Origin of the sequence: Staphylococcus sp. HMSC069D12 (genome assembly GCF_001810405.1) — a bacterium.
Classification (GTDB): domain Bacteria; phylum Bacillota; class Bacilli; order Staphylococcales; family Staphylococcaceae; genus Staphylococcus; species Staphylococcus haemolyticus.
Map to the genome: position 1 here is coordinate 1 of NZ_KV801105.1, position 57,671 is coordinate 57,671.

Sequence of the window (57,671 nt, forward strand, 5' to 3'; positions counted from 1 at the left end):
TTTAGTCATCAGTCCAATTTATTATAGAGCCATTTAAAAGTCATTTAGAATGGCTAATTGTTTCATAATCTTTTTTAGTTTTTGTTTCTTAAATTATCATAAATAGTTTTAAATTGTTGTTCACTTTTTGATGTTGTTTTAGGCTCATAATAAATTTTATTTTTGAGTTTATCTGGCAAGTATTGTTGAATGACGTATCCATTTTCATAGTTATGAGGGTACTTATAACCTATGGCACGACCTAAATCTTTAGCCCCAGCATAATGTCCATCTCGTAAATGGTCAGGAATTTGGCCAATATTACCTTTACGTATGTCACTAAGTGCACTGTCAATAGCAGTGATCGCTGAGTTGGATTTAGGTGATAAGGAAAGCTCAATTACAGCTTGACTAAGAGGAATTCTCGCTTCAGGAAACCCCAGTCGCTCTGCCGATTGAATGGCTGCAAGCGTACGTTGTCCCGCATTAGGTGAAGCCAACCCCACATCTTCATAACTAATGACTAATAAGCGTCTTACAATAGTTGGTAAATCGCCAGCTTCAATTAATCTTGCTAAATAGTGTAATGCAGCGTTTACATCACTACCTCTTATTGATTTTTGAAAAGCACTCATAACATCGTAGTGCATATCTCCATCTTTATCGCTTACGAAAGCACCTTTTTGCAAACAATCTTTAGCATCTTGAAGAGTAATATGTCTAATTTCATTTTCAACTGAAGCACTTAAAACAGCCAATTCAAGAGCATTTAAAGCACTTCTAACATCTCCTTGACTTTGCGTAGCAAAGTATTCTAATGCATCTTCATCTACTTTGGGATGATAATTAGCTAAGCCACGTTGAGAATCATTTAATGCTCTATTAATTGCGAGTCGCACATCATCATGATCTAATGAATACAGTTCGAATATTTGAGCTCTAGAGCGAATAGCTGGATTGATTGCATGATATGGATTTGAGGTTGTTGCACCAATTAGGACGATTTTACCATTTTCTAAATGTGGTAATAAGAAATCTTGTTTAGCTTTATCTAACCGGTGAATTTCATCTAATAAAAGAATGACTTGACCAGACATTTTGGCTTCTTCGACTACCATTTGCATATCTTTTTTTGAATTTGTAACTGCATTTAATTGTCTAAATTTATAATCAGTGCTACCAGAAATTGCTTTCGCAATGCTTGTTTTACCAATGCCTGGTGGCCCATAAAATATCATTGATGATAATCTTTTGGTTTCAACCATTCGTCTAATAATGCCTCTAGGTCCTACTAAATGTTGCTGCGAAATGATTTCGTCAATGTTAGTAGGTCTCATTCTTGAAGCTAAAGGTTCTGTAGTCACTATTTTCACACCTTTCTAATACTATCTTAACTGAAAAAATGCTAGAATGGTATTATATATTATTCGAATTAAGTGAGGTAATGTTATGAAAATATCAACGAAAGGGAGATACGGCTTAACTTTAATGATTTCTCTTGCTAAAAGAGAAGGGCAAGGATGCGTATCTTTAAAGTCAATTGCTGAAGAAAACAGTTTGAGTGATTTATATCTCGAACAATTAGTTGGCCCTTTAAGAAATGCTGGTTTAATTCGAAGTGTTCGTGGTGCCAAAGGTGGTTATCAACTTAGAGTACCAGCTGACGAAATTAAAGCAGGCGATATAATTCGTTTACTAGAAGGTCCTATTACGATAGTCGAAAGTATTGAATCAGAACCACCTGCACAAAAACAGTTATGGTTAAGAATGAGAGATGCTGTTAGAGAAGTATTAGATAATACTACTTTAAAATATCTAGCAGACTATGTAGAAACTGATGATAAACTTGATGGTTACATGTTTTATATTTAATTTTAAAAATATGTTTATATACAATTGTGTGTGGTAAATAATAATTACAACAGTAGGGTACATTCTTTATTTTGTATCTCAGAATTAACATGATACTTGATCGATAAAAATATTCTTAAATTTGAAAGGAGAATTTCATTATGGGATTCATAGATAAAGCGAAAGACGCAGCAGAAAAATTTAAAAATAGCGATAACGAACAAGTTGATAAAGTTAAAGACAAAATCAATGAATATACTGACAAAAACAACGATGACAAAAAAGATGATAAATAATTAGTTTTCAAGCGATAACATTAAATGTTATCGCTTTTTTATATCAAAAGAAGTATTTACAATTTAAGTAATTCAAAACATTTTTATTAAAGTTAATGTTGTTTTAGCATTAAAACCTATATGTTTATTAGCAAATAAAAGGAGTGAGATTAAATAATATCCCACTCCAAATTATGCATTAATTCTCTCGCTATCCATCAATATTAAATTTTAATATTGATTATTGATTCAATTTTTCAATAATATTCTGTAAACGAGTGAATGATTCAAATTGCTTTTCTTGATCATAAATATAGCTGATTCCCATGAGTTCTTCAATTTCACCATATTCTTCTATAAATGCTTCCAACTTCTCTTTAACTGTTTCCTCTGAACCTATTAGCGAATCATTAAATCTTTGTTTAGCCATTTCAAATTCTCTAGGTGTTAGAAGAGCTTGTAAGTCATTTGTAGGTGGTTGTAATGGTTGCATTCTACCACGAGCAATACCAATAAATACTTGAGCTAATGTGCTTGCCAAGTATTCAGCTTCTTCATCACTTTCAGCTACTATCGCATTCAAGCATACAATCATATAAGGCTTGTCTAATACGTCAGAAGGTTCAAATAGTTCTTTATATATTTGAATTGCCTCTTTCATTTGCTGAGGTGCAAAATGTCCTGCAAAGACATAAGGTAATCCCTTACGTGCAGCTAAATGAGCTGAATCAGTAGATGATCCAAGAATATATAAAGGTACATTTTTACCTACAGCGGGATAAGCTCTTACATAAGCTTGTTTATTTCCAGGTCCAAAATAAGTTTGTAATTGTTCAACTTCTTCAGGAAACTCATAGACGCCATTATGCTGGTCACGTCTCAATGCGCTAGCTGTCATCATATCAGTCCCTGGGGCTCTACCTAAACCTAGATTAACTCTGTTTGGGAAAAGTGTTTCCATTGTTCCAAATTGCTCCGCAACTATTAGAGGAGCATGGTTTGGTAACATAATCCCTCCAGAACCAACTTTAATACGTTTCGTATGTTCAAGTGTATGTTGAATCAATAGAGAAGTTGCTGAACTTACTAAATTTGGTGCGTTATGGTGTTCTGCAATCCAGTATCTTTCATAATTAAGTGAATCTAACTTTTGAGCTAAACTAATCATATCCTCAATTGCTTCTTTATCACTCTGACCTTCTCTTATTGGAACTAAATTTAATGCAGATACCTTTAGATTACCCACAGTTTTCATCTCCTCATATAAAATTAATATGGTTTAGTTTAACAAGATATGTAGTTTAATTTATATTGAAATGCTCATAATCGATAATGTTAGTGAAAAATATTGATACTTTAATTAATCGTACATTTAAAAATATTTATAAGTTAATGTGGGGTTAATTTTTAAAGTGATTGAGTGTTAAAATATTAAATAATGGAAAAATTTATGTTTATAAACAACTATATAGAAAAAATTCTATTCAGGTGCTATTATAGGAACATTGATAATATTGTGAGGAGTGTACTTAAAAATGGAAGTATATGCAGATTATGCTGCAACTACACCTGTCAAACCGGAAGTAATTGAAGAGATGATGACAATTTATAAATCACATTTTGGTAATCCATCGTCTATTCATTCTATAGGAAGAGATGCACGTCGTTTTCTAGATGAATCAAGAAGAACAGTTGCTAAATTATTGAATGCTAAGCCTAGCGAAGTCATTTTTACAAGTGGCGCGACTGAATCAAATAATACAGCCATTAAAGGATTAGTTTACGCAAATGAACATCTTGGAAATCACATTATTACAACTAAAATTGAACATCATTCTGTCTTACACGTGTTTGAACAATTGGAAAAAGAAGGATATGATGTCACTTATTTAGATGTAGATGATACAGGTGCAATAGATTTAGATCAACTTAAAGAAGCATTAACGAATGACACTATTTTAGTTTCGATAATGTTTGTTAATAATGAAGTTGGAACTGTTGAACCTATGTATGATATAGAAGATATTGTTAGCGAGTCAAACGCATTATTGCATGTAGATGCAGTTCAAGCAATCGGACATTTAGATGTTAATTTTGAAGATTTTAAAATGGATACTTTAAGTTTGACAGCACATAAATTCGGCGGTCCAAAAGGTGTAGGTGTCTTATTAGTTAGAGATAAAACCCCAATAGAGTACACTCAACTAGGAGGAGAACAAGAAACCAAACGACGTGCAGGAACAGAAAATTTAGCACAAATTGTTGGTTTAACAAAAGCACTAGAATTAGCACATAAGAATAGAGATAATAATAATTTACATTTAATGCAATTAAAAGAATTATTCTTAGTTAGCCTACAAGAACGTGCGATTCCTTTTGAGGTAAATGGTTCTATGGTTGATACAACAGGACATATTCTAAATTTATATTTCCCATTCATAGACGTGGAAACTATGCTAACACTTTTAGATCTAGCTAACATTTATGTATCTTCAGGTTCAGCATGTACAGCTGGTTCAACAACACCTTCTCATGTTTTAGCAGCAATGTATGAAGATGAAGAACGTGCTAAACACTCAGTAAGATTTAGCTTTAATGAATTAACAACTGATCAAGAAATAAAATATATCGTAGCTGAAATTCACAAAATATATCATAAATTTAAGGAGGAATAAATGTGTCTAATAAAGATATACGTGTAGTTGTAGGTATGTCTGGCGGTGTTGACAGTTCAGTCACAGCTCATGTGCTTAAAGAGCAAGGGTATGATGTTATTGGAATATTCATGAAAAACTGGGATGACACTGATGAGAATGGTGTTTGTACTGCAACAGAAGACTATAATGACGTTATCGCAGTATGTAATCAAATTGGTATTCCATATTATGCCGTTAATTTCGAACAAGAATATTGGGATAAAGTCTTTACTTATTTCTTAGATGAATATAAAAAAGGTCGTACACCTAATCCAGATGTAATGTGTAACAAAGAAATTAAGTTTAAAGCTTTTCTAGAGCATGCACTTAAATTGGGCGCAGATTACGTAGCAACAGGACATTACGCAAGAATACGTCGTCATGATGATGGCCATGTAGAAATGTTACGAGGTGTAGATAATAATAAAGATCAAACTTATTTCTTAAATCAACTATCTCAACAACAATTGTCTAAAGTTATGTTTCCAATTGGAAATATTGATAAAAAAGAAGTTCGTAAAATAGCAGAAGAGCAAGATTTAGCAACAGCTAAAAAGAAAGACTCTACAGGCATCTGTTTTATTGGAGAGCGTAATTTCAAAACATTCTTATCACAATATTTACCAGCTCAAGCTGGAGAAATGCGTACGTTGAATGGCGAAAAAATGGGAATGCATAGTGGATTAATGTATTACACTATTGGTCAAAGACATGGACTTGGTATCGGTGGAGACGGTGATCCATGGTTCGTTGTAGGTAAAAATTTAGAAGACAATATTTTATACGTTGAACAGGGTTTCCATCATGATGCACTCTATAGTGATTATTTAATAGCTTCCGATTTTTCTTTCGTAAATCCAGTTGATTTGGACAACGGATTTGAATGTACTGCTAAATTTAGATATCGTCAAAAAGATACTAAGGTGTTTGTTCAACGTGAAAGTCAAAATGCTTTACGCGTTACATTTGATGAACCAGTACGTGCTATCACACCGGGACAAGCTGTTGTATTTTATGATGAAGAAGTTTGTCTAGGTGGAGCAACTATCAATGATGTATTTAAAACAACAGGTCAGTTAAGTTATGTTGTTTAATTAAACAAAAGATGGAGTTGTTAAAAGCCTGGGACATAATTCAATGCCTCAGGCTACAAATATATATTGGCAGTAATTGACTGGAAATATTTTTTCGAAAAACATTGTTTATGTCTTGCTCTCAAATACTACTACATCTTTATTTTATAAAATAAAGCGTTTCTCGTAAGATAATTTTAGGATTGGGTGGAATAATGATAACGAAACAAGATACGATTTATGAGTGGATTCAAAATGGTCAACTTGAAGATGCTTTAAAAGCTTTATTTCAAAACATAGAAGAAAAACCAAATACCATTGAAAATTATATCAATGCAGGAATAGTATTAGCTGATATTAATGAAATTGAAAAGGCTGAGCGTTTCTTTCAACGTGCAATTACGATAGATGATAAAAATGGTGCAGTGTATTACAATTTAGCCAATCTGTATTACGATCAAGGTAAATACCGTGATGCTATTAAACTATATCAATTGGCATCTAAATACAATATGGATAAAATAGATACTAATTACATGATTGGTATGTCATTTAACCAATTAGATGCACCAAAAGAATCTTTACCTTACTTTATGACTGCAGCAGAATTAGATAATAATCAAGATGCAGAAGTTCAATTTCAATATGGTTTGGCACTATGTCATTTAGAAATGTTTAACCAGGCTATAAATCAATTAAAAATTGTTTTATCTATAGATTCAAAGCATGTCGATGCTTTATATAATATTGGTTTAGCCACTTACATGGATACTGAAGATCTTGATTTAGCTATGTCTTATTTTGACAAGGCAATATCTATAGATCCAAATCATTTGTTAAGTCATCATGCTAAGAAAACGTTTGAAGCTATAAAGAATGAGGAGGAGTAATATGTCTGACCCTACACTATTTGATTATTCAATGATTAAAGGTACTGTAGATGCTATTTTATTTCAAAATAATAATAATTTCTATACAGTCATTAAAGTGGATACAATTGAGACTAATGAATCATTTGGTAATTTACCAACAGTTGTAGGGTTCTTTCCAAATATTGTGGAAGGAGATGTATACACTTTTAAAGGACAAGTGGTAGAGCACCCACGTTATGGCAAGCAATTGAAAGCCGACACTTTTGAAAAAGAGGTCCCTCAAACTAAGGATGCTATAATTACATATTTATCAAGTGACTTATTCAAAGGTATAGGTAAAAAAACTGCTCAAAATATTGTAAATACACTTGGTGAAAATGCGATAAATGATATTATGGCAGACGCATCAGTTTTAGAGAAGGTTTCAAATTTACCGAAAAAGAAACAAAATCAGATTGCTAATCAAATTAACGCCAATCAAGAGTCCGAAAAAATTATGATTCGATTACATGATTTAGGCTTCGGACCTAAATTATCAATGGCGATATATCAATTTTACCAAGCCGAGACTTTAAACGTGCTCGAAAATAACCCTTATCAACTCGTTTATGATATTAAAGGAATTGGTTTTAATAAAGCTGATACTTTAGCTAGAAATAATGGCATTAGTTTTAATGATCCAGAACGATTGAAAGCAGGATTATTGTATACGTTAGAAGAAGAATGTATAAAACAAGGTCACACCTATTTATCACTAGATTATGCAATTGAAGTGACATTAGACATGCTAATGGATGCTCATTCCAGTGATAGCATCGATTCAAAACAGCTTGAAAATATTCTCGAATTATTACATGAGGAACAAAAAATTATTGTAAATAATGAGCGAGTCGCCATTCCTAGTCTTTATTATTCCGAACTCAAAAGTGTTCAAAATTTATATCGAATTAAAACATACAAACATAAGCTAAAAGAAATAGAACAATCTGATTTACAGATACATATAGGGGATATAGAGACTAGTAATAATGTGCTTTATGCATCATCTCAAAAAGAGGCCTTACAAACTGCAATTAATTCTAAAATTATGCTTTTAACCGGTGGCCCTGGTACAGGTAAAACAACAGTAATCAAAGGAATCGTTGAGCTTTATGCAGAGGTACATGGTCTTTCTCTTAATTATTCAGACTATCAAGAAGATGACTATCCTATTGTCCTGGCAGCTCCGACAGGTAGAGCATCTAAAAGATTGCAAGAATCTACAGGGTTAGAAGCAATGACAATTCATCGTCTAATTGGATGGAATCAAGAAACACAACCAGAAGACATTCTAGATAATGAAATTAAAGCAAAGCTCATAATTATTGACGAAATGTCTATGGTAGATACATGGTTGTTTCACCAATTTTTAAGTGCAGTTCCACTAGATGCACAAATTATTTTAGTCGGTGATGAAGATCAATTACCCTCAGTTGGACCAGGTCAAATCTTTAAGGATCTTATTGATTCGAAGGCAATACCGCGAGTTAATCTAACTGAAGTTTATCGTCAACAAGATGGTTCAAGTATCATCGATTTAGCGCATCGTATGAAACATGGTGAGCCAATAGATATTACAAAGCGTTATCATGATAGGAGTTTTATAAGTTGTAATGTCGATCAAATTCCTACAGTAGTTGAAAAAGTAGTTTCAAGTGCAGTTAATAAAGGTTATGATATGAGTGATATTCAAGTCTTGGCGCCTATGTATAAAGGTAACGCAGGTATTAAAAGATTAAATCAAGTATTACAAGATATTTTAAATCCCAAGGCACAAGATACACGAGAAATTGAATTTGGTGATATAAAGTTTCGTAAAGGTGACAAGGTTCTTCAGTTAGTTAATCGTCCTAATGATAATATCTTCAATGGTGACATAGGAATAATCGTTGGTATATTTTGGGCTAAAGAAAATGCTTTAAATAAAGATGTTATGGTTGTTGATTTCGAAGGTAACGAGATTACTTTCACTCGTCAAGATTTATTAGAATTAACGCATGCTTATTGCACATCTATTCATAAATCACAAGGGTCTGAATTTCCAATTGTAATTATGCCTATCGTTAAGCAGTATTTTAGAATGTTACAGCGACCAATACTTTATACAGGACTTACACGTGCTAAACAATCATTAGTATTACTTGGAGATTCAACCGCATTTGAAATTGGATTAAATACGCAAGGACAAATACGACATACACAATTGCAAGAGCTAATCTTGTCATATTTTGATATAGATCAAAAAGAAAGTGATGTAACAATTTCAAATACTTCTGTGAATAAAGATGAAGAGGCAATGGATACAATTTACGACGTAGATACAAAAGATGATCAAATCATTTTAAGTGAATCTACTATATATCAAATCAATCCAATGATTAATATGGGTGATGTTTCTCCTTATGATTTTGCTGAGCGTTGACATTTAGTTTGAAAATACTTAAAATAATCTTAAGTTCGCATGAAGATGAGTAGGCAATTATAACTTATATAGAGATGTACTGGTTGGTGAAAAGTGCAATGTATATTGTTGAACGCTACTTCATGTCGTTTTTATATTTTAATTGAGTGATAAATGTTTTCTATCAAGCGATAATTTTTGTAGCTTAAAGATAGATTGTTTATAACTAGGGTGGTACCGCGAAAACGTTCGTCCCTTTTTTGAGGATGAACGTTTTTTGTGTTTTTTAGATAAAATATGTTGATATAGGAGTGTCGGAAATGAAAAATTTAAAGGCTAGTGAAATTCGTCAAAAATATATTGATTTCTTCGTCGAAAAAGGTCATATGGTTGAACCTTCAGCCCCCTTAGTTCCAATTGATGACGATACATTATTATGGATAAATTCAGGTGTAGCAACTTTAAAGAAATATTTCGATGGTAGAGAAACACCAAGAAAGCCTAGAATAGTCAATTCTCAAAAAGCAATTAGAACAAATGATATTGAAAATGTAGGATTTACTGCACGACATCATACATTTTTCGAAATGCTTGGTAACTTTTCAATTGGTGATTATTTCAAAAAAGAAGCAATCCACTTTGCGTGGGAATTTTTAACTAGTGAAAAATGGATGGGCATGGAACCTGAAAAATTATATGTAACTATTCATCCTGAAGATACTGAAGCTTATCGTATTTGGAATGATGAAATTGGATTAGAAGAAAGTCGAATTATTAGAATAGAAGGTAATTTCTGGGATATCGGTGAGGGTCCATCTGGTCCTAACACTGAAATTTTCTATGATCGTGGAGATGCATATGGCCAAGATGATCCATCAGAAGAGATGTATCCAGGTGGGGAAAATGAAAGATATTTAGAAGTTTGGAACTTAGTATTTAGTGAATTTAACCATAATAAAGACAACACTTATACACCATTACCAAATAAAAATATTGATACGGGTATGGGGCTTGAACGAATGGCCTCTGTTTCTCAAAACGTAAGAACAAATTATGAAACAGACTTATTTATGCCAATCATTAATGAAGTAGAAAATGTAGCTGGCAAAAAATATTTAGTAAACAACGAGCATGATATTGCCTTTAAGGTAATAGCGGACCATATTCGTACAATTGCATTTGCAATTGCTGATGGCGCTTTACCTGCGAATGAGGGAAGAGGTTACGTTTTACGTCGACTTCTACGTAGAGCAGTCAGATTTAGTCAAACTCTCGACATTAATGAACCATTTATGTATAAGTTAGTTGATATCGTTGCAGAGATAATGGAGCCATATTATCCAAATGTTAAAGAGAAAGCTGATTTTATTAAGCGTGTTATTAAATCAGAAGAAGAGCGTTTCCATGAGACACTTCAAGAAGGTTTAGCAATTTTGAATAATTTATTAGCTAAAGCTAAATCATCTAATAATGAAATTAACGGTTCAGATGCGTTCAAATTATACGACACTTATGGATTCCCAATTGAATTGACAGAAGAATTAGCTAGTCAAGAAAACATCTCTGTGGATATGGCAACGTTTGAAAAAGAAATGGATCAACAACGTACACGAGCTAGAGAAGCTCGACAAAGTTCACAATCAATGCAAATCCAAAGTGAAGTTCTTAAAAATATTACTACTGAAAGCAAATTTGTCGGATATGAAACTACAGATTATCAGACTACGTTAACTGATTTAATTTATGATGGAGAAAAAGTTGAATCTGCTGAACCAGGAGAAACTGTATATTTCATTTTAAAAGAAACTCCATTTTATGCAGTTAGTGGTGGGCAAGTAGCTGATAAAGGAACAGTAGGTAATGAGAACTTTGAGATTGAAGTAACTGAAGTAACTAAAGCACCTAATGGTCAAAACTTACATCAAGGTGTCATCCAATTTGGTCAAGTTACAGTTAATAGTGATGTAGATGCAAGTGTTAATAGGGATGAAAGAAAAGACATCCAAAAAAATCATAGTGCCACTCATTTACTTCACGCTGCATTAAAAGAAGTATTAGGTGAACATGTAAATCAAGCAGGTTCGTTAGTTGAAAGTGAGCGTTTGCGTTTCGATTTCTCACATTTTGGTCCGATGACTCAAGACGAAATTGATAAAGTTGAAAGACGTGTAAATGAGGAAATTTGGAGAGGTATTTCAGTTAATATACAAGAGATGCCTATTAATGAAGCAAAACAAATGGGTGCTATGGCGTTATTCGGTGAAAAATACGGAGATATTGTGCGCGTTGTTAATATGGCACCGTTCTCAATTGAGCTATGTGGTGGTATACATGTTGATAATACTGCAGAAATTGGGCTTTTCAAGATTATAAGTGAATCAGGTACAGGTGCAGGCGTTAGACGTATTGAAGCATTTACTGGTAAATCAGCGTTCTTACATCTAGAGGATATTCAAAATAAATTTAATTCTATTAAAGATCAAGTTAAAGTCAAATCTGATAATCAAGTATTTGATAAAATTGTCCAGCTACAAGAAGAAGAAAAGAACCTTCATAAACAATTAGAACAACGAAATAAGGAAATCACTTCACTAAAAATGGGTAATATAGAGGATCAAATTGAAGAAATTAATGGCTTTAAAGTACTAGCTACAGAAGTTGAAGTTTCTAATGCTAAAGAAATAAGACAAACTATGGATGATTTCAAATCTAAACAACAAGATGCTATTATAATCTTAGCAAGTGATTTAGGTGAAAAGGTATCACTAATAGCAACTGTACCAAAAGAACAAACAGATAAAATTAAAGCTGGAGATATCATTAAGAATATGGCACCATTAGTTGGTGGTAAAGGTGGCGGTCGTCCAGATATGGCTCAAGGTGGCGGTACGCAACCAGAAAATATCTCAGAAGCATTACGCTTTATTAAAGATTACATTAAAAAACTATAACTTTGTAATCAACTAGTGTAAAATTGGTGTATGTAAGATAATTCGTTTTAGAGGAGTGTCGCATCTATGGATAATATTGATAAAACAATGAAGTTTGACTATGAAGAAATTCCGAAAGATAATGTTGAAACAGTGTTAAACAACGTACACCGAACTTTAGAAGAGCGTGGTTACAATGCTATAAATCAAATTGTAGGATATTTACTTTCAGGTGATCCTGCATATATACCTCGTCAAAATGATGCTCGAAATCAAATTCGCCACATTGATCGTGACGTTATCATGGAAGAACTCGTTTCAAATTATTTAAAAGAGAACAAGAAATAGTATATGTTAACGCACAAAATTTTGGGTTTGGATGTAGGTAGTAAAACAGTTGGCGTAGCTATAAGCGATTTAATGGGTTGGACTGCCCAAGGATTGGACACTCTAAGAATTAACGAGGAACTAGAAGATTTTGGTATAGATCAATTAGTGACCATTATTAAAGAACATAACGTTGGTTCTGTTGTAATTGGTTTACCTAAGAATATGAATAATTCTATTGGCTTTCGTGGAGAAGCTTCGTTAAGATACAAGGAGTTACTCAAAGAAAGCTTACCTAATATAGAGATAATTATGTGGGATGAACGATTAAGTACTATGGCAGCAGAGCGTTCATTACTTGAAGCAGATGTATCTAGACAAAAAAGAAAAAAAGTAATTGATAAAATGGCAGCAGTATTTATATTGCAAGGCTATTTAGATTCAATTCAATAAAGGAGTAATAAACAATGACTGAACATAATCATAACCACGATGTAGAATTAGATATTAGTAATGAAGAAGAGTTATTAACTTTATTCGATGAAAATGGTAATGAAGTTTTATATCGTAAAATGTTGGAATTTTACCATCCAGAATTTAAAAAAGAATATGTTATTTTAGCTGAGGAAGGTACTCAATCTGACGATGATGACATGATTGAATTGATTCCAATGATTAATGAACCTGATGAATCAGGCGATGGTGGTAAATTAGTACCTATCGAGACTGATGAAGAATGGGACATGATTGAAGAAGTAGTTAACACAAACATGGAAGAATAGTTTCCTAGATTTAATATTTAATACTAAAACAAATTTAAATTAGCTGACTGAACTGTCAATATGTGATTTAATTTATAATTCAGAACAGTAATTTTATATAAGGAGTGGGATAATGAATTCAATTCGAGTTCTATTCTGCTCCTTTTTTGATTGATAAAATCGTGGTTTTTTACATATTACATCTTAAATTACAAACAAATATATGATAAAATATTTAAAGTTAAATTCTTATAGGTAGACAATGAGTTTTAATAAATATTTAAATCAGTCATACATTTATAAGTATAAGTTATCCTAGCACGGTTAAGTTTATTTAAAACTTTTAAAGTTTAGCGGATAACTCCATATCAACTGGTTTATTTTTTAATGTCATTTTGTCTTTAAAAAGGAAGTAAATTAATGGAAGCTAACCAGCAGTATTTATTGGATATACATCGTAAAACAGATAATAAAATTGAAACGTTAAGAGAATATGCGGAGCAAAATGTTGTACCAATTGTCGATAGATTATCCCTAGAGATGATTAAACAATTAATTCGGATACATCATGCAAAAAACATTCTAGAAATTGGCACTGCAATAGGGTATAGTTCAATGCAATTTGCATCCGTATCAAATGATATACATATTACGACTATAGAGCGTGATGAGAAAATGATTACACAAGCTAAATCAAATTTCGAAACTTATGGCTACTCATCACAAATAAGACTTATAGAGGGAAATGCTTTAGAGCAATATAATAAAGTCAGTGATAAACAATATGACATTATTTTTATTGATGCAGCAAAAGCTCAATCAAAGAAATTTTTTGAATATTACACACCACTATTAAGAAATGGTGGACTAGTCATTACAGATAATGTTCTATACCACGGTTTTGTATCGAATATAGATATTGTACGTTCTAGAAATGTTAAGCAAATGGTTAAAAAAGTTCAAAAATTTAATGATTGGCTAATTAGTCTAGAAAATTACAGTACTAACTTTATAAATATGGATGATGGGTTAGCAATATCAATTAAAGGAGAATAATTATGACGGAATTACTCGTTACTCCTAAATCATTAAGTCATTTAGAAACACTAATAGATATTGGTGCAGATGCATTTGTTATTGGTGAACAAAAATTTGGGTTAAGATTACCAGGAGAGTTTAATCGTGAGGATATTAAACAAGCAGTCAAATTAGCGCATGAGCATGATAGAAAAATATATGTTGCTGTAAATGGCATTTTCCACAATTATCATTTAAATGCATTGGAAGACTATACTAATTTCTTACATGAAGTTAGAGTAGACCGAATTATATTTGGTGACCCTGCAGTCGTCATGTATGTCAAAAATCAACATAATCCGATACCACTAAATTGGGATGCTGAAACTATAGTAACTAACTATTTCCAATGTAACTATTGGGGGAAAAGAGGTGCCAAACGAGCACTTCTAGCGAGAGAATTAAACTTAGATGAAATAATAAATATAAAAGAGAATGCAAATGTTGAAATTGAAGTTCAAGTACATGGGATGACTTGTATGTTCCAATCTAAACGCATGTTGCTTGGGAACTATTATACTTTCCAAGATAGACAAATGAAGATTAAACGTGAAAATGATGATAAAGAGTTACTCCTATATGACGAAGAACGTGATAATAAATATCCTGTATTTGAAGATTTTAATGGTACACATATAATGTCTCCAAATGATATCTGCTTAATTGAAGAACTCGAGCCACTATTTGAAGCTGGAATTGATTCTTTTAAGATAGATGGAATTCTGCAAAGTGAAGAATATATAAACACTGTTACAGCTCAATACAGAGAAGCTATAGATTTATATAATGAAGATCCTGAAGCATATGAAGATGAAAAATTCATGTTAGTAGATCCAATTGAAGCAATCCAACCAGAACATCGTCCATTTGATGAAGGATTTTTATATAAACAAACAGTTTATTAAAAAGGAGGCGATAAAAAATGAAAACATTGACTGAAATTCAAACACAAGAGAAAAGTAAAATTAAAAAGCCCGAATTATTAGCGCCTGCTGGTAATTTAGAAAAATTAAAGATTGCAGTACATTATGGTGCAGATGCAGTATTTTTAGGTGGTCAAGAATATGGTTTGCGTTCTAATGCTGATAATTTTACTATGGCTGAAATTAAAGAAGGCGTTGAATTCGCAAATCAATATAATGCAAAAATTTACGTAACTACTAATATTATCGCTCATGACGAGAATATTAAAGGTCTGGAAAATTATTTAATTAAATTAGAAAAAACGGGTGCTACCGGAATCATTGTTGCAGATCCTTTAATTATTGAAACTTGTAAGCAAGTTGCTCCTAAATTAGAAATACACTTGTCGACACAACAGTCATTGTCTAATACTAAAGCGGTGCAATACTGGAAAGAAGAAGGTTTAGATCGAGTAGTATTAGCACGTGAAACTGGTGCGATGGAAATGAAAGAAATGAAAGAAAATGTAGACATTGAAATTGAAGCATTTATACATGGTGCAATGTGTATTGCATATTCAGGTCGCTGTACACTTAGTAATCATATGACAGCTAGAGACTCTAACAGGGGTGGTTGTTGTCAAAGTTGTCGTTGGGATTACGATTTATTAGAAGTAGATAATGACGGTGAACTTGATCTTTATTATCAAGATGGAGACACCGTACCATTTGCTATGAGTCCTAAGGATTTAAAATTAATTGAATCAATACCTCAAATGATGGAAATCGGTATCGACTCATTAAAAATAGAAGGGCGAATGAAATCTATTCATTATATAGCTACAGTTGTATCAGTTTATAGAAAAGTTATTGATGCTTATGCTGAAGATCCTGAGAATTTTAAAATTAATCCTGAATGGTTAAAAGAATTAGATAAATGTGCTAATAGAGATACTGCACCAGCATTTTTTGAAGGTACACCAGGATATGAAGAGCAAATGTTTGGTGTTCAACAAAATAAAAAATCACCTTACGATTTTTGTGGATTAGTAATAGATTATGATGAAACTACTCAAATTGCTACAATACAACAAAGAAATCACTTTAAACCAGGTCAAGAAATTGAATTCTTTGGACCTGAAATACAAAGTTTTAGACAAGTTATTGATGCCATATTTGATGAGGAGGGCAATAGTCTAGATGCTGCTCGTCACCCACTTCAAATTGTACAAATCAAAGTAGATCATCCAATTTATCCTAAGAACATGATGAGAAAGGAAATTAGATAATGGCAAACACAACAATTATTGGTATTGCCGGTGGTTCAGGATCTGGTAAAACAACAGTTACAAACGAAATCATGAAGAATTTAGAAAGCCATAGTGTCGCATTACTTGCTCAAGACTATTATTATAAAGATCAATCACATTTAACATTTGAAGAGCGATTAGAAACAAATTATGACCATCCCTTTGCATTTGACAATGATTTGCTAATAGAAAATTTAAAAGATTTACGAAATGGTCATGCAGTCGAAGTTCCTACATATGATTATTCAAATCATACACGTAGTGAAGAAACCATTGCATTTGAACCTAAAGATGTTATTATCGTAGAAGGCATATTTGCTTTAGAAAATAAAACACTACGTGATATGATGGATGTTAAAATATACGTTGATACTGATGCAGATTTAAGAATTCTTAGACGGCTAGTTCGTGATACTAAAGAACGTGGTCGATCTATGGAATCAGTAATTAACCAATATTTAAATGTTGTCAAACCAATGCATAATCAATTTATTGAGCCTACTAAGAAATATGCAGATATTATCATTCCAGAAGGTGGAAGTAACAAGGTTGCAATTGATATAATGACTACTAAAATTCAAACATTGGTTAGTAAACAATAAGTAAGTTACAATATGTATCAAAAACTATATATTTAATGACTAAACCATATTAATTGAAAAAGGAAGATGACATAATGGAAAATCAAAAACAATATCCAATGACTCAAGAGGGTTATGAACAATTAGAAAAAGAATTAGAAGAATTAAAAACAGTTAAACGTCCAGAAGTTGTTGAAAAAATCAAAGTAGCACGTTCATTTGGTGACCTATCTGAGAACTCAGAATATGATGCTGCTAAAGATGAGCAAGGTTTTATCGAACAAGATATTCAACGTATAGAACATATGCTTAGATATGCTCTAATCATTGAGGATACTGGTGATAACAACGTTGTACAAATTGGAAAAACTGTTACTTTCATTGAGTTACCTGGAGATGAAGAAGAAAGTTATCAAATCGTGGGCTCTGCAGAGTCAGATGCATTCAACGGTAAAATTTCAAATGAATCACCAATGGCTAAAGCTTTAATTGGTAAAAGTTTAAAAGATGAAGTTCGAGTACCTCTACCAAATGGTGGAGAAATTAATGTTAAAATTGTAAATATTAAATAGATAGATTTTTTCTGAATAAAGTTTTACAAACTCTTTAAATATTTTGCTATTTACATTAATTAAATGCATATTTATATTGGCTATGAAAGAAATCAAGTATCAATGATTTCTTTCATAGCTTTTTTTAATAACCCAATAATGCTATTGTATTAATTTTAATAAAGTGATATTAAAAAAGTTAACAGCTAGAATATGATAATTTTAAGATAAAATTATACTTTATGTTACAAAAATTCATATATTTTATCATATTAATTTGAAAATCTGAACTTTTTCATGACAAAATTAGTTTTATATGCTTAAATAACGTTGTAAATACAATTGAATCATTTGCCAATTACACTATTAAGTAAGCGATTACATTTCGTCTCGCTTTTTTTATTATTCATAATTTGAAATACTTATTAAACAACTAAGATATTATAATGTTATAATTTTCTATACATATAGGTAAAATATGATTATTTAAAATATTAAATCATTTTTTTTAAGGCGCAAATATACAATTAATAATATTAAAGGGGAGACAATGGATTGGAAGTTAAAGTTATAAATGAGCAATCGCTATTGCTTTATTTCAAAGAAGAAATAAGTGAAGTTAATTATCAAGAGGTTGATTTAACTACACAACATATTCTGTCCAAAAATATTCCAGATATTAAAGATGTTATCCCATCATATCGAGCTATTATGATTAATTTCAATAATGATTCAATCGATTACAAACAATTGATTGAAAAATTAGAATTAGATAAGCTCAAAGTTTCGAAAGAGGATACATACTCTAAAAAAAATGTTATACATATTCCTGTATTATATAACTTAGAAATGGGACCTGATTTAGAAGAGGTAGCTAGTTATAACAACTTATCTATAGAAGAAGTTGTTCAAATCCATACAACTAATGAATACCTTGTATATATGCTAGGTTTTATGCCTGGTTTCCCATTCTTGGGTGGTTTAGACGAACGTATTCATACTCCTAGAAGATCTGAACCAAGAGTTAAAATTAATGCTGGTTCAATTGGGATAGCTAACAATCAAACAGGTTTATATCCTTCTGATTCACCTGGAGGATGGCAAATTATTGGAAGAACACCTTTAAAAGTCTTTGATCAATATTCTGAACCTATGACATTGTATGAAGCTGGTGATTATATTAAATTCTACTCGATAGATGAGAAGACGTATAATCAAATTGAAAGTGAAATCAATGACGGAAGATTTAATAAAGAAAAGTGGGTGACTCGTAGTGGGCATTAAGATTTTGAAACCAGGTCTTTTCACTACCGTTCAAGATAAAGGCCGTTTTGGATATCAACATTTAGGTTTCTCCGGGTCTGGTGCAATGGATCAATTTAGTTATAACTTAGGACGTAAACTAATCGGAAATAGCGGTCCTAGCCTAGAATTTACTATCATTGGACCAACATTGACTTTTACTCAAGCTAACACCTTTGTAATAACAGGTGGTCAATTTAATGCAAAATTAAATGATATTAATATTTCCAATAATAATGTCTTATTAGCAAATAAAGGCGATGTACTTGAATTTGGGCCAGCAATAAAGGGTGCACGTGGTTATATTTTCTTTGGTCATCACCTTGATATTGAGATGGTTGCTGGTAGCTACTCTACACATACAAGAAGTAAATTAGGTGGTTTTGATGGTAGAGCTTTGAAAAAAGACGATTATATTAAAGTTGTGCAAAATAGCAACTTTAAGGTTAATCTTGGAAAATCAAGCGACTATGATGCAATAGAACAAGACAATATTATTCATATTATAGAAGGTCCTCAAGTAAATGCTTTCTCACGTGAAAAAAGAAAGACCTTAGTTGAATCGGAATATAAAATATCTGACCAATCAGATCGAATGGGATATAGACTTATCGGTGACAACATTCCACCAGATAATGGAGCTGATATCATATCAGAACCTGTAGGTTTGGGTAGTATCCAAGTTCCAAATGATGGCAATCCGATAATACTTTTGAATGATAAACAAACAGTTGGTGGTTATACAAAAATTGCTACAGTGAGTCAATTAGATCTTAAAAAACTAGCTCAATTTAAGCCAGGTGATGTGATACAGTTTAAATGGATATCTGTGGATGAAGCGAATGCTATGTTAAAAAACTTTAATCAACATTTTGAAGAAAAGTTAGAATCAGTGACAAAGGCTCCAATATTTAATATGCATTCAATGCGAGCAACATCAAAAAAATTAGCAAAATTAATTGAAGAGGAGAAATAATAGATGAATATAAAAAAAATAGAAGAAGTTATTAACTTAGTTAAATCAAATGGCGTTAAACGTTTTAAATTTAAGGATAATAAAAGCGAATTAGAATTAGATTTCACTGAGGGTTATCAATCATCTAATGTGTCTTCAAACCAAAACTTAGTAAGTACAAACACTGTAAATGATGAAAATCCACAACAAGTTCAAACGAGTGCAAGTGAAGAAACTTCTAAAGAAATTTCTTCACCAATGGTGGGTACTTTCTTCTTACAAGATAGTAAAGAGTTAACTGATCCACAAATTAAAGTTGGAGATAAAATTAAAGTTGGTGACATTATTGGTTATGTAGAAGCGATGAAAGTTATGAATGAAATAACTAGCGATGTAGATGGAGAAGTTGCTGAAATAGTAGCAGATCATGGTACAAATGTTGAATATGATCAAGTACTAGTAAAAGTTAAATAAGGGGGACAGCTAAATGTATCGTTGTTTAGTAGCAAATAGAGGAGAAATTGCGGTCCGTATAATTAGAGCTTGTCGTGAAATGGGAATCGAGACCGTTGCGATATATGCTAAAGGAGATGAGCAAAGTTTACATGTTAGTTTAGCTGATCAATCAGTTTGTATTGGTGAAGCAAATCCTTTAGATAGTTATTTAAATATTGAGCGAATTATTGGAGCAGCAGAAATTACAGGTGCTAATGCAATCCATCCAGGATATGGTTTTTTATCTGAAAGTACAACTTTTGCTGAAAAAGTAGAAGAAAATAATATTCAATTCATTGGTCCAAGTAAGAAAACAATGGAACTAATGGGTGATAAAATAACTGCTCGACAAACTGTAGATGATGCAGATGTTCCTGTAATTCCAGGATCTAAAGATGCAGTTAATTCAGTTGATGAAATAAAGGAACTAGCTGAAGAAATTGGCTATCCTGTTGTTTTAAAAGCAGCAAGTGGTGGTGGCGGAAAAGGCATCCGTATAGTAAAAGAGCCAGAACAACTTGAAAAATCCCTTAAAGAAGCGAAAAGCGAAGGACAAAAATACTTTAACGATGACAGAGTTTATGTTGAAGCATTTATACCTGTGGCGAAACACGTGGAAGTACAAATTATTGGTGATGGTAAAGGTAATTATGTACATTTAGGCGAAAGAGATTGCTCGGTTCAACGTAAAAACCAAAAATTAATAGAAGAATCTCCTTGTGCCGCTTTAACTGAAGAGAGACGCCAACAGATATGCGCAGATGCAGTTGCAGTCGCAAAAGCATCACATTATCGAAGTGCAGGTACAATTGAATTTTTAGTAACTAAGGATGCACACTACTTTATTGAAATGAACGCACGTATTCAAGTAGAACATACTGTTACAGAGATGCGCGCTGATAGAGATTTATTACAAGCCCAATTATACTTAATGCAACATGATAAATTACCATTTTCTCAAGATGATATTGTGTTTAATGGACATGTAATTGAAGCACGTATCAATGCTGAAAATCCAGAAAAGAAATTTCAACCTACGCCTGGTAAAGTTAAAAAGTTACATTTACCTCAAGGTTTCAACATCCGTGTCGATTCTCTGTTGTATCCAGGGTATCAAGTATCACCTTATTATGATTCGCTAGTTGCTAAAGTTATAGTAAAAGATACTGATCGAAAAACAGCTATAAACAAATTAAAAGTAGCACTTGATGAAATGGTTATAGAAGGATTTACAACAACTGCAGACTTTTTATATGCAGTTTTAAGTTACCCACTTTATGCAAATGATGATGCAAGTGAAGTAGATATTAAATTCCTTGAAAAACATCAAATAATCGAAGGAGTGGAGTTATAATGCGCATAGACTTAAATTGTGACTTAGGTGAAGCGTTTGGAAATTACTCATTCGGTGGAGATAATCAAATCATTCCATTAATTACATCAGCTAATATTGCTTGTGGCTTCCATGCTGGCGATGAAAATGTCATGTATGACACAATTAAACTTGCCAAAGACAATGCTGTAGGTATTGGGGCTCATCCTGGATTACCAGATTTAAAAGGATTTGGCCGTCGCAACATGGATATTACACCAAAAGAAATCTATAATTTAGTTGTTTATCAACTTGGTGCGTTAGATGGATTTTGTAAGGTACATCAAACACGTATTAATCATGTTAAACCTCACGGTGCACTTTACAATATGGGTGCTAAAGACAAAAACATTGCACATGCAATTGCTCAAGCTGTATATGATTTTGATTCTTCACTAATCTTAGTAGGGTTATCAAATACATTATTAATTACTGAAGCTGAATCATTAGGATTACGTACTGCATCTGAAGTGTTTGCTGACAGACGATATGAAGACAATGGTCAACTCGTTAGTCGTAAAGAGGCAGATGCAGTAATCACTAATACTGAAGAAGCCTTGGATCAAGTTTTAAAAATGGTAATTGAAAACAAAGTTGTTAGTAAAAACGGAAAAGAAATTGATTTAAAAGCTGATACGATTTGTGTGCATGGCGATGGGGCTCATGCACTAGAATTTGTATCGCAAATTAGAGAAAAATTAACGAAAGAAGGCATTGATATTCAATCCTTATAAGGGGGAGCTATTATGGGAGAAAACTTAAACCAAAATCCAAATCAAGAAATTAAACCAAATGAAAAGGAATTTAAATTCACAAAAAATCACAGACGATTACTGTACGGTTCTGTATTCTTAATGGCAACTTCAGCCATTGGACCAGCTTTTCTAACTCAAACCGCTGTATTCACTGCAGAATTTTACGCTAGCTTCGCATTCGCAATATTAATTTCCATTATAATTGATATTGGAGCACAAATTAACATTTGGCGTGTGCTTGTAGTAACTGGACTTCGTGGACAAGAAGTATCTAATAAAGTTATGCCAGGTCTTGGTACTTTAATTTCCATACTAATTGCATTTGGAGGACTGGCATTTAATATTGGTAATATTGCCGGTGCTGGCCTAGGGTTAAATGCTATGTTTGGATTAGATATTAAATGGGGTGCTGCAATTACAGCTATCTTCTCAATATTAATCTTTGTAAGTAAAAGTGGACAAAAAATCATGGATTTTGTATCGATGATTTTAGGTGTTGTTATGATACTAGTAGTTGCATATGTTATGGTTGTTTCAAATCCACCATATGGAGATGCTTTAGTTCACACATTTGCTCCTGAACATCCGGTTAAATTAATTTTACCAATTATTACACTAGTCGGAGGAACAGTGGGTGGATATATTACATTTGCTGGTGCACACAGACTTTTAGATTCTGGAATGAAAGGGAAAGAATTCTTACCATTTGTAAACCGTTCTGCTATTGCTGGTATATTAACAACCGGTATTATGAGAACATTATTATTCCTTGCAGTATTAGGAGTTGTGGTTACTGGAGTAACATTAAGCACTGATAACCCACCTGCATCTGTATTTGAACATGCAATAGGACCTATTGGTAAAAATATTTTCGGTGTAGTTATTTTTGCTGCTGCTATGTCATCTGTTATAGGATCAGCATATACAAGTGCTACATTCTTGAAAACATTACATAAATCATTATTGACTAAAAATAATCTTATTGTAATTATCTTTATTGTTGTTTCGACTTTAATTTTCTTATTTATTGGTAAACCTATTAGTTTACTTATTATTGCTGGTGCAATAAATGGTTGGATTTTACCTATTACACTTGGGGCTATTTTAATTGCAAGTCGTAAAAAATCTATAGTCGGAGACTACAAACACCCTACATGGATGCTTATTTTCGGTATAGTAGCAGTGATTGTAACAATTGTAACTGGTATTTTCTCACTACAAGATTTAGCTACGCTTTGGAAAGGCTAAATTTTCAATAATGAGCACACCGTAAAGTGCTTATATAATTCTTTAAGGCTGTTTCTATTAAATTTTAATAGAAACGGTCTTTTTTTTACAAGTTTAAATTAATTTAGTGCATTAATTTCATGACCTCAAAAGCTTTTATATTAGATGAATTTATTTTTTTAATTAAAGAGTAAATAACATTGTCGTGATGAATAAAAATATATGATAAAATAGCAATTGCTAAGATAAAGACTGAGGTGTTAATATGATTGGAATTATAGGAGCTATGGAAGAAGAAGTAGCTATACTAAAAGACAAATTAACAGATATGAATGAAATTTCTGTTGCACATGTAAAGTTTTATAGAGGGAAATTAAATTCAACAGAAGTAGTGTTAACTCAAAGTGGTATTGGCAAAGTAAATGCTGCTATTTCAACTACGTTATTAATTGAAAAATTCAATCCAAAACTCATCATCAACACTGGATCTGCCGGTGCGTTAGATGAGAGTTTATCTGTTGGAGATATGTTAATTAGTAATGATGTTGTTTATCATGATGTTGATGCAACAGCATTTGGCTATAAACTGGGTCAAATACCTCAAATGCCATTAGAATTTAAGTCAGATCAAGAACTACTTAAATCGGTAGAAACAGTAATTAATAAAAAAAATTATAATGCTAAAATTGGCCAAATTGTTAGCGGTGATAGTTTTATTGGTAGTGTAGAGCAGCGATTAACAATTAAACGACAGTTTCCTGAGGCTATGGCTGTTGAAATGGAGGCAACTGCAATTGCACAAACTTGCTATCAATTTCATGTTCCTTTTATAGTTACACGTGCAGTCTCAGATTTAGCTAATGGTAAAGCAGACATATCTTTTGAAGAGTTTCTTGGCGAAGCCGCAAAATCTTCAAGTTCAATTGTTGAAGCATTAATTAAAGTTTTATAAATAATAATAAAGGTGATAAATAAATGGGATTAATAAAAAAATTTTTTATGCCAAATGACTACGTTAAGTCTGTATTTCAAATAGACATTGAAAAGTTAGCTGAGGCTGGTTTTAAAGGTATTATCACAGATTTAGATAATACCTTAGTGGGTTGGGATGTTAAATCTCCAACTATAGAGATACAGCAATGGTTTAAAAGAGCAAATGAGTTAGGTATCACAATTACAATTGTATCTAACAACAATGAAGATAGAGTATCTAGTTTTTCTAAAGATCTAGATGTGGATTTTATTTTCAAAGCAAGAAAACCTATGGGCAAAGCATTTAAAAAAGCTATTAAACATATGAATATTAATCCAGAAGAAACGATTGTCATTGGAGACCAAATGTTAACTGATGTATTTGGAGGCAATCGAAATGGTTTATATACAATTATGGTAGTTCCTGTTAAACGTACAGATGGTTTTATTACAAAGTTCAACCGTATTATTGAACGTCGCTTATTAAATTACTTTAAAAATAAAGGCTATATCACATGGGAGGAAAATTGATTGGATGACACATTAAAATGTATTGGCTGTGGTGCGCCACTTCAGTCCGAAGATAAAAGTGCACCTGGTTATGTTCCTGAACATAACCTTTTTAGAGAGGATGTTATTTGCCAACGTTGTTTTAGACTAAAAAATTACAATGAAATTCAAGATGTTGGAATGGATAGTGAAGATTTTTTAAATTTATTAAATGAACTATCTGACCGAAATGGCATTATTGTTAATGTAGTTGACATATTTGACTTTGAAGGATCATTTATTAATGCTTTAAAACGAATAGTTGGTAACAAGAAGATTATTTTAGCAGCTAATAAACTAGATCTTCTGCCAAAACAGATTAATAAACGACGAGTAAAAGAATGGCTTAAGAAAACTGCTAGAAAATATGGCTTAGATGCTGACGATGTTATATTAATATCTGCTCAAAAAGGTTGGGGTATCGATGATCTACTAGCATCAATTGACCAAAATCGAAATAAACAGGATGTTTATATAGTAGGCACAACAAACGTAGGTAAATCTACACTTATAAATAAATTGATTGAACAAAGTGTAGGAGAGAAAAATGTAGTTACTACATCAAGATTTCCTGGTACTACATTAGACTTAATTGACATACCTTTAGATGAAAAAACGTTTATGTATGATACTCCTGGTATTATTCAATCTCATCAAATGACACACTATGTTTCTGAAAAAGAGCTAAAAACAATCGTACCTAAAAATGAAATTAAGCAAAGAGTTTTCCAACTGAATGAAGGGCAAACGTTATTCTTTGGTGGGTTATCTAGAATTGATTATGTCTCAGGTGGAAAAAGACCGCTAGTTTGTTATTTTTCAAATGATTTAAATATTCACCGTACCAAAACAGAAAAAGCTAATGATTTATGGCGAAATCAAATTGGAAATGTTTTAACACCACCAAATAACCCAGATCAATTTGATATGAGTAATACTAAAGCAGTTAGACTAGAGACTAGAAAAGAGAAAAAAGACATAATGATTTCCGGTCTAGGGTTTATAACAATTGAATCAGGTGCAAAAGTTATTGTGCGTGTACCAAAAAATGTTGATGTAATCTTAAGAAATTCAATAATGTAAGGTGGATTATTTATGAATTATGCAGTGATAGGCGATCCAATTTCCCACTCTTTATCTCCAATAATGCATAATGCAAACTTTAAATCATTAGATATGCAAGATTCGTACGAAGCTTTGCATGTACGTAAAGAAGACTTCCATAATATACGTAATATTATAGAAGATAAGCGTATTGTTGGATTTAATGTGACAATTCCTCATAAAGAGAGTATTATTCAGTATCTTGATGAAATTGATGATCAATCAAAAGCAGTAGGAGCTGTTAATACTGTAAAAATTGTTGATAATAAATGGATTGGTTATAACACAGATGGAATTGGCTATGTTTCAGGTCTCAAACAAATATATCCTGATTTAGCTAATGCTTATATTCTTATTCTAGGTGCTGGTGGCGCAAGTAAAGGAATTGCTAATGAACTTAATAAGATTGTTCAACCTAAATTAACAATCGCAAACAGAACGATGAGTAGATTTGAATCATGGGATATGAATATTAATGCTATTTCATTAAACCAAGCTGAACAATATTTAGATGAATTTGATATTATCATCAACACAACATCAGCAGGACTAGATAATAACGATGACACTGTTATAAAATTAGACAATCTATCATCAAGAACACTAGTCAGTGATATTATTTATATTCCATATAAGACTAAGTTATTAAAGGAAGCTGAACTTAAAGGTAACCTGATTCATAATGGTTTAGATATGTTTATAAATCAGGGCGCTGAAAGTTTTAAAATATGGACGGGAAAACAACCAAACTTAAAAGAAATGAAAAATACAGTATTAAATAAATTACAAGGAGTTTAATATGTTAACAGGAAAACAAAAAAGATATTTAAGAAGTTTAGCTCACAATTTAGATCCTATTTTTCAAATTGGTAAATCAGGTATTAATGAAAATATGATTGCTCAAATCGATGATACACTTGAAAATAGAGAATTAATTAAAATACACGTATTACAAAATAACTTTGATGATAAAAATGAATTAGCAGTAACGTTAAGCAATGCAACTAAAAGTGAAATTGTACAGGTGATTGGTTCTATGATCGTAATATATAGAGAATCAGTTGATAATAAAGAAATTACATTACCATAAGTTATGAATAAGAAAACAATAGTTCTCTATGGTGGTCAATTCAATCCAATACACACTGCACACATGTTAGTTGCTAATGAAGTTTATCATCACCTTCAACCAGATAAATTTTATTTCCTACCAAGTTTTATGGCACCTTTAAAAACTCACGATGAATATTTAGATGCTAAATATCGTATCAAAATGATAAATTTAGCAATTAATGAATTAGGTTTTGGTGAAATTTGTGATATCGAACTTAACAGGAGAGGCCAAAGCTATACTTATGATACGATAAAAGATTTCGCAAAAAATGAAAAAAATGCTAAGATTTATTTCATTATCGGAACTGATCAGTATAAGCAACTAGATAAATGGTATGAAATTGATAAATTAAAAAAACTAATAACGTTTGTAGTTGTTAACAGAGATGTTAACTATCAAGAAATAGAAGATTCAATGATAGCAATTCAAATACCGAGAATGGATATTAGCTCTTCATTAATTCGAAATCGTGTAAAAAATAAACAACCAATAAATATCTTGGTTCCTCCTAGTATTCACGACTATATAAGAGAGGAAGGATTTTATGAAAATTGATAAAGCTATTGAACTTATTAAAGATAAACTACCTGAAAAACGATTCAAACATTCGTTAAGAGTAGCTGAAACTGCTGTAAAATTAGCAGAAATTTATGATGGTGATAAAGATAAAGCTAATTTAGCTGGTGTATTACATGATTATTGCAAATATGATGATTTAAGTACTATGTATCAAATTGTTAGACAGCATGATTTAGATAGTGAATTATTAAGTTATGGTGGAGAAATCTTACACGGACCTGTCTGCGCCGCTATAATGCGCTCAGAATTTGGAGTCGAAGATGAAGAAGTCTTACTAGCAATTAAGAACCATACAACTGGACGTAAAGAAATGACTAAAACTGAAAAACTTGTATTCATTGCTGATTATATTGAACCAGGGAGAAAAACCCCAGGAGTTGAAGAAATAAGAGATATGGCATACAATCAAGGTAGCTTAGATAAAACGATTTATGAAATTTCTAAGCGAACGGTACTTTTCTTAATCAGTAAGGATATTACAGTTTATGGCACAACGATTTCATGTTTAAACTATTATAATTATAGTGATCAAAGAATAAAGGATGATTAAATGAATTCAGAAGAATTATTAAATATTGCTGTCGATGCGACAGAAAACAAAAAAGCAGAAGATATTGTTTCTCTAAATATGAAAGGCATCAGTGATATGACTGATTATTTTGTGATTTGTCACGGCAATAATGAACGTCAAGTTCAATCAATTGCTAGAGCAGTTAAAGAAGCTGCACATGAACAAGCTATTGATGTTAAACGTATGGAAGGGTATCAAAGTGCCAGATGGGTTTTAATTGATTTGGCAGATGTAGTTATTCATGTCTTCCATAAAGACGAACGCAATTATTATAATATTGAGAAGCTCTATCAAGATGCACCAATAGAATCATATGGTCAGGTTGCTTATTAAATGACCCAATATGTTGAAATGAGTCAAGTATATGATCAACTTACACAAGACCAACCTTATGATAAATGGTTTGAAATAGTACAACATTATTCTCAAAATTTTAATCATAAGCCTAATATTCTTGATCTTGGTTGTGGGACAGGCAGTTTAACTGCTCAACTTAGTACTATTGGTTCGGTAACAGGAATGGATTTAAGTTCTGATATGCTAGCCATTGCTGCAAACAAATCTAATCAAATATTATGGTTAGAGGGAAATATGACCGATTTTTCATTTAATAATAAATTTGATGTAATAACAATATTTTGTGATTCACTGAATTATTTACCTGATATAGAAGATGTAAATAAAACATTTATAAATGTTTTCAATCATTTATCAGAAAATGGCGTTTTTATATTTGATGTTCACACTATTTATAAGATGAGTACGTTGTTTCATAATCAATGTTATATTGATGAAAATGAGTCAACCTTTTTAGCATGGGAAGCCATTGAAGGTAATGAACCTTTTAGCGTTTATCACGAAATGAGTTTCTTTATAGAAGACAATAACGGTACTTATCAACGATTTAATGAATCGCACTATCAAAGAACCTTTGAAAAAGAAACTTATATAAACATGTTAAATCAAATAGGTTTTCAAAACATCGAAACATTTATTGACTTTAACCGAAATAATCACGATGATCATGGTGAACGCCTGTTCTTCGTAGCTTTTAAATAAATAAAGTAAACTCATCTCCTCAAACGTTTATACATATAAGGAGATGAGTTTTTTGTTTAAAGATAAAAAAGAGTTATTATATGTTATTAAGCAATGGAAATTCCAATTGAGTATCACTATATTAGTGATTATATCTATAGCTTTATTTCTAATTTATTCGAAATCAGATGAGGACACAAATGATACTAAACCTATTGTTACATCTCATGTAAACTCTAATCAAAAAGGAAAAAATCATGATGTGTTGAAAAATGATGATAAAACTAATAATAAGATAGAATCTAATACAATTCAAAATGGAGACGAAATAGTTTTTGTAGATATTAAAGGTGCAGTAGAACACCCAAATGTTTATAAAATGAAAAGTTCAGATCGAATAAAAGATGTGTTAGATAAAGCTAAATTGCTTACTGACGCGGATTTGAGTCAGGTCAATTTATCTGAAAAGTTAACAGATCAAAAAATGATATATATTCCCTCTGCTAATGAAAATAAAAATCGCATAACCCAAAATGACGATAATAATAAAAGTGGCCATAGTAAGTCTTTAAATTCATCATCTACTAATAAGATGAATATAAATACTGCAAGCGAAACAGAATTATTAAAAATCCCGGGTGTTGGTCCTACTAAAGTCAGAGAAATTATTGATTACAGACAAAAAAATAATACGTTTCATTCAATTGAAGATTTGAAAAATATTAAAGGTATTGGTGATAAAACTTATGAAAGAATTAAGGAATATGTAACAACTTAATATTGATTATTGGCTTCTATTTAAGGATACTTTATAATATTTATAATAATTACGTATTGGAGTGAAGAAAATGGAAAGATTGAAATGGGATGAATACTTTATGGCGCAAAGTCATCTATTAGCTTTGCGCTCAACTTGTCAAAGATTGTCAGTAGGGGCAACAATCGTTAAAGACAATAGAATTATCGCTGGAGGTTATAATGGGTCAGTAGCTGGAGAAGTTCATTGTATTGATGAAGGATGTTTAATTGAAGATGGCCACTGTATTAGAACCATTCACGCCGAAATGAATGCTTTATTACAATGTGCTAAACAAGGTGTATCGACTGATGGAGCTACTATATACGTTACTCATTTCCCATGCCTTAATTGCACAAAATCTATAATTCAGGCTGGTATTAAACAAATATACTATGCTGAAGACTATCACAATCATAAATACGCACTAGAACTTTTAGGTCAAGCGGGTATTGATTATAAAAAAATACCTTTTTCAGCACAAAATGTAGCTCGATATTTGACTAACTAAATATATGATATTTTATGCATTATCTTTTCTATCAGGTATTTTATGGATACATATAAAATGGGTTGCCGTTCTTATTACTCTATTGTTAATTATTATCTCGCTACAAAAGAGATTAAAGTTACTACATATTTTCTTTTTGATTATTTGTTTATTTTTCGGCTTAACTTTTGAACACTTTCACAATGAATATAATTTAAATAAAGACGAATTTCTTAAATCAAATTCTAATATATCTACCGAAGTTCAATTTGGTTCCAAGATAGAGAAACAAGAGAGACAACTAAAAGGTATATTTGAACTTAGGCATCAACCTTTCGTGTATTACCTTTATTCTAATAATCTAAAAGAAAAGGATCTAGAAAATAAATCTTGTGTTATTAAAGGCAAGGTAATTAGTGGTTTAAATTATACTCCTTATGTCTCTATAAGTAATGTAGACTTAAATTCGTGTCATATTACTAAAAGTAAAAATATAATTGAAAAACAAAGAGACTTTATTATTAAAAAATTAAACAATTCAAGTTTATCTCATCCTGAATATGTTATCGCTTTAGTAACTGGAGATGTAAATGGAATCAATACTGATTTCATTGATAAAGTAAAAGATATCGGTATCTACCATTTATTAGCCGTTAGCGGATCACATATTGCAACAATTTCATTTCTCATTTATCAACCACTTGTAAGATTAAACATTCCTAAAGTAATTATTAATGGTTTAATCATCTTATTTTTATCAATATTTGCATATTATACTGGTTTTGCACCAAGTGCACTAAGAGCAATTTTAGCAACAACTACTGTCATACTTATTTCAAATAAAACAAAAATAGCTTCTATAGATATACTAGGTCTCATATTTTTAGTTATGACCTTTTTCAAGCCTGATTATCTATATGACATTGGTTTCCAATTTTCATTTATAATCTCATTTTTTATTATTATTTCATTTCCTCTTATTAAAAAATTAACTTTCATTAAAAATATTTTTGTACTTACATTTATCGCACAACTCTCTTCAACTATAATTTCAATCTATCATTTTAACCAAATTCAATGGATAGGATTACTATCCAATCTCATTTTTGTTCCATTTTATAGTTTTATCATTTTTCCATTAGCCATATTTTTATTCTTTGCTTATCATTTTGTAAGTGATACGGCATTGCCTAATTTAGTTTTTGACAAAATATACATAGTTCATAACAAACTTTTAGATTTATTTTTAACTTTTAAATATTATCAAATTTTTATAGCACCTAAATCGGCAGTAGAATTTTCTATTTTCGTATTATTGATAGTACTCATTTATATCTTTTTCTGTTATAAAAAAATGAAAATTCTGTTTTTATTCATTATCGTGTTTATAGTTTTATGTGTTTTTAACGTTCGACCAAATGTTAGCACGATAACCTTCTTTGATGTTGGTCAAGGAGACAGTCTAATCTTTCAAACAAGGAAACAAGAAACTGTCATGGTTGATACCGGTGGTAAAGAGGTTAAAATAGGTAATATTGATAATCATAATATTGCTAAGTATCATATTATACCAACATTAAAGCAAAAAAGAATTACAAAAATTGATCATCTAATTATTACTCATCCGCATGCCGATCACATTGGTGAATTACCATATATCGCCCAACACATCAGAATCAAAAAGTTATATATAAACTTATATAGCTATTCTGAAATAGAATTAATAAAAATAAAACGTTTATGTAAGATCAATAATATTGAATTAATAGATGCTACAACGATACAATTTATTCAACTAAATAATTCTAAAATTTCATTTTTACATGGAGATATTCCCAACAGTAATGATAAAAATGAACATAGCATCATTTTACTTATTGAATATCAAAGATATAAGATGCTTTTACTAGGTGATGTAACAAAAAATAATGAATCAAAATTAATGAAAATATATCAATTACCAAAAATTGATATATTGAAAGTTGGTCATCATGGAAGTAAGACTAGTAGTTCTGAATCATTTATTAACTTAATAAAGCCAACAATAAGTATCATTTCAAGTGGTAAAAACAATAAATATCACTTACCTAATCGAGAAACGTTACAAACGCTAAGATCTACAAATAGTTCAATTTTAAACACACAAGATGTTGGAGAAATAACGATAGACTTAGACCATGATTTAGATATAAAATTCAAAAATTAGCTATTTATTTAGTGAGGCTTTAAACAGACGTGGTATAATTATAAATGTTTGATATTTGAAAGGAAGTTCACAATTATGGCAAATAACATTATGGCAATATATGGTGAAGTGCCTGAATTAGTTGAAAAGAAAAGCAATGAACTGACACATTCATTCTTAAATGAAGATAAAGATGATTTTAACTATATTAAATATAATCTTTATGAAACTGATATGTCTACAGTTATTGAAGAAGCTTTAACTATGCCTTTTATATCTGAAAAGAAAGTCATTGTTGTTAAAAATTCATTCATGTTTACTGGTGAAAAAGTTAACAAAGATATTACACCAAATAATGAACAAGTTATTGAATTCTTAGAAAAATACGATGGTGAAAACTTAGTCATTTTTGAAATATATAGCAATAAATTAGATGAGAGAAAGAAATTAACTAAAACATTAAAGAAAACTAGTAAACTTTCAAAAGTAGAACAAATGTCAGAACAAGAAATTAAATCATGGATACAAAATCAGTTACACGAGAATTACAAAGATATAAAACAAGATGCATTAAATCTGTTTATAGAATTAACTGGTGTTAACTTTAATATCGTTTCTCAAGAATTAGACAAAATTTCATTATTCCTAGGTGATAGAACCACTATTACTAAAAATGATGTTAGTTTAATAATAAATAGAAGTTTAGAGCAAAATGTTTTTCTTTTAACAGAATTCATTCAGAAGAACCAGAAAGATAAGGCTATACAATTAGTAAGAGATTTAATAATTATGAAAGAAGATCCTATAAAATTATTGGCGCTTATTACAAGTAATTATAGATTATATTATCAATGTAAAATTCTTGCTCAAAAGGGCTATAGTGGCCAGCAAATTGCTAAGACCATAAATGTTCACCCATATAGAGTTAAACTAGCATTAAATCAAGTACGTTATTACGAGTTAGGTCAACTACTAAATATTATTAATAACTGTGCCGAAACAGATTATAAACTAAAATCTTCATATATGGACAAACATTTAATTCTTGAATTATTTATTTTATCACTTTAAATATTAATCAGATTCAAATATTTAAATTAAATCAGTGATAAACATATAATTAATATTATATGGGAATTTATCTAGCAATTAAAAAAGCACGGAACATAGTTCCGCGCTTTTTAACAAATTATTTACTTGAAGACATTAATTGTGATTTAATGCGATCAGCTTTATTTGAATGAATTAAGTTACTTTGTGAAGCTTTATCAACTGATTTGATAGCGAAGTTAACTAATTCAGCTTTGTTATCAGCATTATTGTTGATTGCTGTTTTAGCATTTTTCACAGCAGTACGCATAGCGTTTTTTTGTGAAATATTACGAGCTTCAGCGTTTTCAGTTGTTCTAACACGTTTAATAGCAGATTTAATATTTGGCATTACTGTCACCTCCTAAAAGTGATCTTAAGCATATCAAATTTTATTTTGATTACAACAAGAAATATTTTATCAAAACATACATATTTGTGCAATCATTAATTAAGTATAGTGTAATTAAAATCTGAATTAAATCATAATTACTGTTGGAATGCACTCTTTAACACTTTATAATTAGTATGTAATCTAAATGAAAATGTAATGTAAGTAATGAATTATTAAGCTTATGCTTAATTTTTAATAGCACAATTACGTTTGCAATTAAGCATTAAAAACGTTATTATATCAAAGATGTATACATATACGGGCTAATTTTATGAAAGCGAGAATGATAGGCTATGGATATGCAAGAACGCTATAACAGAAGAGAAAATATACGAAATTTTTCTATTATTGCTCATATTGATCATGGTAAATCAACATTAGCAGATAGAATTTTAGAAAATACTAAATCTGTAGAAACAAGGGAAATGCAAGATCAATTATTAGATTCAATGGATCTTGAAAGAGAACGAGGCATCACAATTAAATTAAATGCTGTGCGATTAAAATATGAAGCAAATGATGGACAAACTTATACATTTCATTTAATTGATACACCAGGTCATGTAGACTTTTCATACGAGGTTTCACGATCTTTAGCAGCATGTGAGGGTGCAATATTAGTAGTGGATGCAGCACAAGGTATTGAAGCACAAACTTTAGCAAACGTATATTTAGCACTTGATAATGATCTAGAATTATTACCTGTAGTAAACAAAATTGATTTACCTGCAGCTGAACCTGAAAGAGTAAAACAAGAATTAGAAGATGTAATTGGTCTAGATCAAGACGATGTAGTAATGGCAAGTGCAAAGTCAAATATTGGTATTGAAGATATTTTAGAGAAAATTGTAGAAGTTGTCCCACCACCTGAAGGTGACCCTAGTGAACCATTGAAAGCATTAATTTTTGATTCAGAATACGACCCTTATAGAGGTGTTATTTCATCAATACGTGTGATGGAAGGCGTCGTTAAAGCTGGTGACAAAATTAAAATGATGGCTACAGGTAAAGAATTTGAAGTTAGTGAAGTAGGCATTAATACTCCTAAACAACTACCTATCGAAGAACTAACTGTAGGTGATGTAGGGTATATTATTGCAAGCATCAAAAATGTTGATGACTCACGTGTGGGTGATACTATTACTCATGCTAATAGACCAGCTGAAGCACCATTAAAAGGTTATAAAAAAATGAACCCAATGGTATATTGTGGTTTGTTCCCAATTGAAAATAAAGACTATAATGATTTAAGAGAAGCGCTTGAAAAATTACAATTAAATGACGCTTCATTAGAATTTGAACCAGAATCTTCTCAGGCTCTTGGTTTTGGTTTTAGAACAGGTTTCTTAGGAATGCTTCACATGGAAATCATTCAAGAAAGAATCGAAAGAGAATTTGGTATTGAATTGATTGCTACCGCGCCATCTGTAATTTATCAATGTATTATGAAAGATGGATCAGAGATTACAGTAGATAATCCGGCTCAAATGCCAGAAAGAGATAAGATTGACTCAATTTATGAACCATATGTGAAAGCTACAATGATGGTTCCAAACGATTACGTTGGAGCAGTTATGGAGTTATGCCAACGTAAACGTGGACAATTTATTAATATGGATTATTTAGATGATATTAGAGTTAATATCGTATACGAGATACCACTTTCTGAAGTTGTTTTTGATTTCTTTGATCAACTTAAATCCAACACTAAAGGTTACGCTTCTTTTGATTATGAATTTATTGAAAATAAAGAAAGTAACTTAGTGAAAATGGACATCCTACTTAATGGAGATAAAGTTGATGCTTTAAGCTTTATTGTCCATAAAGACTTTGCATACGAACGTGGTAAAGCATTAGTTGAAAAATTAAAAACGCTTATACCACGACAACAATTTGAAGTACCTGTACAAGCAGCTATTGGTCAAAAAATTGTTGCAAGAACAAACATAAAATCAATGGGTAAAAATGTATTATCTAAATGTTATGGTGGGGATATTAGCCGTAAACGTAAGTTACTTGAAAAGCAAAAAGCAGGTAAGGCTAAAATGAAAGCCGTAGGTAGTGTTGAAATTCCTCAAGACGCTTTCCTAGCTGTACTAAAAATGGATGATGAATAGAACATAAAAGAGATCGAGACGAATATATATTGGTAGATATCATAACAATAATGAATATTATTGATAAAGAAGCTACTAACTTATATTACTAAGTCTCAATCTCTTTTTTAAGTTATTAAAAAGGGGTGTAACATTGGAAGTTAAAAGTGCGTACATACACATACCTTTTTGTGTGAGAATTTGTACTTATTGTGATTTCAATAAATATTATATTGATAAACAGCCAGTAGATGAATACATTGATGCCTTAATAAAAGAAATGTCATTTAGTAAAACAAAAAAACTAGAGACCATGTACGTTGGAGGAGGCACGCCAACTGCACTAAGTGAAATGCAATTAGAACGTTTATTACAAGCGATAAATTCAAAATTCTCGATAAATGGCGAATTTAGTTTTGAAGTAAATCCAGATGAACTTACTTTAAATAAAGTTAAGTTACTTAAACAGTATGGTGTTAATCGAATTTCAATGGGTGTGCAAACGTTTAAACCTGAGTTATTAAAATTATTAGGACGAACACATAATACTCAAGATATCTATAATGCAGTAAATAATGCTAGGAAAGCTGGTATTAATTCGATAAGTCTTGACTTAATGTACCATTTACCTGAACAAACGATAGATGATTTTGCAGATAGTTTAAACCAAGCAGTTAATATGGATATTGACCATATTTCAAGTTACGGTTTAATACTTGAACCAAAGACACAGTTTTATAATATGTATCGTAAAGGGAAATTGAAATTACCGAATGAAGACTTAGGCGCTGAAATGTACCAATACCTAATGAAAACATTAAATCAAACCGACTTTAAACAATATGAAATTTCCAACTTTGCTAAAACTAATCATGAATCCGATCATAATAAAGTTTATTGGTTTAACGAGGAATATTACGGATTTGGAGCAGGTGCAAGTGGATATGTTGAAGGTAAACGCTATACAAATTTAAATCCAGTTCGCCACTATATTGATGCTATTAATAATGGAAACCGACCTGTTTTAACCTCTAGTTGTCCAACCTTGAACGAAAAGATGGAAGAAGAAATGTTTTTAGGCTTGAGAATGAATAAAGGAGTCAATCGTGAACGTTTCGAGGTAAAATTTGGTCAATCATTAGATGACATATTTGGAGAAACAATATTTCATTTAAAATCAAAACAACTTTTGGTTGAAACGGACGGAAACATCTCACTTACTGAAAGAGGAAAGGTTATAGGTAACGAAGTGTTTGAAGCTTTCTTATTAAATTAATAAAAAATCCAAAAAGTAAAGCTTTAACGTTGACTTACTTTGACCAATTTGATAAATTATAATTAGCACTTAGGACAAAAGAGTGCTAATGAGGTGAAAACATGATTACACAAAGACAATTAAGCATTTTAAATGCAATTGTTGAAGATTATGTTGATTTAGGACAACCTATAGGTTCTAAAGCTTTGATTGATAGACATCATTTAGATGTCAGTCCTGCAACAATAAGGAATGAGATGAAGCAACTTGAAGATTTGAACTTTTTAGAGAAGACGCATTCTTCTTCAGGGCGTTCACCTTCCGAAGAAGGGTTTAGACTTTATGTCGATCAATTGTTAAAACAAACCTCTCGTCAAAATAAAAATAAAATACAACGTTTAAATCAACTATTGATTGAGAATCACTATGATATTTCTTCAGCATTAAGCTACTTTGCAAATGAGTTGTCAATGAAATCTCATTATGCAACTTTAGTTGTACATCCAAAGCATAGTGAAGAAATGATTAATAATGTTCATTTGATTAAAGCAAATGATTCGATCATGATTTTAGTAATTATTTATAATTCTGGTCATGTTGAACATTTTCACTTGAATTCTTCACTTGGGTTATCACCCGATAGATTAATCGCTATTTCTAATTTTATTAGTAACAATAATTTAGAAATGCGCACCAAACTATCGAATAAAATTAATTCTTTTGCTAGCTCAAATGAAGAGAATCAATTTATTAATGACATTGTTAAGATGATAAATTCTCATATTAGCAAACAAAGTAATAGCATTTTCTTAGGTGGAAAGGTTAAACTAATTGATGCGTTAAATGAATCAAATGTTTCATCAATTCAACCAATTTTACAATATCTAGAATCTGAGAGAATCACTGAATTGCTCCAGACAATTACATCAAATGATATTAACGTTAAGATAGGAAAAGAAATTGATGAAAGTCTTAGTGATATATCCATTGTAACGAGTCAATATCACTTCGACAATTCATTAAAAGGTCAAATTGCGGTTATTGGACCTACAGCGATGCGTTATCAAAATGTGATTCAATTACTTAACCAAATATGGTGATTTTAATTGTAATTATATTGGAGGGTAAAAAATGACAGAAAAAGATGAATCAGTAAAAAGTAATTCTGAATATACTGAAGAACAAGAAGTTAAGAATGAAGAAACTTCAACAGTTGATAGTTTTGAAGGTAGTACTTCTGATAGTGATAATTCATCTAACGACAGTTCGAATGAAGTAAGTTCTGAAGAAACTGCAGTTGATCCTAAAGATGAAGAAATTCAGCAATTACAATTAAAAGCTAATGAAAATGAAGAGAAATATTTAAGATTATACGCTGAATTCGAAAATTATAAAAGACGAATTCAGAAAGAAAATGAAACTAATAAAACTTATCAATCTCAGCGTGTTCTAACTGACATTTTACCAACGATAGATAATATTGAACGCGCACTTCAAATTGAAGGTGATGATGAATCGTTTAAATCACTTCAAAAAGGTGTTCAAATGGTACACGAAAGTTTACTTAGAGCATTAAAAGATAATGGTCTTGAAGAAATCGAATCTGAAGGTCAAGCTTTTGACCCTAACTTCCACCAGGCTGTCGTTCAAGATGATAATCCAGATTTCAAATCTGGTGATATTACTCAAGAACTACAAAAAGGTTATAAGTTAAAAGATAGAGTATTGAGACCATCTATGGTAAAAGTAAATCAATAAATTGACGAAAAATACCATATATTAAATATTAAAATTGGAGGAATTTTATTATGAGTAAAGTAATCGGTATTGACTTAGGAACAACAAATTCATGTGTAGCTGTTTTAGAAGGCGATGAACCTAAAGTAATTCAAAACCCAGAAGGTGCTAGAACAACTCCATCAGTTGTGGCATTCAAAAATGGTGAAACACAAGTCGGTGAAGTAGCAAAACGACAAGCTATCACTAACCCAAACACTATACAATCAATAAAACGTCATATGGGTACTGACTATAAAGTAGATATTGAAGGTAAATCTTATACACCTCAAGAAATTTCAGCTATGGTATTACAAAACCTTAAAAACACTGCTGAAAGTTATTTAGGTGACAAAGTAGATAAAGCTGTTATCACAGTTCCTGCATATTTCAATGATGCTGAACGTCAAGCTACAAAAGATGCTGGTAAAATTGCTGGTTTAGAAGTTGAACGTATTATCAACGAACCTACTGCAGCTGCATTAGCATACGGTTTAGATAAAACTGATCAAGATCAAAAAGTATTAGTATTCGACTTAGGTGGCGGTACTTTTGACGTATCAATTCTTGAATTAGGTGACGGTGTATTCGAAGTACTATCAACTGCAGGTGACAACAAACTTGGTGGTGATGACTTTGACCAAGTAATTATTGACTACTTAGTGTCAGAATTCAAAAAAGAAAATGGCGTAGATTTATCTCAAGATAAAATGGCGTTACAACGTTTAAAAGACGCTGCAGAAAAAGCTAAAAAAGACTTATCTGGCGTTTCACAAACTCAAATTTCATTACCATTTATTTCAGCTGGTGAAAGTGGTCCATTACACTTAGAAATTAGCCTTACTCGTTCTAAATTTGAAGAATTAGCTGATTCATTAATTAGAAGAACTATGGAACCAACTCGTCAAGCATTAAAAGACGCTGGTTTATCAACTTCTGAAATTGACGAAGTTATTCTTGTAGGTGGTTCAACACGTATCCCAGCAGTTCAAGAAGCTGTTAAAAAAGAAATTGGTAAAGATCCTCATAAAGGTGTAAACCCAGACGAAGTAGTAGCAATGGGTGCTGCAATTCAAGGTGGCGTTATCACTGGTGATGTTAAAGATGTTGTATTATTAGACGTAACACCATTATCATTAGGTATTGAAATTATGGGTGGACGTATGAATACGTTGATCGAACGTAATACTACAATCCCAACTTCAAAATCTCAAGTTTATTCAACTGCAGCTGACAACCAACCAGCAGTGGATATTCATGTATTGCAAGGTGAACGTCCAATGGCATCTGATAACAAAACTTTAGGAAGATTCCAATTAACTGACATTCCACCGGCTCCACGTGGTGTACCACAAATCGAAGTAACATTTGATATTGATAAAAATGGTATCGTTAATGTAACTGCTAAAGACTTAGGTACTAATAAAGAACAAAATATTACTATTCAATCAAGCTCTGCTCTTTCTGATGAAGAAATCGACCGCATGGTTAAAGATGCTGAAGAAAACGCAGAAGCAGATAAAAAACGTCGTGAAGAAGTAGATTTAAGAAATGAAGCAGATAGCTTAGTATTCCAAGTAGAAAAAACAATTACTGACCTTGGCGACAATATAAGTGATGACGATAAATCTAATGCGGAAAGTAAAAAAGATGCTTTAAAATCTGCTCTTGAAGGGCAAGATATCGAAGATATTAAAGCTAAAAAAGAAGAACTTGAAAAAGTAATTCAAGATTTATCTGCAAAAGTATATCAACAAGCTCAGCAACAAGCCCAAGAAGGTACTCAACAAACTCAAAACGATAGCAATGTTGAAGATGCTGAATTTAAAGAAGTTAATGATGAAGATAAAAAATAATTGCTAACCGTTTGTAAAGTATGCTTTAATTAGCAAACTATTATGAATGTAAGCCAAAAAGTCAAAGTCAATTGAACATTGGCTTTGACTTTTTCTTTTATAACTTCGTTCTTTTAAACCTAGTAAATAATTAAGTTAAGGAGAGATGATTGTGGCTAAAAGAGACTATTATGACGTCCTAGGTGTAAGTAAAGATGCATCTAAAGATGAAATCAAAAAAGCATATCGTAAATTATCAAAAAAATATCACCCTGATATCAATAAAGAAGAGGGTGCAGATGAGAAATTTAAAGAGATTTCAGAAGCTTACGAAGTCCTAAGCGACGATAATAAAAGAGCAAATTATGACCAATTTGGTCACGACGGACCTCAAGGTGGTTTTGGTGGTCAAGGATTTAGTGGCCAAGACTTTAGTGGATTTGGCGGAGGTGGATTTGAAGACATCTTCAGTTCATTCTTTGGTGGCTCACGTCAAAGAGATCCTAATGCACCTAGAAAAGGTGATGATCTACAATATACAATGACACTAGAATTTGAAGAAGCTGTATTTGGAACTAAAAAAGAAATCTCAATTCGTAAAGATGTGACATGTCACACTTGTAATCGCGATGGTGCTAAACCAGGTACAAGTAAAAAAACATGTAGTTACTGTAATGGGGCAGGTCATGTGTCAGTTGAGCAAAATACAATTTTAGGTCGTGTAAGAACTCAACAAACATGTCCAAAATGTGATGGAACTGGTCAAGAATTCGAAGAACCATGCCCAACATGTCATGGTAAAGGTACAGAAAATAAAACAGTTAAATTAGAAGTAACTGTACCTGAAGGTGTAGATAATGACCAACAAATTAGACTTGCTGGCGAAGGAACACCAGGAGAAAATGGCGGACCACACGGCGACTTGTATGTAGTATTTAGGGTCAAACCATCTGATAAATTTGAACGTGATGGAGACGATCTTTATTACAATTTAGATGTTAGTTTCCCCCAAGCTTCTCTTGGGGATGAAATAAAAGTTCCAACACTTAATGGTAATGTTATGTTGACAATTCCTTCTGGCACTCAAACTGGTAAACAGTTCAGATTAAAAGATAAAGGTGTCAAAAATGTTCATGGATATGGTCATGGTGATTTATTTATTAATATTAAAGTAGTTACACCTACAAAACTAACAGATAGACAAAAAGAAATAATGAGAGAGTTTGCTGAATTAAATGGTGAATCGATTGAAGAACAACCATCTAATTTTAAAGATAGAGCACGCAAATTCTTTAAAGGAGAATAAGCGAATGAACTGGACAGAACTTTCGATTGTTGTAAACCATGAAGTTGAACCTTTAGTTACTGATATATTAGAAAATTATGGATCAAATGGTGTTGTAATTGAAGATTCTAATGATTTAATTAATCAACCTGCCGATAAATTCGGTGAAATTTATGAACTGAAACAAGAAGATTATCCTGAAAAAGGTGTCCGATTAAAAGCTTATTTCAACGAATTAAAGTTTGATGATTCTTTAAGAAATAAAATTAAGGCAGCTGTTACTAACCTTGAAAATATTGATTCAACTGTTTTAGATTTTTCTGAGCAAACTATAGCTGAAGTAGATTGGGAGAACGAGTGGAAAAATTATTTTCATCCCTTTAGAGCCTCGGAAAAATTCACAATTGTGCCAAGTTGGGAACAATACACTAAAGAAGATGATTCTGAAAAGTGTATTGAATTAGACCCAGGTATGGCATTTGGAACTGGAGATCATCCAACAACAAGTATGTGTCTAAATGCAATTGAGACCTACGTTGATCCTGACAATTCCGTTATTGATGTTGGAACAGGTTCTGGTATATTAAGTATTGCCAGTCATTTACTTGGAGTTAAAAGAATTAAAGCTTTGGATATTGATGAATTGGCTGTTAACGTTGCTAAAGAAAATTTTGCTAAAAATCATTGTGAAGATGCAATTGAAGCTGTACCAGGAAACTTATTAAAGAATGAAACTGAAAAATTTGATATTGTTATTGCAAATATTTTAGCTCATATTATTGAAGATATGATTGAAGATGCTTATAATACTCTAAATAAAGATGGTTATTTTATAACATCAGGTATTATAGAGGAAAAACATAAACACATATTAAATCAAATAGAAAATGTTGGATTTGATATTAAATCAGTAAATCATGACAATGGTTGGGTATGTATTGTAGGTCAGAAAGTGAGTGAATAATTTGCAAAGATACTTTATCAATCAAAACGCTGATGAAAGTCAGCGTTTTTTTATAACAAATAAAGAAGATATACATCATATTATTAATGTGATGAGAAATACAATTGGTAATCAGATTATTATAACATTTAAAGATAAAATAGTTTTTAAATCGGAAATTATTACTATTGAAAATGAGTCAATTGAAATTAAACTAATAGAGCAGATTGATATCAATTCAGAGTTACCAGTACAAGTTACTATATGTAGTGGATTAATTAAAGCCGATAAATATGAATGGCTAATTCAAAAAGCTACTGAATTAGGTGCTGATAGTTTTATAGCTGTAGAAATGGACAGATCTATAGTAAAGCTTACCTCAAATAAAGTTCAAAAAAAATTAGAACGTTGGCAAAAGATTATTAAAGAGGCTGCTGAACAAAGCTATCGCTTAATTATTCCTAATATAATTTTTAAGTCGAATTTAAATGAGATTTATGATACTATTAATCATTATGACTATATCTTGTTAGCATACGAAGATGAAGCAAAACGTGGTGAAGTTAGTCTTTTTAAAGAAACCTTGAAAAAGTTTAAAACTAACGATCGTATTTTATTAATATTTGGTCCTGAAGGCGGCTTTTCAGAAAATGAAATCACTTTATTAAATGAAACGAGTTTCAATGTTGGTTTAGGACCTCGAATTTTACGGGCAGAAACGGCGCCACTTTACGCTTTAAGTGCTATCAGTTATGAAAATGAATTAATGGGGTGAATATTATGTCAACAGTTGCGTTTCACACATTAGGTTGCAAAGTAAACCATTATGAAACTGAAGCAATTTGGCAATTATTTAAAGACGCTGATTATGACAGAGTTGATTTTGAAACTAATGCAGACGTCTTCGTAATCAACACTTGTACAGTAACAAATACTGGAGATAAAAAAAGTAGACAAATAATTAGAAGAGCAATTCGACAAAATCCAGACGCAGTGGTATGTGTGACAGGGTGTTATGCTCAGACATCTTCTGCAGAAATCATGGAAATTCCTGGCGTAGATGTAGTGGTGGGTACACAGGATAGACATAAACTATTAGACTATATCCAACAATTCAGAGAAGAACGTCAACCAATCAATGGTGTTGGAAATATCATGAAAAATCGTACATATGAAGAATTAGATGTACCATATTTTACTGATAGAACAAGAGCTTCACTAAAGATCCAAGAAGGGTGTAATAATTTCTGTACATTTTGTATCATACCATGGGCGCGTGGATTAATGCGTTCACGTGATCCAGAAAAAGTGGTTGAACAAGCTACTCAATTAGTTAACGCTGGTTATAAAGAAATTGTTTTAACTGGTATTCATACCGGTGGCTATGGTCAAGATTTAAAAGATTATAATTTGGCACAGTTACTCCGTGATTTAGAAGAAATTGATGGACTTGAACGAATTAGAATTTCTTCTATTGAAGCCAGTCAATTAACAGATGAGGTCATTGAAGTTCTAAAACGTTCAAATAAAGTTGTTAGACATTTACATGTTCCATTACAATCAGGTTCAGATACTGTCTTAAAACGAATGAGACGTAAATATACTATGGAACATTTTTCAGAAAGAATCATGAAATTACATGATGCATTACCAAATTTAGCTGTTACAAGCGATGTTATAGTTGGATTTCCAGGTGAAACGGAAGAGGAATTTCAAGAAACTTATGATTTTATTGTTAAACACAAATTCTCTGAATTACATGTTTTCCCATATTCAGCTAGAATTGGTACACCTGCTGCACGTATGGATGATCAAATTGATGAAACTATCAAAAATGAACGTGTGCATAAATTAATCACATTAAGTGATCAATTAGCTAAAGAATATGCCTCTAAATTTGAAGATGAAGTTTTAGAAGTCATTCCTGAAGAAGCTAGCGAGATAGAAGGAACATTGGTGGGGTATGCTGACAACTATATGAAAGTACAATTTGAAGGCAATGACTCTTTAATCGGTCAAATTGTAAAAGTAAAAATCGCTAAAGCTGATTATCCTATTAATACAGGTAAAGTCGTGAGAATTGTAGAACACGCTACGAACCAATCTGAAGAAGGCGTATTATTATAATTTTTAAAATTTATAATAATTTGGAATTGACCATAATAAATTCATATATTATACTAAGTAAAGCATAGTTGTATCCTACTATGCAATGACTTTAAAGTTCCGTTGATATTTGGAGGGAGGGAAATACAGATGTCTAAAACAGTAGTACGTAAAAATGAATCACTTGAAGATGCATTACGTAGATTTAAACGCTCAGTATCTAAAAGTGGTACTATCCAAGAAGTACGTAAACGTGAATTTTACGAAAAACCAAGTGTTAAACGTAAAAAGAAATCAGAAGCTGCACGTAAACGTAAATTCAAATAATTAATAACTCTGTTGACTCCCTCAACAAGAATATTAATTATATATATGCTCTCGATTAGTTAAACTAGTCGAGAGCTTTTTTATGTTAAAGATTCTACTATCACTATTATAACTAAGTGTATTCATGTATAATCGAAATTGAGAGCGAGGTGAAATTGTGAACTATTTCAATGCAATACATACAATTATCAATTCCATTTTAACCACTAATAATTTATTTAATAATCTATCCCAGTTCGTAACGAGTCCATTAATATCACTTATATTAACATGTATCATTTTTTTAGGCTTTTTATATCAATTGTATTCGAAGCGTATTAATTTTGCAGGAATTATTGCAATGCTTGCACTTTTAATTCTCTTTCTCGGTTTTTTAATAAACGGTGATGTTAATCTGATTTCTGTATTGCTATTCTTCGTTGGAGCAATACTCGTTATTATTGAATTATTTGTCATTGGTGCGGTCATAGGTATTATTGGTATATCACTGATTATACTTAGCATAATAATGTTAGGAGATAACATTCTCTTGATGCTATTAAACGTTGTGATTGCGTCAATATTGGCAATTATTGAATGGGTGATATTAGTGAAATGGTTTAAAAGGAAAATTCCATTTTTAGATAAAGTTGTGTTAAAAGATTCTACTAATTCAGAAGCAGGATATAGATCTCACGATGATCGTTCTCATTTAGTTGGTCAAACAGCTCGTACTGTGACAGATTTAAGACCTGCAGGAATTATAACGCTTGATAATGAAAGAATAGATGCCGTATCAGATGGCGCTTTTATTTTAAGAAATAAAGAAGTTAAAATTCTTGAGGTAGAAGGATCTAGAGTTGTTGTTAGAGAAATTGAAAATACATAGAGGAGTGGTTAAATGTTTGGATTAGGCATTATAGTTATAGCAGTAATCATTGTCATTGCTTTACTAGTGTTATTCTCATTTGTCCCAGTAGGACTTTGGATATCAGCAATTGCTGCTGGAGTTAAAGTAGGTATTGGAACATTAGTAGGTATGAGATTACGTCGAGTATCACCACGTAAGGTAATTGGTCCATTAATTAAAGCACATAAAGCAGGTTTGAACCTTACAACAAATCAATTAGAATCACATTACTTAGCGGGGGGTAATGTAGATAGAGTAGTCGATGCTAATATTGCTGCTCAACGTGCAGATATTAACTTACCATTCGAACGTGGTGCAGCTATTGACTTAGCTGGACGCGACGTTCTTGAAGCAGTTCAAATGTCTGTAAACCCTAAAGTAATTGAAACACCGTTTATTACTGGTGTTGCAATGAACGGTATAGAAGTAAAAGCGAAAGCTAGAATTACTGTACGTGCAAACATTTCTCGTTTAGTTGGTGGTGCCGGAGAAGAAACAATCATTGCTCGTGTAGGTGAAGGTATTGTTTCTACTATTGGTTCAAGTGAGCATCATACACAAGTACTTGAGAACCCTGATAACATTTCTAAAACTGTCTTAAGTAAAGGTCTTGATTCAGGTACAGCCTTCGAAATTTTATCTATTGATATCGCTGACGTAGATATTGGCAAAAATATCGGTGCCGACTTACAAACAGAACAAGCACTTGCAGATAAGAATATTGCACAAGCTAAAGCTGAAGAACGTCGTGCTATGGCCGTAGCTTCTGAACAAGAAATGAAAGCGCGTGTTCAAGAAATGCGTGCTAAAGTGGTTGAAGCAGAATCTGAAGTTCCACTTGCGATGGCAGAAGCATTACGTGAAGGCAATTTGGGTGTCAAAGATTACTACAATTTAAAAAACGTAGAGGCTGACACTGGTATGAGAAATGCGATAAACAAACGTACTGAACAAAATGAAGATGAATCACCAAAGTAAAATTTAAGGGGTGATTAGATGAATATTGGTATTATAATTTTTATAATATCCATAATTGTTACAGGTATTAGTGCGATGAGGGATAAGAGTCATGAACAAAGAAAAAATCAAAGACCCCCTCAGCCAAAAGAGTCAACTTCTGACAAAAAAGAAACTCATGAAAAAGGTTTTTTTGAGCAAATTGAAGAAGCATTTAGTGAGTTAGAAAAGGAATTTACAAACGAAGATAAACCATCTAACAAACAAAAGAAAGATAAACAGCCTAACACAAAACGTGTTTATCAGGATCAAAAACTTGAAAAAGAAATCGAAAAAGAGAGTGTACCAGAGGAATTAGAGCGTTCTACAAGACAACGTGGTAGAGTTGAAAGAGAAACACGTCAATCTGCCAATTCACGCGAGAGCAATAGAGACTCGAATAAACTTCAAAAAGAATTAGAAAAGCAACTTGTAGACGATTTATATAACGTACGTACAGAAATCGACCGTGAAAAAGAAAAACAACTTTCTAGAATTGAAAATGAAGCAAGAGCTATTATCAATGATAAAAATCTATCTGAACGTACCAAACGCTATAGATTAAAACAATTGTTAAATAGTAAAGCAATAGAACAAGATATGACACATCAAAGTTTTCAGTTTGATAATGATCCTGTTGTAAATGGTATTCTATGGCAAGAAATTCTCAATAAACCTAAACAATTATAATTTGAAGAAATGTTATTATTTTATAATTAAAAATTATATTTAACCCGAATTTCATTTTTAAATGATTTTCGGGTTGTTTTATTTAAATAAAAAGAAAAGGCTCATATTACAATTTAATAAATCAGCACACAAAGCCAATTAAATTTGTATACTTTAACAGACTTTAGTAAAATTTAAATGAAAGTTAATTTACTAAACACAATTAAGTTTTACTTTTTTGAAGATTAACAAATCATGTTTAATTTTTGAATCTTAAGTGAAACTAATATAATCAAAAGATTTTACATTGTTTAAGTGAAAAGGAGCGCTTGTATGCCAGGAATAATTCAAATAGACGATATTAACCATTCTCAAGCATTAATTGGTAATAATGATGAACATATTAATGCGATTGAGGAGGCATTTGATGTCGAAATACATGCTCGTGGCCAAGAAATAGCAGTTAAAGGCCAAAAAATAGAGCCTGTAGAAAAGTCAGAATTAGTTCTTAAAAATTTATTAAAAGTAATTGAAATGGGTAACACAATTACATTAAAAGATGTAGAAGCTGCAATAAAAATGGCTAAAAATGATACAATACATCACCTTATTGATTTATATGATGAAGAAATTACAAAAGATGCTTATGGAAAAACTATTAGAGCAAAAACTATGGGACAAAGACTATATGTTAATGCAATGAAGAATAATGACTTAGTCTTTGGCATTGGGCCTGCAGGTACTGGCAAAACTTTTTTAGCAGTGGTATATGCAGCTAAACAATTAAGAAAGGGCTCAGTAAAACGTATTGTATTAACAAGACCAGCTGTTGAAGCAGGAGAGTCTCTTGGATTTTTACCCGGTGATTTAAAAGAAAAAGTAGACCCTTATTTGAGACCTCTTTATGACGGATTAAACACTGTATTAGGAAGAGAACAAACAGCTCGATTTATAGAGAGAGGTACTATTGAAATTGCACCTTTAGCCTATATGCGTGGTCGTACACTTGATGATGCGTTTGTGATTTTAGATGAAGCTCAAAATACAACGCATGCTCAAATGAAGATGTTCTTAACACGACTTGGGTTTGGTTCTAAAATGGTAGTAACAGGAGATCAAACTCAAATCGATTTACCAAAAGGTGTTAAAAGTGGACTAAAAGAAGCAGTCAAAAAATTACATGGTGTCAAAGGAATTAATATTATGCAATTAGATCAAAGTGATGTTGTAAGACACCCATTAGTAAGTAAAATAATTGATCGCTATGAAGGAGACATTTAAATGTTTACAATTGATTTTAATGATCATACAGACCTGGTAAATGAATCTTGGTATCATCAGATTGAAGATTTACTAAATTTTGCTAAAGAACAAGAGCAAATTAACGAGGATGCTGAACTTTCAGTCACATTCGTAGATAAAAATGAAATTCAAGAAATAAATAAAACTTATCGCGATAAAGATAAAGTAACAGATGTTATTTCATTCGCTCTTGAAGAAGACGAACCAGAAATTGTTGGACTAGATATGCCTAGAGTTCTCGGTGATATTATTATCTGCACTAATGTAGCTGAAGAGCAAGCTGACTCATACGGGCATTCATTTGAAAGAGAACTTGGATTTTTAGCGCTTCATGGATTTTTACATTTATTAGGTTATGATCATATGAATGAAGAAGATGAGAAAGAAATGTTTGGCCGTCAAGACACTATACTAAATGCATATGGATTGACTAGAGATTAAACATATTAAACGTTTTAAACATACGTATGATGGGTTAAAAACGCTTCTTCTAAAAGATCATAATTATTTACTACATATCATTGTTGCTCTTATAACAATTATTTTAGGTTATATTTATCAATTGAGTGCTATAGAGTGGTTATTTATATTACTAGCCATCTTTTTAGTATTAACCATAGAAGCAGTTAATACTGCAATTGAATGTGTAGTTGATTTGGTTACAATGGATTATCACGAACTTGCTAAACAGGCTAAAGATATTGCCGCATTTAGTGTTATGTTGGTATCAATATTTGCTCTAATAACTGGATTAGTTATATTTTTACCTCATATTTTCTAACTATAAAGGGGATGTTTAAATGACTTATCAATCACATTATTTTCAAGAAGCTAGAGAAGCTCAAAGCCGTGCGTATGTACCATACAGCAACTTTAAAGTAGGTGCTTATTTAAAGACCAAAGACGGCCGTACGTTCTATGGTGCTAATGTTGAAAATGCAGCTTACCCTGCTACCATTTGTGCTGAACGTTCTAGTTTAGTGGCCGCAATTTCTGAAGGTTATCGACCTGGAGATTTTGAATCAATAACAGTAACTGTTGATTCTGAAAAACCGTCTTCTCCTTGCGGAACTTGTAGACAGGTACTTAAAGAATTATGCGATGATGATATGCCGGTATATATGACAAACCATAAAGGGGAATTACTTGAGTCAACTGTGGGAGATTTATTACCACATGGCTTTTCAGGAAAGGATTTAGAATAAATGACACAACATAAGTCAGGATTTGTATCAATAATAGGAAGACCGAATGTAGGAAAATCTACATTTATGAATAGAGTTATTGGCCATAAAATTGCAATTATGTCCGACAAGGCTCAAACAACTCGAAATAAAATCCAAGGTGTAATGACTAGAAATGATGCACAAATCATATTTTTAGACACACCGGGTATTCATAAGCCTAAACACAAATTAGGTGATTATATGATGCGTGTTGCAAAAAATACTCTATCTGAAATTGATGCAATCATGTTCATGGTTAACGTTAATGAAGAAATCGGTCGTGGCGATGAATATATCATGGAAATGCTAAAGAATGTTAAGACGCCCGTTTTCTTAGTATTAAATAAAATCGATTTAGTTCATCCTGATGCTTTAATGCCAAGAATAGAACAATATCAAAAATACATGGATTTTACTGAAATCGTACCAATATCAGCTTTAGAAGGACTAAATGTTGACCATTTTATAGATGTGTTGAAAACATATTTACCTGAAGGTCCAAAATACTATCCAGATGATCAAATCTCAGATCACCCTGAACAGTTTGTTGTCAGTGAAATCATACGTGAGAAAATTTTACATTTAACTAGTGAAGAAATTCCGCATGCAATAGGCGTAAATGTAGATAGAATGATTAAAGAAAATGACGAGCGTGTTAGAATTGAAGCTACTATTTTTGTTGAGAGAGATTCACAAAAAGGTATTGTTATCGGTAAAGGTGGCAAGAAACTAAAAGAAGTCGGTAAAAGAGCAAGACATGATATTGAAATGTTACTAGGCTCAAAAGTTTATTTAGAACTATGGGTAAAAGTTCAAAAAGATTGGCGAAATAAAGTTAATTTTATTCGTCAAATGGGATATATTGAAGATCAAGATTAAAAATATTTGATTTTAGAAAGGTCGTGAAACTATGCTCGAAAAACAAAAAGGTATCATCATAAAGTCCGTAGATTATGGAGAATCTGATAAAATTATTACAATATTAAACGAGCATGGTGCAAAAATACCATTAATGGTTAGACGAGCTAAAAAATCAAAAACAGGTTTGCAAGCCCATACGCAACTATTTGTGTATGGCTTATTTATTTATAATAAATGGAAAGGTATGGGTACATTAAGTTCAGTTGATGTTATCAATCAATATTATTATTTACGTTTAGATATATTTAATAGTAGCTATGCTATGTTATGTGCAGAGGCAATTGAACGTTCTATGGATGATGATGACATTTCACCGTTCCATTACCAACTTTTACACTTCGTACTCGAAAAGATTTCAAATGGTGATTCAGCTCAATTAATGTCAATTATAGTTCTTTTAAAATGTATGAATCGTTTTGGGTTTACAGCATTTTTTAATCACTCAGCTATTTCAAATAGCTTTGATCAATCAAAATTAGTTGCGTATAGTTTTGTATATGATGGAACTATTCTTGAATCAGAATTACACAAAGACCCACATGCCTTTCGAATATCTAACAAAACGTTATACTTATTAGATGTTTTACAAAAATTACCAATTGATAAAATGAATCAATTTAACATTAGCCAAGAAATATTAGATGAAATGTCAGAATTAATATTATTAATTTATAAAGAATATGCAGGCATGTACTTTAAAGGTCAAAAGCTAATTAACCAACTTAAACGTATAGAATATTAATATCCAACAATACACACACTTAAAACCCCACCACAAAGAAATTTGAGGTGGGGTTAGTACTAATTATTCACATTTTATTAGAATGCCACTTTTTCAGCTAAAAATGTTTCTAACTCTGAAATAGGCATACGCACTTGTTCCATTGAATCACGGTCACGTACTGTAACTTGATTATCTTCTAATGAGTCAAAATCAAATGTAATACAATAAGGTGTACCAATTTCATCTTGTCTACGGTAACGTTTACCAATTGATTGAGACTCGTCAAAATCAATTGCAAATTTAGAACTTAATTGTTCGAAAATCTTAATAGCTTCTTCAGATAATTTTTTACTTAATGGTAAAACAGCCGCTTTATAAGGTGCTAGAGCAGGGTGGAAATGCATCACTGTACGTGCATCTTTGCTTCCTTCAACACCTTCTTCTTCATATGCATCACATAAGAATGCTAATGTAACACGATCAGCACCAAGAGATGGTTCAATACAGTATGGAACATACTTTTCGTTTGTTTCAGGGTCGTGATATTTAAAGTCTTCACCTGAATGTTCACTATGTTTTTTCAAGTCAAAGTCAGTACGGCTTGCGATACCCCATAATTCACCCCAACCAAATGGGAAGCGATATTCGATATCTGTCGTAGCATTAGAGTAATGAGATAACTCTTCTTCGTCATGGTCACGTAATCTCATGTTTTCTTCATTGATATTTAAATCTTTTAACCATTGACTAGCAAATGTTTTCCAATAATTTTGCCATTCAATTTCTTCGCCAGGTTTACAGAAGAATTCCAATTCCATTTGTTCGAATTCTCTAGTTCTGAAGATGAAGTTTCCTGGTGTAATTTCATTACGGAAAGACTTACCAATTTGACCAATACCAAATGGTAATTTTTTACGCATAGAACGTTGCACGTTTTTGTAATTCACAAAAATACCTTGTGCAGTTTCTGGTCTTAAGAAAATTTCATTTGTAGAATCTTCCGTAACACCTTGGAATGTTTTAAACATAAGATTAAATTGACGAATATCTGTCCAATTAGCAGTTCCACTTACTGGACACACAATACCTTCATCATCAATAATACGTTTCATTTCATCGAAACTCAAACCATCAGCGATAAAGTTTTCGTCGCCTTTTTCTTTTTGCATGTAATCTTCAATTAATTTATCTGCACGATAACGAATCTTACTATCTTTATTGTCAATCATAGGATCATTAAAGTTACCTAAGTGACCTGAAGCTTCCCAAGTTTTAGGATTCATTAAAATTGCAGCATCAATACCAACATTAAATGGTGATTGAGTTATGAACTTCTGCCACCATGCTTTTTTTACGTTATTTTTTAATTCAACACCTAATGGGCCATAATCCCATGTATTTGATAATCCACCATAAATATCACTACCAGGAAATACAAATCCTCTGTGTTTCGCTAATGATACAATTGTTTCCATATCTTTAACCATATAATCTCTCCTTATTTAATACATAAAAACGCCCCAAGACAATAAATAAATGTATTAATTACATTTATCATTATCTTGGGACGAGTTAATTTATTTTACTATATTGTTTTAATATAGTTGATACCTTAATAACCCGCGGTTCCACCCAAATTAGTGTAGCCACTCTCTTTTATAAAGTTTTAATATTAGCCAAATTAAAATTGTTAAGCTTACACCATCCTTAACTCGCTTACTATTAGTTTAATAGATTGATTATTTAATAGCAAGAAATTATATGTATTTGTAGCTACATAAATAAATAGGTATAATAGACGTGAATAAAAAAGGGGTGAAGACCTATAGAACTTAGTAAAAGACAAGAGCAAATCATTGAAATAGTCAAAAGCGGTGGACCTATTACTGGAGAACACATTGCCGAAAAATTAGATTTAACGCGTGCTACTCTAAGACCTGACCTAGCAATTTTAACTATGTCCGGTTTTTTAGAAGCTAGACCTCGAGTGGGTTATTATTATTCAGGAAAATCAAAAAACAAATTAATGACCGATAAATTACGCCAATATGTTGTTAAAGACTATATGTCTCCACCAGTCATTGTAAAAGAAGATATGACTGTTTATGATGCTATTTGTACCATCTTTTTAGAAGACGCAGGTACTTTATTCATTACAAATGAGCATAATGATTTTATAGGCGTTTGTTCAAGAAAGGATTTGTTACGAGCATCTATGATTGGAGAGGATATTCATACAATGCCTATCAGTGTAAACATGTCTAGAATGCCTAACTTAACTTATTTAGAAGAAGATGAACTTATTATATATGCTGCAGATCAAATGATAGAGAAAGAAATCGACTCAATACCCATTGTAAAAAATAAAGGTAATAATAAATATCAAGTCACTGGTAGAATTTCAAAAACAACAATTGCAAAATTATTTGTATCATTATTTAAAGAATAGGTGGTAGAACGATGGAAAATATAAAGATAATCATCGCTTCTGATTCAATTGGAGAAACTGCTGAATTAGTATCAAGAGCATGTATTTCTCAATTCAATCCAAAGGAATGTAAACATGAATTTTTAAGGTATCCTTATATCGAGACAAAAGAGGACATTGATGAAGTTATTCAAGTAGCAAATGACAGAAATGCAATTATAGTTTATACGTTAGTTAAACCAGAAATGAAAACTTATATGGAAAGTAAGATAGGTACTAATAAGTTACGTTCTATTGATATTATGGGTCCATTAATGGGCTATTTGAAAGATGCTTTTGAAGAGAATCCATATAATCAACCTGGTAGAGTCCATCGTTTAGATGACGCTTATTTTAAGAAAATTGATGCGATTGAGTTTGCGGTAAAATATGATGATGGAAAAGACCCTAAAGGATTACCTAAAGCGGATATAGTATTAATTGGTGTTTCAAGAACATCAAAAACTCCTTTATCTCAATATTTAGCCCATAAAAGTTATAAAGTGATGAACGTTCCAATTGTACCTGAAGTAACCCCACCGGACATGTTATTTGACATTGACTCATCAAAATGCATCGCTTTAAGAATTAGTGAAGAAAAATTAAATCGTATTAGAAAACAACGTTTGAAACAGCTTGGATTAGGTGATTCAGCTAGATACGCTAATGAAATACGTATTAAAGAAGAGATTAAATACTTCGAAGATATCGTAGACAGAATTGGATGTGCAGTCATTGATGTATCTGATAAAGCAATTGAAGAAACAGCTAATGATGTTATTAATATAATCGAAAGTCAATCAAAATAGTTTTAATTTATCTTTAGACAAAGTATAATATTATGACTACAATTTATAGGTGATATATATTGCGTATTGAACAATCAGTAATTAATGAAATTAAAGATAAGACCGATATTTTGGATCTAGTAAGTGAATATGTAAAATTAGAAAAAAGAGGACGCAATTACATTGGTTTGTGTCCTTTTCATGATGAGAAGACTCCTTCGTTTACTGTATCTGAAGATAAACAAATTTGTCATTGCTTTGGTTGTAAAAAAGGTGGTAATGTCTTTCAATTTACTCAAGAAATAAAAGATTTATCATTTGTAGAGGCTGTAAAAGAGCTAGGAGAAAGAATTAACATTTCAGTTGATATTGGTAATAGTAGTGACTATACAAGTCAAATAGCATCGAATGATTTAACAATGATTGAGATGCATGAATTAATGCATGAATATTATCAATATGCTTTACTTAAGACAGTAGAAGGTGAAGAGGCATTAAATTATCTAATAAAACGTGGTTTTACTGAAAAACTTATTAAATCACGTGGTATTGGTTATGCGCCTAATCATACTCACTTTTGTCATGACTTTCTACAACAAAAAGGTTATGATATAGAACTCGCGTACGAAGCTGGTCTTTTATCACGAAATGAAGAAAATTTCAGCTATTTTGATAGGTTTAGAGATCGCATTATGTTCCCTTTAAATAATGCTCAAGGTCGTATTGTGGGCTATTCAGGTAGAACATATAATAATCAAGAACCCAAATATTTAAACAGTCCGGAAACACCCATATTTCAAAAGAGAAGATTATTATATAATCTTGATAATGCTAGAAAGTATATACGAAAAAATGATGAAGCCATTTTATTAGAAGGATTTATGGATGTAATTAAATCCGATTCATCAGGACTAAAACCGGTCATTGCAAGTATGGGAACAGCTATATCAGATGAACACATTACTGTTCTAAAAAAACTAACATCTCATATTACTCTAATGTTTGATGGTGATTTCGCTGGTCAAGAAGCAACAATTAAAACTGGGCAACACTTTTTACAACAAGGATTTAATGTTTTTGTTGTTCAATTACCTAAAGATATGGATCCAGATGAGTATATAACTAAATATGGTAATGAAAAATTTCTTGAATATGTAAATAATGAAAAGAAATCATTTATCATTTATAAAGTAAATAAACACAAAGATGAAATTGCTAATAATGACTTAGCTTATGAACGTTATCTTAAAGAAGTTACCCAAGATATTGCATTAATGAATTCTCAAATTTTGCAGAATAAGATAATCAAAGATGTAGCACATATATTTAATGTTGATTCTAATACTCTAAATAGCAATGTGTTGAATCAACAACAATATATTCCTAGCGAACCTCATTTTAACGATTATCAATCATATGATAGTGAAATACAAAATAATACAAATAATTTATTT

At 31.5% G+C, this 57,671-nt stretch carries 59 protein-coding genes and 2 pseudogenes (1 of these 61 running past the window's edge); 57 read left to right on the forward strand and 4 right to left on the reverse strand.

Annotation, left to right across the window (positions count from 1 at the left end; translation table 11 throughout):
* Window positions 1-74: 74 nt before the first annotated feature.
* Window positions 75-1,343, reverse strand: coding sequence for a replication-associated recombination protein A (locus tag HMPREF2737_RS04765; protein ID WP_037550736.1), 1,269 nt, complete (start codon window positions 1,341-1,343; stop codon window positions 75-77).
* 85 nt (window positions 1,344-1,428) lie between these two features.
* On the opposite strand from HMPREF2737_RS04765, the gene cymR reads away from it, so the two are divergent.
* Together cymR and HMPREF2737_RS11455 are read left to right on the forward strand one after the other, a co-directional pair.
* The gene (gene cymR, locus HMPREF2737_RS04770; protein WP_033080142.1) at window positions 1,429-1,851 is read left to right on the forward strand and encodes a cysteine metabolism transcriptional regulator CymR; all 423 of its coding nucleotides are present in this window, start codon (window positions 1,429-1,431) and stop codon (window positions 1,849-1,851) included.
* 140 nt (window positions 1,852-1,991) lie between these two features.
* Window positions 1,992-2,126, forward strand: a complete 135-nt coding sequence (locus tag HMPREF2737_RS11455; RefSeq protein ID WP_141745578.1) for an SAS049 family protein — start codon at window positions 1,992-1,994, stop codon at window positions 2,124-2,126.
* A gap of 220 nt (window positions 2,127-2,346) precedes the next feature.
* On the opposite strand, the gene HMPREF2737_RS04775 is transcribed toward HMPREF2737_RS11455, so the two are convergent.
* The gene (locus HMPREF2737_RS04775; protein WP_080287546.1) at window positions 2,347-3,360 is read right to left on the reverse strand and encodes an LLM class flavin-dependent oxidoreductase; all 1,014 of its coding nucleotides are present in this window, start codon (window positions 3,358-3,360) and stop codon (window positions 2,347-2,349) included.
* Between the two features lie 280 nt (window positions 3,361-3,640).
* On the opposite strand from HMPREF2737_RS04775, the gene HMPREF2737_RS04780 reads away from it, so the two are divergent.
* From HMPREF2737_RS04780 to holA, 33 genes and pseudogenes are all read left to right on the forward strand, one after another.
* Window positions 3,641-4,780, forward strand: coding sequence for a cysteine desulfurase family protein (locus tag HMPREF2737_RS04780; protein ID WP_037550733.1), 1,140 nt, complete (start codon window positions 3,641-3,643; stop codon window positions 4,778-4,780).
* A gap of 2 nt (window positions 4,781-4,782) precedes the next feature.
* On the forward strand, window positions 4,783-5,895 hold the full coding sequence (gene mnmA / locus HMPREF2737_RS04785; RefSeq protein ID WP_037550731.1) for a tRNA 2-thiouridine(34) synthase MnmA: 1,113 nt from the start codon (window positions 4,783-4,785) through the stop codon (window positions 5,893-5,895).
* A 197-nt stretch (window positions 5,896-6,092) separates the two neighbouring features.
* On the forward strand, window positions 6,093-6,764 hold the full coding sequence (locus tag HMPREF2737_RS04790) for a tetratricopeptide repeat protein (protein WP_176743866.1): 672 nt from the start codon (window positions 6,093-6,095) through the stop codon (window positions 6,762-6,764).
* Window position 6,765: 1 nt separating this feature from the next.
* Window positions 6,766-9,207: an SF1B family DNA helicase RecD2 gene (locus HMPREF2737_RS04795; protein ID WP_037550729.1), complete on the forward strand. Its 2,442-nt coding sequence runs from the start codon at window positions 6,766-6,768 to the stop codon at window positions 9,205-9,207.
* Window positions 9,208-9,506: 299 nt separating this feature from the next.
* Window positions 9,507-12,137, forward strand: a complete 2,631-nt coding sequence (gene alaS, locus HMPREF2737_RS04800; RefSeq protein ID WP_037550728.1) for an alanine--tRNA ligase — start codon at window positions 9,507-9,509, stop codon at window positions 12,135-12,137.
* 66 nt (window positions 12,138-12,203) lie between these two features.
* The gene (locus HMPREF2737_RS04805) at window positions 12,204-12,464 is read left to right on the forward strand and encodes an IreB family regulatory phosphoprotein (protein ID WP_037550726.1); all 261 of its coding nucleotides are present in this window, start codon (window positions 12,204-12,206) and stop codon (window positions 12,462-12,464) included.
* Between the two features lie 3 nt (window positions 12,465-12,467).
* On the forward strand, window positions 12,468-12,896 hold the full coding sequence (ruvX, locus tag HMPREF2737_RS04810) for a Holliday junction resolvase RuvX (protein ID WP_037550724.1): 429 nt from the start codon (window positions 12,468-12,470) through the stop codon (window positions 12,894-12,896).
* 14 nt (window positions 12,897-12,910) lie between these two features.
* Window positions 12,911-13,225 carry a DUF1292 domain-containing protein gene (locus HMPREF2737_RS04815; RefSeq protein WP_037550722.1) on the forward strand — a complete coding sequence of 105 codons (315 nt, stop codon included), beginning with the start codon at window positions 12,911-12,913 and terminating at the stop codon, window positions 13,223-13,225.
* Window positions 13,226-13,624: 399 nt separating this feature from the next.
* The gene (locus tag HMPREF2737_RS04820) at window positions 13,625-14,260 is read left to right on the forward strand and encodes an O-methyltransferase (RefSeq protein ID WP_037550721.1); all 636 of its coding nucleotides are present in this window, start codon (window positions 13,625-13,627) and stop codon (window positions 14,258-14,260) included.
* Between the two features lie 2 nt (window positions 14,261-14,262).
* Window positions 14,263-15,186: a peptidase U32 family protein gene (locus HMPREF2737_RS04825; RefSeq protein ID WP_037550719.1), complete on the forward strand. Its 924-nt coding sequence runs from the start codon at window positions 14,263-14,265 to the stop codon at window positions 15,184-15,186.
* A gap of 17 nt (window positions 15,187-15,203) precedes the next feature.
* Entirely contained in the window at window positions 15,204-16,472 is a 1,269-nt protein-coding gene (locus tag HMPREF2737_RS04830) for a peptidase U32 family protein (RefSeq protein ID WP_037550718.1), read from the forward strand.
* On the forward strand, window positions 16,472-17,095 hold the full coding sequence (gene udk / locus HMPREF2737_RS04835; RefSeq protein WP_037550717.1) for a uridine kinase: 624 nt from the start codon (window positions 16,472-16,474) through the stop codon (window positions 17,093-17,095). Before HMPREF2737_RS04830 ends, udk begins: the two co-directional genes overlap by 1 nt.
* 74 nt (window positions 17,096-17,169) lie before the next feature.
* Window positions 17,170-17,646, forward strand: a complete 477-nt coding sequence (gene greA / locus HMPREF2737_RS04840; protein ID WP_037536682.1) for a transcription elongation factor GreA — start codon at window positions 17,170-17,172, stop codon at window positions 17,644-17,646.
* 534 nt (window positions 17,647-18,180) lie between these two features.
* Window positions 18,181-18,909 carry a 5-oxoprolinase subunit PxpB gene (gene pxpB, locus HMPREF2737_RS04845; RefSeq protein WP_037550715.1) on the forward strand — a complete coding sequence of 243 codons (729 nt, stop codon included), beginning with the start codon at window positions 18,181-18,183 and terminating at the stop codon, window positions 18,907-18,909.
* On the forward strand, window positions 18,899-19,903 hold the full coding sequence (locus HMPREF2737_RS04850) for a 5-oxoprolinase subunit C family protein (RefSeq protein ID WP_037550713.1): 1,005 nt from the start codon (window positions 18,899-18,901) through the stop codon (window positions 19,901-19,903). The genes pxpB and HMPREF2737_RS04850 overlap by 11 nt, the downstream gene beginning before the upstream one ends.
* A gap of 3 nt (window positions 19,904-19,906) precedes the next feature.
* A pseudogene (locus tag HMPREF2737_RS11990) lies at window positions 19,907-20,017 on the forward strand (acetyl-CoA carboxylase biotin carboxyl carrier protein subunit); the annotation flags it as partial.
* A gap of 108 nt (window positions 20,018-20,125) precedes the next feature.
* Window positions 20,126-20,356: pseudogene (locus tag HMPREF2737_RS11995) on the forward strand (acetyl-CoA carboxylase biotin carboxyl carrier protein subunit); the annotation flags it as partial.
* Window positions 20,357-20,369: 13 nt separating this feature from the next.
* Window positions 20,370-21,731, forward strand: coding sequence for an acetyl-CoA carboxylase biotin carboxylase subunit (locus HMPREF2737_RS04860; protein WP_037550709.1), 1,362 nt, complete (start codon window positions 20,370-20,372; stop codon window positions 21,729-21,731).
* A complete protein-coding gene (pxpA, locus tag HMPREF2737_RS04865; RefSeq protein WP_037550706.1) occupies window positions 21,731-22,483 on the forward strand; it encodes a 5-oxoprolinase subunit PxpA in 753 nt (250 codons plus the stop codon). Before HMPREF2737_RS04860 ends, pxpA begins: the two co-directional genes overlap by 1 nt.
* Before the next feature lie 12 nt (window positions 22,484-22,495).
* Complete coding sequence (locus tag HMPREF2737_RS04870) at window positions 22,496-23,752, forward strand: NRAMP family divalent metal transporter (protein ID WP_037550704.1); 1,257 nt, start codon at window positions 22,496-22,498, stop codon at window positions 23,750-23,752.
* Window positions 23,753-23,996: 244 nt separating this feature from the next.
* Entirely contained in the window at window positions 23,997-24,683 is a 687-nt protein-coding gene (locus HMPREF2737_RS04875; protein ID WP_037550703.1) for a 5'-methylthioadenosine/adenosylhomocysteine nucleosidase, read from the forward strand.
* Window positions 24,684-24,706: 23 nt separating this feature from the next.
* On the forward strand, window positions 24,707-25,234 hold the full coding sequence (locus HMPREF2737_RS04880; protein ID WP_037550701.1) for a YqeG family HAD IIIA-type phosphatase: 528 nt from the start codon (window positions 24,707-24,709) through the stop codon (window positions 25,232-25,234).
* On the forward strand, window positions 25,235-26,335 hold the full coding sequence (gene yqeH, locus HMPREF2737_RS04885) for a ribosome biogenesis GTPase YqeH (protein ID WP_037550700.1): 1,101 nt from the start codon (window positions 25,235-25,237) through the stop codon (window positions 26,333-26,335). It begins immediately after the preceding gene.
* Between the two features lie 12 nt (window positions 26,336-26,347).
* Window positions 26,348-27,154 carry a shikimate dehydrogenase gene (aroE, locus tag HMPREF2737_RS04890; RefSeq protein WP_037550699.1) on the forward strand — a complete coding sequence of 269 codons (807 nt, stop codon included), beginning with the start codon at window positions 26,348-26,350 and terminating at the stop codon, window positions 27,152-27,154.
* Window position 27,155: 1 nt separating this feature from the next.
* A complete protein-coding gene (gene yhbY, locus HMPREF2737_RS04895; protein ID WP_037550697.1) occupies window positions 27,156-27,446 on the forward strand; it encodes a ribosome assembly RNA-binding protein YhbY in 291 nt (96 codons plus the stop codon).
* Window positions 27,447-27,449: 3 nt separating this feature from the next.
* Window positions 27,450-28,025, forward strand: a complete 576-nt coding sequence (nadD, locus tag HMPREF2737_RS04900; RefSeq protein ID WP_037550695.1) for a nicotinate (nicotinamide) nucleotide adenylyltransferase — start codon at window positions 27,450-27,452, stop codon at window positions 28,023-28,025.
* Window positions 28,015-28,599, forward strand: a complete 585-nt coding sequence (yqeK, locus tag HMPREF2737_RS04905) for a bis(5'-nucleosyl)-tetraphosphatase (symmetrical) YqeK (RefSeq protein WP_037536655.1) — start codon at window positions 28,015-28,017, stop codon at window positions 28,597-28,599. Before nadD ends, yqeK begins: the two co-directional genes overlap by 11 nt.
* Window positions 28,600-28,953: a ribosome silencing factor gene (gene rsfS / locus HMPREF2737_RS04910; RefSeq protein ID WP_037550694.1), complete on the forward strand. Its 354-nt coding sequence runs from the start codon at window positions 28,600-28,602 to the stop codon at window positions 28,951-28,953.
* Complete coding sequence (locus HMPREF2737_RS04915) at window positions 28,954-29,679, forward strand: class I SAM-dependent DNA methyltransferase (RefSeq protein WP_037550692.1); 726 nt, start codon at window positions 28,954-28,956, stop codon at window positions 29,677-29,679.
* A gap of 43 nt (window positions 29,680-29,722) precedes the next feature.
* Window positions 29,723-30,436 carry a helix-hairpin-helix domain-containing protein gene (locus HMPREF2737_RS04920; protein WP_256277617.1) on the forward strand — a complete coding sequence of 238 codons (714 nt, stop codon included), beginning with the start codon at window positions 29,723-29,725 and terminating at the stop codon, window positions 30,434-30,436.
* Between the two features lie 70 nt (window positions 30,437-30,506).
* A complete protein-coding gene (locus HMPREF2737_RS04925; protein ID WP_037550689.1) occupies window positions 30,507-30,965 on the forward strand; it encodes a ComE operon protein 2 in 459 nt (152 codons plus the stop codon).
* Between the two features lie 316 nt (window positions 30,966-31,281).
* Window positions 31,282-33,150, forward strand: a complete 1,869-nt coding sequence (locus tag HMPREF2737_RS04930; RefSeq protein WP_229664799.1) for a DNA internalization-related competence protein ComEC/Rec2 — start codon at window positions 31,282-31,284, stop codon at window positions 33,148-33,150.
* Window positions 33,151-33,225: 75 nt separating this feature from the next.
* Window positions 33,226-34,200, forward strand: a complete 975-nt coding sequence (gene holA / locus HMPREF2737_RS04935; protein WP_037550686.1) for a DNA polymerase III subunit delta — start codon at window positions 33,226-33,228, stop codon at window positions 34,198-34,200.
* Between the two features lie 118 nt (window positions 34,201-34,318).
* Here holA and rpsT read toward each other — a convergent pair whose 3' ends face one another.
* Window positions 34,319-34,570 carry a 30S ribosomal protein S20 gene (rpsT, locus tag HMPREF2737_RS04940; RefSeq protein WP_011275628.1) on the reverse strand — a complete coding sequence of 84 codons (252 nt, stop codon included), beginning with the start codon at window positions 34,568-34,570 and terminating at the stop codon, window positions 34,319-34,321.
* A gap of 335 nt (window positions 34,571-34,905) precedes the next feature.
* Here rpsT and lepA point away from each other — a divergent pair, with 335 nt between their 5' ends.
* From lepA to recO, 19 genes are all read left to right on the forward strand, one after another.
* A complete protein-coding gene (lepA, locus tag HMPREF2737_RS04945; protein WP_037550684.1) occupies window positions 34,906-36,729 on the forward strand; it encodes a translation elongation factor 4 in 1,824 nt (607 codons plus the stop codon).
* Between the two features lie 133 nt (window positions 36,730-36,862).
* Entirely contained in the window at window positions 36,863-37,984 is a 1,122-nt protein-coding gene (hemW, locus tag HMPREF2737_RS04950) for a radical SAM family heme chaperone HemW (RefSeq protein ID WP_037550682.1), read from the forward strand.
* A gap of 101 nt (window positions 37,985-38,085) precedes the next feature.
* Entirely contained in the window at window positions 38,086-39,063 is a 978-nt protein-coding gene (hrcA, locus tag HMPREF2737_RS04955; protein ID WP_037550680.1) for a heat-inducible transcriptional repressor HrcA, read from the forward strand.
* A 31-nt stretch (window positions 39,064-39,094) separates the two neighbouring features.
* Complete coding sequence (gene grpE, locus HMPREF2737_RS04960) at window positions 39,095-39,721, forward strand: nucleotide exchange factor GrpE (RefSeq protein ID WP_037550678.1); 627 nt, start codon at window positions 39,095-39,097, stop codon at window positions 39,719-39,721.
* A gap of 50 nt (window positions 39,722-39,771) precedes the next feature.
* The gene (gene dnaK / locus HMPREF2737_RS04965; RefSeq protein WP_037550677.1) at window positions 39,772-41,595 is read left to right on the forward strand and encodes a molecular chaperone DnaK; all 1,824 of its coding nucleotides are present in this window, start codon (window positions 39,772-39,774) and stop codon (window positions 41,593-41,595) included.
* A gap of 151 nt (window positions 41,596-41,746) precedes the next feature.
* Entirely contained in the window at window positions 41,747-42,880 is a 1,134-nt protein-coding gene (gene dnaJ / locus HMPREF2737_RS04970) for a molecular chaperone DnaJ (RefSeq protein WP_037550675.1), read from the forward strand.
* A 4-nt stretch (window positions 42,881-42,884) separates the two neighbouring features.
* On the forward strand, window positions 42,885-43,823 hold the full coding sequence (gene prmA / locus HMPREF2737_RS04975) for a 50S ribosomal protein L11 methyltransferase (protein WP_037550673.1): 939 nt from the start codon (window positions 42,885-42,887) through the stop codon (window positions 43,821-43,823).
* A 1-nt stretch (window position 43,824) separates the two neighbouring features.
* A complete protein-coding gene (locus tag HMPREF2737_RS04980; protein ID WP_037550671.1) occupies window positions 43,825-44,577 on the forward strand; it encodes a 16S rRNA (uracil(1498)-N(3))-methyltransferase in 753 nt (250 codons plus the stop codon).
* Between the two features lie 5 nt (window positions 44,578-44,582).
* The gene (mtaB, locus tag HMPREF2737_RS04985; RefSeq protein ID WP_037550669.1) at window positions 44,583-45,929 is read left to right on the forward strand and encodes a tRNA (N(6)-L-threonylcarbamoyladenosine(37)-C(2))-methylthiotransferase MtaB; all 1,347 of its coding nucleotides are present in this window, start codon (window positions 44,583-44,585) and stop codon (window positions 45,927-45,929) included.
* A gap of 129 nt (window positions 45,930-46,058) precedes the next feature.
* Window positions 46,059-46,235 carry a 30S ribosomal protein S21 gene (gene rpsU, locus HMPREF2737_RS04990; RefSeq protein WP_000048060.1) on the forward strand — a complete coding sequence of 59 codons (177 nt, stop codon included), beginning with the start codon at window positions 46,059-46,061 and terminating at the stop codon, window positions 46,233-46,235.
* 196 nt (window positions 46,236-46,431) lie between these two features.
* Window positions 46,432-47,103: an NfeD family protein gene (locus HMPREF2737_RS04995; RefSeq protein ID WP_370741124.1), complete on the forward strand. Its 672-nt coding sequence runs from the start codon at window positions 46,432-46,434 to the stop codon at window positions 47,101-47,103.
* Between the two features lie 12 nt (window positions 47,104-47,115).
* Entirely contained in the window at window positions 47,116-48,102 is a 987-nt protein-coding gene (floA, locus tag HMPREF2737_RS05000) for a flotillin-like protein FloA (RefSeq protein ID WP_037550667.1), read from the forward strand.
* Window positions 48,103-48,120: 18 nt separating this feature from the next.
* The gene (locus tag HMPREF2737_RS05005) at window positions 48,121-48,810 is read left to right on the forward strand and encodes a hypothetical protein (protein WP_037550665.1); all 690 of its coding nucleotides are present in this window, start codon (window positions 48,121-48,123) and stop codon (window positions 48,808-48,810) included.
* Window positions 48,811-49,122: 312 nt separating this feature from the next.
* Complete coding sequence (locus HMPREF2737_RS05010) at window positions 49,123-50,070, forward strand: PhoH family protein (RefSeq protein WP_037550663.1); 948 nt, start codon at window positions 49,123-49,125, stop codon at window positions 50,068-50,070.
* Complete coding sequence (gene ybeY / locus HMPREF2737_RS05015) at window positions 50,071-50,532, forward strand: rRNA maturation RNase YbeY (RefSeq protein ID WP_037550661.1); 462 nt, start codon at window positions 50,071-50,073, stop codon at window positions 50,530-50,532.
* Between the two features lie 4 nt (window positions 50,533-50,536).
* Window positions 50,537-50,872 (forward strand): diacylglycerol kinase family protein, encoded by a 336-nt coding sequence (locus HMPREF2737_RS05020; RefSeq protein WP_037550660.1) that lies wholly within the window; start codon window positions 50,537-50,539, stop codon window positions 50,870-50,872.
* 19 nt (window positions 50,873-50,891) lie between these two features.
* Window positions 50,892-51,296 (forward strand): cytidine deaminase, encoded by a 405-nt coding sequence (gene cdd, locus HMPREF2737_RS05025; RefSeq protein WP_011275644.1) that lies wholly within the window; start codon window positions 50,892-50,894, stop codon window positions 51,294-51,296.
* Entirely contained in the window at window positions 51,297-52,196 is a 900-nt protein-coding gene (gene era / locus HMPREF2737_RS05030) for a GTPase Era (RefSeq protein WP_037550658.1), read from the forward strand.
* A gap of 31 nt (window positions 52,197-52,227) precedes the next feature.
* A complete protein-coding gene (recO, locus tag HMPREF2737_RS05035; protein WP_037550657.1) occupies window positions 52,228-52,980 on the forward strand; it encodes a DNA repair protein RecO in 753 nt (250 codons plus the stop codon).
* A 77-nt stretch (window positions 52,981-53,057) separates the two neighbouring features.
* Here the strand turns inward: recO and HMPREF2737_RS05040 are convergent, their stop codons facing one another.
* A complete protein-coding gene (locus HMPREF2737_RS05040) occupies window positions 53,058-54,449 on the reverse strand; it encodes a glycine--tRNA ligase (RefSeq protein ID WP_011275647.1) in 1,392 nt (463 codons plus the stop codon).
* A 338-nt stretch (window positions 54,450-54,787) separates the two neighbouring features.
* On the opposite strand from HMPREF2737_RS05040, the gene HMPREF2737_RS05045 reads away from it, so the two are divergent.
* The 3 genes in view from HMPREF2737_RS05045 to dnaG are tightly spaced (at most 59 nt apart) and all read left to right on the forward strand, a layout consistent with a single transcriptional unit that may run on beyond the window.
* Window positions 54,788-55,411, forward strand: a complete 624-nt coding sequence (locus HMPREF2737_RS05045) for a transcriptional regulator CcpN (RefSeq protein WP_075140644.1) — start codon at window positions 54,788-54,790, stop codon at window positions 55,409-55,411.
* Window positions 55,412-55,422: 11 nt separating this feature from the next.
* The gene (locus HMPREF2737_RS05050; protein ID WP_037550655.1) at window positions 55,423-56,238 is read left to right on the forward strand and encodes a pyruvate, water dikinase regulatory protein; all 816 of its coding nucleotides are present in this window, start codon (window positions 55,423-55,425) and stop codon (window positions 56,236-56,238) included.
* 59 nt (window positions 56,239-56,297) lie between these two features.
* Window positions 56,298-57,671: the 5' portion of a DNA primase gene (dnaG, locus tag HMPREF2737_RS05055; RefSeq protein ID WP_037550652.1), read on the forward strand. It continues 432 nt past the right edge of the window; only the first 1,374 of its 1,806 coding nucleotides appear in the window; its start codon is at window positions 56,298-56,300; the stop codon falls past the right edge of the window.

What these genes read in the sequence shown, in the direction of transcription:
- HMPREF2737_RS04795 (WP_037550729.1), top strand. Translation starts at nt 6,766, where the DNA reads ATGTCTGACCCTACACTATTTGATTATTCAATGATTAAAGGTACTGTA.
- rpsT (WP_011275628.1), bottom strand. Translation starts at nt 34,570, where the DNA reads ATGCCAAATATTAAATCTGCTATTAAACGTGTTAGAACAACTGAAAAC.
- HMPREF2737_RS04880 (WP_037550701.1), top strand. Translation starts at nt 24,707, where the DNA reads ATGGGATTAATAAAAAAATTTTTTATGCCAAATGACTACGTTAAGTCT.
- yqeK (WP_037536655.1), top strand. Translation starts at nt 28,015, where the DNA reads ATGAAAATTGATAAAGCTATTGAACTTATTAAAGATAAACTACCTGAA.
- rsfS (WP_037550694.1), top strand. Translation starts at nt 28,600, where the DNA reads ATGAATTCAGAAGAATTATTAAATATTGCTGTCGATGCGACAGAAAAC.
- HMPREF2737_RS05040 (WP_011275647.1), bottom strand. Translation starts at nt 54,449, where the DNA reads ATGGTTAAAGATATGGAAACAATTGTATCATTAGCGAAACACAGAGGA.
- HMPREF2737_RS04915 (WP_037550692.1), top strand. Translation starts at nt 28,954, where the DNA reads ATGACCCAATATGTTGAAATGAGTCAAGTATATGATCAACTTACACAA.
- HMPREF2737_RS04875 (WP_037550703.1), top strand. Translation starts at nt 23,997, where the DNA reads ATGATTGGAATTATAGGAGCTATGGAAGAAGAAGTAGCTATACTAAAA.
- floA (WP_037550667.1), top strand. Translation starts at nt 47,116, where the DNA reads ATGTTTGGATTAGGCATTATAGTTATAGCAGTAATCATTGTCATTGCT.
- aroE (WP_037550699.1), top strand. Translation starts at nt 26,348, where the DNA reads ATGAATTATGCAGTGATAGGCGATCCAATTTCCCACTCTTTATCTCCA.
- nadD (WP_037550695.1), top strand. Translation starts at nt 27,450, where the DNA reads ATGAATAAGAAAACAATAGTTCTCTATGGTGGTCAATTCAATCCAATA.
- prmA (WP_037550673.1), top strand. Translation starts at nt 42,885, where the DNA reads ATGAACTGGACAGAACTTTCGATTGTTGTAAACCATGAAGTTGAACCT.
- HMPREF2737_RS05010 (WP_037550663.1), top strand. Translation starts at nt 49,123, where the DNA reads ATGCCAGGAATAATTCAAATAGACGATATTAACCATTCTCAAGCATTA.
- pxpA (WP_037550706.1), top strand. Translation starts at nt 21,731, where the DNA reads ATGCGCATAGACTTAAATTGTGACTTAGGTGAAGCGTTTGGAAATTAC.
- grpE (WP_037550678.1), top strand. Translation starts at nt 39,095, where the DNA reads ATGACAGAAAAAGATGAATCAGTAAAAAGTAATTCTGAATATACTGAA.
- HMPREF2737_RS04920 (WP_256277617.1), top strand. Translation starts at nt 29,723, where the DNA reads ATGAGTTTTTTGTTTAAAGATAAAAAAGAGTTATTATATGTTATTAAG.
- yhbY (WP_037550697.1), top strand. Translation starts at nt 27,156, where the DNA reads ATGTTAACAGGAAAACAAAAAAGATATTTAAGAAGTTTAGCTCACAAT.
- HMPREF2737_RS04805 (WP_037550726.1), top strand. Translation starts at nt 12,204, where the DNA reads ATGGATAATATTGATAAAACAATGAAGTTTGACTATGAAGAAATTCCG.
- lepA (WP_037550684.1), top strand. Translation starts at nt 34,906, where the DNA reads ATGGATATGCAAGAACGCTATAACAGAAGAGAAAATATACGAAATTTT.
- holA (WP_037550686.1), top strand. Translation starts at nt 33,226, where the DNA reads ATGGCAAATAACATTATGGCAATATATGGTGAAGTGCCTGAATTAGTT.
- HMPREF2737_RS04925 (WP_037550689.1), top strand. Translation starts at nt 30,507, where the DNA reads ATGGAAAGATTGAAATGGGATGAATACTTTATGGCGCAAAGTCATCTA.
- udk (WP_037550717.1), top strand. Translation starts at nt 16,472, where the DNA reads ATGGCAAACACAACAATTATTGGTATTGCCGGTGGTTCAGGATCTGGT.
- hrcA (WP_037550680.1), top strand. Translation starts at nt 38,086, where the DNA reads ATGATTACACAAAGACAATTAAGCATTTTAAATGCAATTGTTGAAGAT.
- HMPREF2737_RS04815 (WP_037550722.1), top strand. Translation starts at nt 12,911, where the DNA reads ATGACTGAACATAATCATAACCACGATGTAGAATTAGATATTAGTAAT.
- HMPREF2737_RS04775 (WP_080287546.1), bottom strand. Translation starts at nt 3,360, where the DNA reads ATGAAAACTGTGGGTAATCTAAAGGTATCTGCATTAAATTTAGTTCCA.
- greA (WP_037536682.1), top strand. Translation starts at nt 17,170, where the DNA reads ATGGAAAATCAAAAACAATATCCAATGACTCAAGAGGGTTATGAACAA.
- cymR (WP_033080142.1), top strand. Translation starts at nt 1,429, where the DNA reads ATGAAAATATCAACGAAAGGGAGATACGGCTTAACTTTAATGATTTCT.
- rpsU (WP_000048060.1), top strand. Translation starts at nt 46,059, where the DNA reads ATGTCTAAAACAGTAGTACGTAAAAATGAATCACTTGAAGATGCATTA.
- HMPREF2737_RS05005 (WP_037550665.1), top strand. Translation starts at nt 48,121, where the DNA reads ATGAATATTGGTATTATAATTTTTATAATATCCATAATTGTTACAGGT.
- ruvX (WP_037550724.1), top strand. Translation starts at nt 12,468, where the DNA reads ATGTTAACGCACAAAATTTTGGGTTTGGATGTAGGTAGTAAAACAGTT.
- alaS (WP_037550728.1), top strand. Translation starts at nt 9,507, where the DNA reads ATGAAAAATTTAAAGGCTAGTGAAATTCGTCAAAAATATATTGATTTC.
- HMPREF2737_RS05050 (WP_037550655.1), top strand. Translation starts at nt 55,423, where the DNA reads ATGGAAAATATAAAGATAATCATCGCTTCTGATTCAATTGGAGAAACT.
- dnaK (WP_037550677.1), top strand. Translation starts at nt 39,772, where the DNA reads ATGAGTAAAGTAATCGGTATTGACTTAGGAACAACAAATTCATGTGTA.
- ybeY (WP_037550661.1), top strand. Translation starts at nt 50,071, where the DNA reads ATGTTTACAATTGATTTTAATGATCATACAGACCTGGTAAATGAATCT.
- HMPREF2737_RS04860 (WP_037550709.1), top strand. Translation starts at nt 20,370, where the DNA reads ATGTATCGTTGTTTAGTAGCAAATAGAGGAGAAATTGCGGTCCGTATA.
- cdd (WP_011275644.1), top strand. Translation starts at nt 50,892, where the DNA reads ATGACTTATCAATCACATTATTTTCAAGAAGCTAGAGAAGCTCAAAGC.
- mtaB (WP_037550669.1), top strand. Translation starts at nt 44,583, where the DNA reads ATGTCAACAGTTGCGTTTCACACATTAGGTTGCAAAGTAAACCATTAT.
- HMPREF2737_RS04870 (WP_037550704.1), top strand. Translation starts at nt 22,496, where the DNA reads ATGGGAGAAAACTTAAACCAAAATCCAAATCAAGAAATTAAACCAAAT.
- era (WP_037550658.1), top strand. Translation starts at nt 51,297, where the DNA reads ATGACACAACATAAGTCAGGATTTGTATCAATAATAGGAAGACCGAAT.
- HMPREF2737_RS04820 (WP_037550721.1), top strand. Translation starts at nt 13,625, where the DNA reads ATGGAAGCTAACCAGCAGTATTTATTGGATATACATCGTAAAACAGAT.
- HMPREF2737_RS04830 (WP_037550718.1), top strand. Translation starts at nt 15,204, where the DNA reads ATGAAAACATTGACTGAAATTCAAACACAAGAGAAAAGTAAAATTAAA.
- recO (WP_037550657.1), top strand. Translation starts at nt 52,228, where the DNA reads ATGCTCGAAAAACAAAAAGGTATCATCATAAAGTCCGTAGATTATGGA.
- HMPREF2737_RS04780 (WP_037550733.1), top strand. Translation starts at nt 3,641, where the DNA reads ATGGAAGTATATGCAGATTATGCTGCAACTACACCTGTCAAACCGGAA.
- HMPREF2737_RS11455 (WP_141745578.1), top strand. Translation starts at nt 1,992, where the DNA reads ATGGGATTCATAGATAAAGCGAAAGACGCAGCAGAAAAATTTAAAAAT.
- HMPREF2737_RS04825 (WP_037550719.1), top strand. Translation starts at nt 14,263, where the DNA reads ATGACGGAATTACTCGTTACTCCTAAATCATTAAGTCATTTAGAAACA.